General features: G+C 39.5%; 56 protein-coding genes, 2 tRNA genes and 1 rRNA gene (1 of these 59 running past the window's edge). 1 reads left to right on the top strand and 58 read right to left on the bottom strand.

Annotated features, from left to right (window positions below):
* The 48 genes from RI196_RS00450 to metG form a co-directional block, all read right to left on the bottom strand.
* Positions 1 to 1103: ribosomal RNA gene (locus tag RI196_RS00450) — 16S ribosomal RNA — on the bottom strand (it extends 451 nt beyond the left edge of the window).
* Between the two features lie 295 nt (positions 1104 to 1398).
* Positions 1399 to 2901: a lysine--tRNA ligase gene (lysS, locus tag RI196_RS00445; RefSeq protein WP_311066719.1), complete on the bottom strand. Its 1503-nt coding sequence runs from the start codon at positions 2899 to 2901 to the stop codon at positions 1399 to 1401.
* Between the two features lie 89 nt (positions 2902 to 2990).
* Complete coding sequence (dusB, locus tag RI196_RS00440; RefSeq protein WP_063387552.1) at positions 2991 to 3983, bottom strand: tRNA dihydrouridine synthase DusB; 993 nt, start codon at positions 3981 to 3983, stop codon at positions 2991 to 2993.
* A gap of 15 nt (positions 3984 to 3998) precedes the next feature.
* Entirely contained in the window at positions 3999 to 4214 is a 216-nt protein-coding gene (locus RI196_RS00435; protein ID WP_063387553.1) for a helix-turn-helix domain-containing protein, read from the bottom strand.
* Positions 4166 to 4693 (bottom strand): 2-amino-4-hydroxy-6-hydroxymethyldihydropteridine diphosphokinase, encoded by a 528-nt coding sequence (gene folK / locus RI196_RS00430; RefSeq protein WP_066247258.1) that lies wholly within the window; start codon positions 4691 to 4693, stop codon positions 4166 to 4168. Before folK ends, RI196_RS00435 begins: the two co-directional genes overlap by 49 nt.
* Positions 4690 to 5052 (bottom strand): dihydroneopterin aldolase, encoded by a 363-nt coding sequence (gene folB / locus RI196_RS00425; RefSeq protein ID WP_063387603.1) that lies wholly within the window; start codon positions 5050 to 5052, stop codon positions 4690 to 4692. The genes folK and folB overlap by 4 nt, the downstream gene beginning before the upstream one ends.
* The gene (folP, locus tag RI196_RS00420; RefSeq protein WP_063387555.1) at positions 5048 to 5896 is read right to left on the bottom strand and encodes a dihydropteroate synthase; all 849 of its coding nucleotides are present in this window, start codon (positions 5894 to 5896) and stop codon (positions 5048 to 5050) included. Before folP ends, folB begins: the two co-directional genes overlap by 5 nt.
* Positions 5887 to 6765 carry an aminodeoxychorismate lyase gene (pabC, locus tag RI196_RS00415; protein WP_066247256.1) on the bottom strand — a complete coding sequence of 293 codons (879 nt, stop codon included), beginning with the start codon at positions 6763 to 6765 and terminating at the stop codon, positions 5887 to 5889. The genes folP and pabC overlap by 10 nt, the downstream gene beginning before the upstream one ends.
* 2 nt (positions 6766 to 6767) lie before the next feature.
* On the bottom strand, positions 6768 to 7355 hold the full coding sequence (pabA, locus tag RI196_RS00410) for an aminodeoxychorismate/anthranilate synthase component II (RefSeq protein ID WP_066247253.1): 588 nt from the start codon (positions 7353 to 7355) through the stop codon (positions 6768 to 6770).
* Positions 7352 to 8782: an aminodeoxychorismate synthase component I gene (gene pabB, locus RI196_RS00405; protein ID WP_311066718.1), complete on the bottom strand. Its 1431-nt coding sequence runs from the start codon at positions 8780 to 8782 to the stop codon at positions 7352 to 7354. The genes pabA and pabB overlap by 4 nt, the downstream gene beginning before the upstream one ends.
* Positions 8783 to 8924: 142 nt before the next feature.
* Positions 8925 to 9854, bottom strand: coding sequence for a cysteine synthase A (cysK, locus tag RI196_RS00400; RefSeq protein ID WP_066247248.1), 930 nt, complete (start codon positions 9852 to 9854; stop codon positions 8925 to 8927).
* Between the two features lie 85 nt (positions 9855 to 9939).
* Entirely contained in the window at positions 9940 to 10821 is an 882-nt protein-coding gene (locus RI196_RS00395) for a peptidylprolyl isomerase (RefSeq protein WP_311066717.1), read from the bottom strand.
* Positions 10822 to 10843: 22 nt separating this feature from the next.
* The gene (gene hslO / locus RI196_RS00390) at positions 10844 to 11728 is read right to left on the bottom strand and encodes an Hsp33 family molecular chaperone HslO (protein WP_066247243.1); all 885 of its coding nucleotides are present in this window, start codon (positions 11726 to 11728) and stop codon (positions 10844 to 10846) included.
* A 7-nt stretch (positions 11729 to 11735) separates the two neighbouring features.
* Positions 11736 to 12509, bottom strand: coding sequence for a type III pantothenate kinase (locus RI196_RS00385; RefSeq protein ID WP_063387562.1), 774 nt, complete (start codon positions 12507 to 12509; stop codon positions 11736 to 11738).
* A 128-nt stretch (positions 12510 to 12637) separates the two neighbouring features.
* Positions 12638 to 14599, bottom strand: a complete 1962-nt coding sequence (gene ftsH, locus RI196_RS00380; protein WP_066247240.1) for an ATP-dependent zinc metalloprotease FtsH — start codon at positions 14597 to 14599, stop codon at positions 12638 to 12640.
* Positions 14600 to 14692: 93 nt separating this feature from the next.
* Positions 14693 to 15235 carry a hypoxanthine phosphoribosyltransferase gene (gene hpt / locus RI196_RS00375; protein ID WP_066247237.1) on the bottom strand — a complete coding sequence of 181 codons (543 nt, stop codon included), beginning with the start codon at positions 15233 to 15235 and terminating at the stop codon, positions 14693 to 14695.
* 20 nt (positions 15236 to 15255) lie between these two features.
* Complete coding sequence (gene tilS, locus RI196_RS00370; RefSeq protein WP_311067311.1) at positions 15256 to 16632, bottom strand: tRNA lysidine(34) synthetase TilS; 1377 nt, start codon at positions 16630 to 16632, stop codon at positions 15256 to 15258.
* Between the two features lie 207 nt (positions 16633 to 16839).
* Positions 16840 to 17814 carry a serine/threonine protein kinase PrkT gene (prkT, locus tag RI196_RS00365; RefSeq protein ID WP_063387566.1) on the bottom strand — a complete coding sequence of 325 codons (975 nt, stop codon included), beginning with the start codon at positions 17812 to 17814 and terminating at the stop codon, positions 16840 to 16842.
* Positions 17783 to 18514 (bottom strand): vWA domain-containing protein, encoded by a 732-nt coding sequence (locus RI196_RS00360; protein ID WP_066247229.1) that lies wholly within the window; start codon positions 18512 to 18514, stop codon positions 17783 to 17785. Before RI196_RS00360 ends, prkT begins: the two co-directional genes overlap by 32 nt.
* A gap of 76 nt (positions 18515 to 18590) precedes the next feature.
* On the bottom strand, positions 18591 to 21074 hold the full coding sequence (gene spoIIE / locus RI196_RS00355; protein ID WP_311066716.1) for a stage II sporulation protein E: 2484 nt from the start codon (positions 21072 to 21074) through the stop codon (positions 18591 to 18593).
* A gap of 349 nt (positions 21075 to 21423) precedes the next feature.
* Positions 21424 to 21495: transfer RNA gene (locus RI196_RS00350), tRNA-Glu, on the bottom strand.
* A gap of 10 nt (positions 21496 to 21505) precedes the next feature.
* Positions 21506 to 21582 (bottom strand) — tRNA-Met (locus RI196_RS00345).
* Positions 21583 to 21752: 170 nt separating this feature from the next.
* On the bottom strand, positions 21753 to 22130 hold the full coding sequence (locus RI196_RS00340; protein WP_063387569.1) for a S1 domain-containing RNA-binding protein: 378 nt from the start codon (positions 22128 to 22130) through the stop codon (positions 21753 to 21755).
* Between the two features lie 82 nt (positions 22131 to 22212).
* Complete coding sequence (locus tag RI196_RS00335) at positions 22213 to 22590, bottom strand: FtsB family cell division protein (protein ID WP_063387570.1); 378 nt, start codon at positions 22588 to 22590, stop codon at positions 22213 to 22215.
* A 20-nt stretch (positions 22591 to 22610) separates the two neighbouring features.
* A complete protein-coding gene (gene yabQ / locus RI196_RS00330; protein WP_240326796.1) occupies positions 22611 to 23186 on the bottom strand; it encodes a spore cortex biosynthesis protein YabQ in 576 nt (191 codons plus the stop codon).
* A 41-nt stretch (positions 23187 to 23227) separates the two neighbouring features.
* Positions 23228 to 23533 (bottom strand): sporulation protein YabP, encoded by a 306-nt coding sequence (gene yabP, locus RI196_RS00325; RefSeq protein WP_063387572.1) that lies wholly within the window; start codon positions 23531 to 23533, stop codon positions 23228 to 23230.
* Between the two features lie 111 nt (positions 23534 to 23644).
* Positions 23645 to 23908, bottom strand: a complete 264-nt coding sequence (locus RI196_RS00320) for an RNA-binding S4 domain-containing protein (protein WP_063387573.1) — start codon at positions 23906 to 23908, stop codon at positions 23645 to 23647.
* The gene (gene yabN, locus RI196_RS00315) at positions 23905 to 25383 is read right to left on the bottom strand and encodes a bifunctional methyltransferase/pyrophosphohydrolase YabN (RefSeq protein WP_311066715.1); all 1479 of its coding nucleotides are present in this window, start codon (positions 25381 to 25383) and stop codon (positions 23905 to 23907) included. Before yabN ends, RI196_RS00320 begins: the two co-directional genes overlap by 4 nt.
* Positions 25376 to 26995, bottom strand: coding sequence for a putative polysaccharide biosynthesis protein (locus RI196_RS00310; protein ID WP_311066714.1), 1620 nt, complete (start codon positions 26993 to 26995; stop codon positions 25376 to 25378). The genes yabN and RI196_RS00310 overlap by 8 nt, the downstream gene beginning before the upstream one ends.
* A 700-nt stretch (positions 26996 to 27695) precedes the next feature.
* Positions 27696 to 28232: a stage V sporulation protein T gene (gene spoVT / locus RI196_RS00305; protein ID WP_063387575.1), complete on the bottom strand. Its 537-nt coding sequence runs from the start codon at positions 28230 to 28232 to the stop codon at positions 27696 to 27698.
* 190 nt (positions 28233 to 28422) lie between these two features.
* Positions 28423 to 31950, bottom strand: a complete 3528-nt coding sequence (gene mfd, locus RI196_RS00300; protein ID WP_242009343.1) for a transcription-repair coupling factor — start codon at positions 31948 to 31950, stop codon at positions 28423 to 28425.
* A 66-nt stretch (positions 31951 to 32016) separates the two neighbouring features.
* The gene (fin, locus tag RI196_RS00295; RefSeq protein ID WP_063387577.1) at positions 32017 to 32244 is read right to left on the bottom strand and encodes an anti-sigma-F factor Fin; all 228 of its coding nucleotides are present in this window, start codon (positions 32242 to 32244) and stop codon (positions 32017 to 32019) included.
* Between the two features lie 76 nt (positions 32245 to 32320).
* Positions 32321 to 32878, bottom strand: coding sequence for an aminoacyl-tRNA hydrolase (gene pth, locus RI196_RS00290; RefSeq protein WP_063387578.1), 558 nt, complete (start codon positions 32876 to 32878; stop codon positions 32321 to 32323).
* Between the two features lie 80 nt (positions 32879 to 32958).
* Positions 32959 to 33573 (bottom strand): 50S ribosomal protein L25/general stress protein Ctc, encoded by a 615-nt coding sequence (locus RI196_RS00285; protein WP_063387579.1) that lies wholly within the window; start codon positions 33571 to 33573, stop codon positions 32959 to 32961.
* Between the two features lie 190 nt (positions 33574 to 33763).
* Positions 33764 to 34720 (bottom strand): ribose-phosphate diphosphokinase, encoded by a 957-nt coding sequence (locus RI196_RS00280; protein ID WP_063387580.1) that lies wholly within the window; start codon positions 34718 to 34720, stop codon positions 33764 to 33766.
* A gap of 19 nt (positions 34721 to 34739) precedes the next feature.
* On the bottom strand, positions 34740 to 36119 hold the full coding sequence (gene glmU / locus RI196_RS00275) for a bifunctional UDP-N-acetylglucosamine diphosphorylase/glucosamine-1-phosphate N-acetyltransferase GlmU (RefSeq protein WP_066247215.1): 1380 nt from the start codon (positions 36117 to 36119) through the stop codon (positions 34740 to 34742).
* Positions 36120 to 36781: 662 nt separating this feature from the next.
* Positions 36782 to 37075: a septation regulator SpoVG gene (gene spoVG / locus RI196_RS00270; protein WP_063387582.1), complete on the bottom strand. Its 294-nt coding sequence runs from the start codon at positions 37073 to 37075 to the stop codon at positions 36782 to 36784.
* Between the two features lie 160 nt (positions 37076 to 37235).
* Positions 37236 to 37610, bottom strand: coding sequence for a 2-iminobutanoate/2-iminopropanoate deaminase (ridA, locus tag RI196_RS00265; protein WP_063387583.1), 375 nt, complete (start codon positions 37608 to 37610; stop codon positions 37236 to 37238).
* Between the two features lie 35 nt (positions 37611 to 37645).
* On the bottom strand, positions 37646 to 38467 hold the full coding sequence (purR, locus tag RI196_RS00260) for a pur operon repressor (RefSeq protein WP_063387584.1): 822 nt from the start codon (positions 38465 to 38467) through the stop codon (positions 37646 to 37648).
* 56 nt (positions 38468 to 38523) lie between these two features.
* Entirely contained in the window at positions 38524 to 39393 is an 870-nt protein-coding gene (ispE, locus tag RI196_RS00255; protein WP_063387585.1) for a 4-(cytidine 5'-diphospho)-2-C-methyl-D-erythritol kinase, read from the bottom strand.
* Between the two features lie 149 nt (positions 39394 to 39542).
* Positions 39543 to 39731 (bottom strand): small, acid-soluble spore protein, alpha/beta type, encoded by a 189-nt coding sequence (locus RI196_RS00250; RefSeq protein ID WP_063387586.1) that lies wholly within the window; start codon positions 39729 to 39731, stop codon positions 39543 to 39545.
* 136 nt (positions 39732 to 39867) lie between these two features.
* Complete coding sequence (gene veg / locus RI196_RS00245) at positions 39868 to 40134, bottom strand: biofilm formation stimulator Veg (protein WP_063387587.1); 267 nt, start codon at positions 40132 to 40134, stop codon at positions 39868 to 39870.
* A 190-nt stretch (positions 40135 to 40324) separates the two neighbouring features.
* Positions 40325 to 41221, bottom strand: coding sequence for a sporulation peptidase YabG (yabG, locus tag RI196_RS00240; protein ID WP_063387588.1), 897 nt, complete (start codon positions 41219 to 41221; stop codon positions 40325 to 40327).
* A gap of 75 nt (positions 41222 to 41296) precedes the next feature.
* The gene (rsmA, locus tag RI196_RS00235) at positions 41297 to 42175 is read right to left on the bottom strand and encodes a 16S rRNA (adenine(1518)-N(6)/adenine(1519)-N(6))-dimethyltransferase RsmA (protein WP_063387589.1); all 879 of its coding nucleotides are present in this window, start codon (positions 42173 to 42175) and stop codon (positions 41297 to 41299) included.
* Positions 42129 to 42737, bottom strand: a complete 609-nt coding sequence (gene rnmV / locus RI196_RS00230; RefSeq protein WP_186439261.1) for a ribonuclease M5 — start codon at positions 42735 to 42737, stop codon at positions 42129 to 42131. The genes rsmA and rnmV overlap by 47 nt, the downstream gene beginning before the upstream one ends.
* Positions 42738 to 42866: 129 nt before the next feature.
* Positions 42867 to 44054, bottom strand: coding sequence for a G5 and 3D domain-containing protein (locus tag RI196_RS00225; protein ID WP_066247264.1), 1188 nt, complete (start codon positions 44052 to 44054; stop codon positions 42867 to 42869).
* Between the two features lie 235 nt (positions 44055 to 44289).
* Positions 44290 to 45057 carry a TatD family hydrolase gene (locus tag RI196_RS00220; protein WP_311066713.1) on the bottom strand — a complete coding sequence of 256 codons (768 nt, stop codon included), beginning with the start codon at positions 45055 to 45057 and terminating at the stop codon, positions 44290 to 44292.
* 96 nt (positions 45058 to 45153) lie between these two features.
* Positions 45154 to 47097 (bottom strand): methionine--tRNA ligase, encoded by a 1944-nt coding sequence (metG, locus tag RI196_RS00215; protein ID WP_094244833.1) that lies wholly within the window; start codon positions 47095 to 47097, stop codon positions 45154 to 45156.
* Positions 47098 to 47412: 315 nt separating this feature from the next.
* On the opposite strand from metG, the gene abrB reads away from it, so the two are divergent.
* Complete coding sequence (abrB, locus tag RI196_RS00210) at positions 47413 to 47697, top strand: transition state genes transcriptional regulator AbrB (protein ID WP_063387592.1); 285 nt, start codon at positions 47413 to 47415, stop codon at positions 47695 to 47697.
* Between the two features lie 31 nt (positions 47698 to 47728).
* Here abrB and rsmI read toward each other — a convergent pair whose 3' ends face one another.
* The 10 genes from rsmI to RI196_RS00160 form a co-directional block, all read right to left on the bottom strand.
* Entirely contained in the window at positions 47729 to 48604 is an 876-nt protein-coding gene (rsmI, locus tag RI196_RS00205; protein ID WP_066247202.1) for a 16S rRNA (cytidine(1402)-2'-O)-methyltransferase, read from the bottom strand.
* 48 nt (positions 48605 to 48652) lie between these two features.
* Complete coding sequence (locus tag RI196_RS00200; protein ID WP_066247199.1) at positions 48653 to 49390, bottom strand: tRNA1(Val) (adenine(37)-N6)-methyltransferase; 738 nt, start codon at positions 49388 to 49390, stop codon at positions 48653 to 48655.
* 72 nt (positions 49391 to 49462) lie between these two features.
* On the bottom strand, positions 49463 to 49828 hold the full coding sequence (yabA, locus tag RI196_RS00195) for a DNA replication initiation control protein YabA (RefSeq protein ID WP_063387595.1): 366 nt from the start codon (positions 49826 to 49828) through the stop codon (positions 49463 to 49465).
* A 13-nt stretch (positions 49829 to 49841) separates the two neighbouring features.
* Positions 49842 to 50669 carry a competence/sporulation regulator complex protein RicT gene (ricT, locus tag RI196_RS00190; RefSeq protein WP_063387596.1) on the bottom strand — a complete coding sequence of 276 codons (828 nt, stop codon included), beginning with the start codon at positions 50667 to 50669 and terminating at the stop codon, positions 49842 to 49844.
* A gap of 2 nt (positions 50670 to 50671) precedes the next feature.
* Complete coding sequence (holB, locus tag RI196_RS00185; protein WP_063387597.1) at positions 50672 to 51664, bottom strand: DNA polymerase III subunit delta'; 993 nt, start codon at positions 51662 to 51664, stop codon at positions 50672 to 50674.
* 16 nt (positions 51665 to 51680) lie between these two features.
* On the bottom strand, positions 51681 to 52121 hold the full coding sequence (locus tag RI196_RS00180) for a YaaR family protein (protein ID WP_063387598.1): 441 nt from the start codon (positions 52119 to 52121) through the stop codon (positions 51681 to 51683).
* A 12-nt stretch (positions 52122 to 52133) separates the two neighbouring features.
* On the bottom strand, positions 52134 to 52463 hold the full coding sequence (gene darA / locus RI196_RS00175; protein WP_063387599.1) for a cyclic di-AMP receptor DarA: 330 nt from the start codon (positions 52461 to 52463) through the stop codon (positions 52134 to 52136).
* Between the two features lie 109 nt (positions 52464 to 52572).
* Entirely contained in the window at positions 52573 to 53208 is a 636-nt protein-coding gene (gene tmk, locus RI196_RS00170; protein ID WP_063387600.1) for a dTMP kinase, read from the bottom strand.
* A gap of 5 nt (positions 53209 to 53213) precedes the next feature.
* Positions 53214 to 54653, bottom strand: coding sequence for an aminotransferase class I/II-fold pyridoxal phosphate-dependent enzyme (locus RI196_RS00165; RefSeq protein WP_311066712.1), 1440 nt, complete (start codon positions 54651 to 54653; stop codon positions 53214 to 53216).
* A gap of 81 nt (positions 54654 to 54734) precedes the next feature.
* Positions 54735 to 54938, bottom strand: a complete 204-nt coding sequence (locus tag RI196_RS00160) for a sigma factor G inhibitor Gin (protein WP_063387602.1) — start codon at positions 54936 to 54938, stop codon at positions 54735 to 54737.
* Positions 54939 to 55000 lie beyond the last annotated feature (62 nt).

The raw sequence follows: 55000 nt of genomic DNA, 5'->3' as shown, positions 1-55000 counted from the left end.
TAACCCAACATCTCACGACACGAGCTGACGACAACCATGCACCACCTGTCACCCTGTCCCCGAAAGGGGAACGCCCTATCTCTAGGGTTGTCAGGGGATGTCAAGACCTGGTAAGGTTCTTCGCGTTGCTTCGAATTAAACCACATGCTCCACCGCTTGTGCGGGTCCCCGTCAATTCCTTTGAGTTTCAGCCTTGCGGCCGTACTCCCCAGGCGGAGTGCTTAATGCGTTTGCTGCAGCACTAAAGGGTGGATACCCTCTAACACTTAGCACTCATCGTTTACGGCGTGGACTACCAGGGTATCTAATCCTGTTCGCTCCCCACGCTTTCGCGCCTCAGCGTCAGTTACAGGCCAGAGAGCCGCCTTCGCCACTGGTGTTCCTCCACATCTCTACGCATTTCACCGCTACACGTGGAATTCCGCTCCCCTCTCCTGCACTCAAGTTCCCCAGTTTCCAATGGCCGCTCGCGGTTGAGCCGCGAGATTTCACATCAGACTTAAGGAACCGCCTGCGCGCGCTTTACGCCCAATAATTCCGGACAACGCTTGCCACCTACGTATTACCGCGGCTGCTGGCACGTAGTTAGCCGTGGCTTCCTCGTCAGGTACCGTCAAGGTACCGCCCTGTTCGAACGGTACTTGTTCTTCCCTGACAACAGAGCTTTACGATCCGAAGACCTTCTTCGCTCACGCGGCGTTGCTCCGTCAGACTTTCGTCCATTGCGGAAGATTCCCTACTGCTGCCTCCCGTAGGAGTCTGGGCCGTGTCTCAGTCCCAGTGTGGCCGGTCACCCTCTCAGGTCGGCTACGCATCGTCGCCTTGGTGAGCCGTTACCTCACCAACTAGCTAATGCGCCGCGGGCCCATCCTGCAGTGACAGCTAAAAGCCGCCTTTCAACCGAAAACCATGCGGTTTTCGGTGTTATCCGGTATTAGCTCCGGTTTCCCGAAGTTATCCCAGTCTGCAGGGCAGGTTGCCCACGTGTTACTCACCCGTCCGCCGCTAACCTAAAGGAGCAAGCTCCCTTCGGTCCGCTCGACTTGCATGTATTAGGCACGCCGCCAGCGTTCGTCCTGAGCCAGGATCAAACTCTCCAAAAAAAGTTTGTCACCAAATGCTCTTTTAGAATCAACAGGCACGCTTTTCGTTTTGTTCAGTTTTCAAAGATCATGTTGAAAAAAAGACGACTTTTTTATAATATCCTTAAATTTTTATTTTGTCAACAGATTTTTTTATCATTGTATCATTGGTCATCAATAAGGACGGGTATTAATATAACACCATTTTCATAACAAATCAATAGTTTTGCATAAAAAAATTTATTTTATATAAAAAAATTATTCAATTTCCAGCAGGAAGACAAAAGGGAGACAGCCGTCTCCCTTTTGAAAATCATCATTTGTTTCTCATCTGCGGGAATAAAAGAACATCGCGAATAGACGGAGAATTGGTTAAAAGCATGACTAATCTGTCAATGCCAATGCCAAGCCCACCTGTTGGAGGCATGCCATATTCAAGAGCTTCAATGAAATCTTCGTCCATCATATGCGCCTCGTCATTTCCCTGCTCTCTTTCTTTTAATTGAGCTTCAAAGCGTTCACGTTGATCAATAGGATCGTTTAATTCCGTAAAGGCATTTGCATGCTCGCGGCCGACAATAAACAATTCAAAGCGATCTGTGAATCTTGGATCCGCTTCATTCTTTTTGGCGAGCGGAGAAATTTCAACAGGGTGACCGTAAATAAATGTCGGCTGAATTAGTTTATCCTCGACTTTTTGCTCGAAGAACTCATTGACAATATGGCCGTATTGCATATTTTCGTTAATTTCTACTCCGTGTTCTTTAGCTAATACCCGCGCTTCTTCGGTAGATGTAACATTCCAAAAATCAACATTTGTATATTCTTTAATCGCATCTACCATGTGAAGTCTCTTCCATTTTGGTTTCAAGTCCACTTGATATTCATCGTATTGGATTGTCATTGTACCTAATACTTCTTGTGCAATATGAGCAATCATGTTTTCTGTCAATTCCATAATATCATGGAAATCTGCATATGCCTCGTACAGTTCGAGCATGGTAAACTCGGGATTATGTCTTGTTGAAACGCCTTCGTTGCGGAAAACGCGGCCGATTTCATAAACTTTTTCTAAACCGCCGACAATCAGCCTTTTCAAATGAAGCTCAATAGCAATTCTCATGTACAAAGGCATATCCAAAGCATTATGATGAGTGATAAACGGACGTGCTGCCGCTCCTCCAGCAATGGAGTGCATCATTGGTGTTTCTACTTCCAAATACCCGTGACTGTCTAAATAACGGCGCATGGATTGGATGATTTTGCTTCTTGTTATAAATGTGTTTTTGCTGTCAGGGTTCATAATAAGATCTAAATAACGCTGGCGGTAGCGCTGTTCAATATCTTTAAGGCCATGGTATTTATCAGGAAGAGGGCGCAAAGCTTTCGTGAGCAGCACAAATTCCGTTGCTTTTACCGAGAGCTCGCCTACTTTTGTTTTAAAAACCGTTCCCTTCACGCCAATAAGATCACCTAAGTCAGCCATATCAAAAATTTCATACTGATCCTCGCCGACGCTGTCCTTCCGAACATAAATTTGAATTTGGCCCGACAAATCTTGGATATGGGCGAAACCTGCTTTCCCTTTTCCACGTTTTGTCATAATTCTGCCAGCTATAGAAACAAAAATATTTTTTTCCTCAAGTTCTTCCTTTGTAAACTCGCCGTACTGCTCTTTTAGTTCAATCGCCTGATGCGAGCGTTCAAATTTTTTTCCGAAAGGGTCGATTCCTTTATCTTTTAATGCATGAAGCTTTTCCCTGCGAACCTGCAATTGATCATTCAACTCTTCTTGGTTATGCAAACCTTCTTTGCTCATACGTATCCACTCCAATAATCTTAAAATTTAACATAGAAAACTGCCAGATTACTGGCAGCCGTCAAAGTATAAGAGAAAGCAGATTGTCTTTATGCGGATTGACGCTCTTTCTCTTCCACTTCACTTGCAAAACGTTCAAGAAGGGAGACCAGTTCTTCTTTTGTTTCACAGTTATTAATAGCATTTCTCACTTTTGCATTGCCTCGAATACCTTTTAAATACCAAGCGGCATGTTTACGCATCTCTCTAACAGCGATGTGCTCACCTTTTAAATTGATTAAACGTTCTAAATGCAGTTTGCATACATCAATCTTTTCCCGAACTGTCGGCTCTTCAATTAATTCTCCCGTTTCTAAATATTTAACAGTGCGATAGATCATCCATGGGTTGCCTAATGCAGCACGGCCGATCATAACCCCGTCTGCACCCGTCTCGTCCAGCATTCTCTTTGCATCTTGAGGGGTTTTGACATCCCCGTTGCCAATCACCGGAATATTCACAGCCTGCTTAACTTCTCTAATAATGTCCCAGTTGGCTTCTCCCTCATACATTTGAACACGGGTCCGCCCATGCAATGCAACAGCCTTGCCCCCTGCCCGCTCAACGGCTTGGGCATTTTCCACCGCATAAATATGTTCTTCATCCCAACCCATGCGCATTTTGACAGTTACCGGTTTTTTCACTGCATCCACAACAGCGGCAACCATGTCATAAATTTTATTGGGATCAAGAAGCCATTTTGCTCCGGCATCACATTTCGTAATTTTCGGTACAGGACAGCCCATGTTAATATCGATGATATCTGCTGTTGTATTGTTATCGACAAATTTTGCCGCTTCCACTAATGTTTCTTTTTCACCGCCAAAAATTTGCAAGCTTAATGGTTTTTCCCGTTCATCAATATAGAGCATGTCCATTGTTTTCGCATTTTTATATAAAATGGCTTTATCGCTGACCATTTCAGCACAAACTAAACCCGCTCCAAATTCTTTGACCGTCAGCCGAAAAGCCGAATTGCATACGCCGGCCATCGGAGCAAGCACAACACGGTTTTTCAATTGAATATCTCCTATTTTAAACAATTTCACCTGCCTCCTTTATTTTTCAGTATCCTCAGGCATCAGCTCGTTCACGCTTACATTCAGCTTAGCAGCAATAATTTCTACTAATTCCTTGCTGGGAAGTCTGTTGCCCCTTTCAACTTCACCAAGAACCGATACAGAAACGCCTAAGTCTTTTGCAAGGCTTTCTTGTGTATAGCCTTTTAGCTTTCTAAAAGCGCGAATCCTTCTTCCCCATTTTTCTGCTTCCATATTCGCACTCCTTTTTTATCTTTTAATTGATCTATTAAAACCAGTAAAGAACGATGCTGATTAGGCCATTGTACATCTTGATCAATTTCAAACAAAGGAATCAATACGAAAGATCGTTCAAACATTCTCGGATGAGGTATGGTAAGCTGTTCTGTTTCAATATTTTCGTTATTATATAATAAAATGTCAAGGTCTATCGTTCTAGGCCCCCATTTAACTTCCCTTGATCTTCCTAAATCATATTCGATTTTTTGCGTAAATGCCAGCAGCTCATACGGCGTGAAATTCGTCGCGATTTTAATGACCATGTTCAAAAACAATTCTTGGTCAATATAACCAACCGGATCGGTTTCATAAATAGAAGACATTTTGATAACCTCAACATCTGGATGCCTGTTCAATTGATTGATGCTTTCTTCCAAATAATATTCCCGATCGCCGATATTCGATCCTAAAGAAATATATGCATAGTTTTTCATGTTCTTCCCCTTTTGATTTCTACTGCTACAGACTTGTAATGACCCGGGATTGGCGGATCCGGCTTTACCACTTTTACTGTGCAATACAAAACAGTCGAAAACTCTTTTAACAGTTCAGATGCTAAATTTTCTGCAACGGCTTCAATAAGCTTATAGGGCTTGCCTTCCACAATTTCCTTGCAAACCGTGTACACTTTCGCATAATTCACTGTATCATCTAGTTCATCCGTTTTTCCTGCTTGCTTTAGATCCGTCTCTAAAATAACATCAACTCGAAATCGCTGTCCAAGTTTATTCTCTTCAGGATAAACGCCATGATAGCCCCAAAACTCCATTCCCGTTACATAGATCTTATCAATCGTGATCGCGCCCCTTTCCGAGCATCGCATCCATCATTTTCACCATCCGCGCAATCGGTTTAACGTCATGAACCCGAACGAATTGACAGCCCTTTTGCACTCCTAAGCATACGGTAGCCGCTGTGCCTTCCATACGCTCCTCTACCGGTAGATCGAGAACTCGTCCGATAAATCTTTTTCTCGACGTACCCAGCAAAACAGGGAAACCAAGGTTTGTAAATTCCTCCAGATGACGCATGACGTAGAGATTATCTTCAAAAGTTTTGGCAAAACCGATTCCTGGATCAAGGATGATTTGTTCGTCCCGAACGCCTGCTTTTTTGGCGATCTCGACACTTTCCATTAAATCGGAAATCATGTCTTTAATCAGATCGTTATACCCTTCTTTTTCTCGATTGTGCATTAGAATGATTGGGACGTTATATTCTGCTGCCACGCGAGCGATGTCCGGCTCCTTTTTCGCCCCCCAAACATCATTGATGATGGTTGCTCCAGCTTCCACCGCTTTTTTTGCCACATTCGCTTTGTACGTATCAATGGAAATAGGAACATGAATTTCTTTTGATAATTTTTCAATGACTGGAAGAACTCTGGCCAGCTCCTCCTCTTCTGAAACGGGTTCATGGCCCGGACGGGTTGATTCACCCCCGACATCAATGATATCGGCGCCATTTTCCACCATTTCTTTTGCATGCTTTAAAGCTTTCTCGATATCATTAAATTTTCCGCCGTCCGAAAAAGAATCAGGCGTAACGTTTAATATTCCCATTACTTGGGTTTTATCTTCGTAGTGTAATTGATACGGTCCGCACTGTAATATTTTTTCTTTCTCTATTACACCCATTGTTCATCACCCACTTCGAATTCAGATCTTGTCAAAATATGCTGCCGCACCTTCTTATAAATGGTGATTAATCGATTGGTCAAAATTCCCTGTTCACCTGCAAATGCAGTCTGACCAATATGTGTAATTGGGACAATCTCCTGCAAGGAATTTGTGATAAAAGCTTCTTGTGCAGATAACAGATGATCCAATGGATACAATCCTTCTTCATAAGGGATGCGATGTTTTTCAAGGATGGTTAACACGAACTGTCTAGTAATTCCGTTTAATATTCCTGTGCTGACAGCCGGTGTATAGACAGTGTTGTTTTTTACCCAAAAAATGTTGGAAACAATCCCTTCTGCGACATATCCTGAATGTGTTAAAAATATACCTTCCGTTTTCGGATGATCTCCAATTTCTCTCTTTGCCAGCACATTATTTAAAAAATGGTGCGATTTTATGCGAAATGATCCTTCCGGCGTATTTCGTCGAACCGAAAGAATGACCCCCTGTTTTGTCAATCTTTCCGGCAAATTTAACTCTTTTATAAAAAAGATTAACACCGGATTTTTATAAGGAGCCGCCGACAACCCCAGCTCCTCTGCACCCGCTGAAACATTTATCCGGATATATGCATTATTTAAATGATTTAATTCAAGCAGTCTTTTAATAATTTGTTCTGCTTCCGAGTAAGAAAGAGAAAAATCTATGCCAAGCTCGCGAACCGCTGCATTTAAGCGATCGATATGATCATACAGTAAAAATGGATGACCGTTATAAGTCCTTAATGTTTCAAAAGCGCCGATTCCGTATAAAAATCCATGATCGAACGGAGAAATATGCAGCTCATCCTGCTTTTTATATTCACCATTTACATATAAGTACACTTTTATACACTCTTTTCTTCCGTACGATAATAGGAAAGGAAATGCTTTAACATCAGTTTTCCATGTTCAGTCATAATTGATTCCGGATGAAACTGCACGCCTTCAACCGGCAAAGATTTATGGCGGATTCCCATAATCTCTCCGTCATTCGTCCATGCTGAAATTTCAAAGCAATCCGGAAGCGTTTCTTTTTTGACAATTAAAGAGTGGTACCTTGTAGCGGTGAACGGGTTGTCTAAGCCGTCGAAAATAGTTTTTCCGTCATGATAAATTTGCGATGTTTTCCCGTGCATTAATTTGTCTGCGCGAACAACATCCCCACCGAACACTTGAGCTATTGATTGATGACCTAAGCATACGCCAAAAATCGGAATTTTCCCTGCGAAATACTTAATTGCCTCCATGCTGATCCCCGCCTCATTCGGCGTACACGGACCGGGAGAAATCATCAAATAGGCTGGATTGAGCTGTTCAATTTCCTCAATCGTAATTTCATCATTTCGTCTGACAACAAGCTCTTCGCCGAGCTCACCAAGGTATTGAACTAAATTGTACGTAAAAGAATCATAGTTATCAATCATTAAAATCATCTCTTCTCACCTCTAACTAACTTATTCTCATCTTCGCTCAAATCTTTTGCTTTCCATAACGCTTTTGCTTTTTTCAAACACTCTTTATATTCATATTCTGCAACAGAATCAATGACGATTCCAGCACCTGCTTGCACATAACCCCAACCGTTTTTAGCCAGTAGCGTCCGTATTACAATATTAAATTCTAAATCTCCATTAAAGCCGAGCCAGCCGATCGAACCAGTATATAACCCTCTTCTAGTCGGCTCCAGCTCTTCAATTATTTCCATTGTTCGAACCTTCGGTGCTCCCGTGATTGTGCCGCCCGGAAATACAGCACGCATAATGTCGTAAAATCCTTTTCCTTCTTGCAGCTCTCCGCGAACATTTGACACGATATGAATGACATGTGAATATTTCTCAATAGCCATCAGTTCGTTAACTTCAACACTGCCATATTTACATACCCGCCCTAGATCATTTCGTTCTAAATCTACAAGCATGATATGTTCTGCACGTTCTTTTTCATTGGTGATTAATTCCTCAGAAAGCTGGCGGTCTTCTTCATCGCTTCTTCCTCTTGATCTCGTTCCAGCAATCGGACGGGTATTCAGTACATTTCCCCTCTTTTTTATGAGCAGCTCTGGAGATCCACTGGCAATTTGAAACTCAGGAGTATGAATATAGGCCATATATGGGGATGGGTTAATTTTCCGTAATGCTTTATAAATTTCAAACGGATGCGTCGAAAGCGGTTTTGCTTGTCTGACGGATAAGTTGACTTGAAATACATCACCGCTTGCAATATAATCCTTTACTCTTTCAACAGCTTTTTTAAACGGCTGTTCCATAAACATTATCGGCTCATAGCTGAGATCAGCTGAATTCGTATAGCTGAAAATCGTTTCCTCACTTTGCTTACACCATAAAGCTTTCATTTCTTCCAGCCGCTTTTGTGCAGCATCTTTTTCCCCATGTTTATGATACGTTATCAGCCAAAGTGTTTTTTCAGTATGATCAAAAACGGCGATATCTTGAAAAACGATAAAATAAATGTCGGGCACGTGTAAATCGTCCACAGCTATATTGGGTAATTTTTCGAAATAACGAACTGCATCATAGCTAATAAAGCCGATAGCGCCTCCTTGAAAGTCGGGAAGGGAAGGATCGCTTTCACATTTAAACTGTTTCATCCATCCTTCAAAGAGCAAGAGCGGATTTCCTTCCTTTACTTCTTTTTTGTTTTCGCTATAGATCGTAATTGCCCCGTTTTTTCCTTGTATGACGGCAAAAGGGTTTAAACCAGCTATGCTGTAGCGGCCGCCTCTTCCGCTTTCGAGAAGAGCGTAATGTTGTTGTTGTTTTGCCAGCGTTTCAAAGCGATTGAAAAATCGTTCTTTTTCAAAAGGTATTTGGACTGCCAGCAGTTTTCTCACAGATTCCATCGTTCACTCTCCTTCACCCATAAACTTATTTTACAACAAGAAGGAGAGCTTGGCATCAACAGTATTATTTTTCCCCTTCACATAAAATCCAAAAGGCTGCCGACAAATTTCGTCGACAGCCTTTAAACTATTATTCATTCTATTATTCTTCGTCAAACTTATATAATGGAGTACTTAAATATCTTTCTCCATTACTTGGGATGACTGCTAGTACCTTTTTGCCTTTTCCTAGCTCTTTCGCCACTTTCAATGCAGAGAAAATGGCAGCACCTGAAGAAATTCCGCCTAATACTCCTTCTTCTCTCGCAGCTTTTCTAGCGGTTTCAAAAGCTTGCTCAGTTGTAACAGTAATGACTTCATCATAAATCTCTGTATTTAAAATATCCGGAACAAATCCTGCTCCAATACCTTGAATTTTATGCGGACCTGGTTTTCCGCCCGATAATACAGGTGAATCAGCCGGCTCAACAGCATAAATTTTTATGTTCGGATATTTTTCTCTTAATACTTGACCAGCACCAGTAATCGTACCTCCAGTACCGATTCCGGCGACAAATGCATCCAATTGATCACCCATTTGCTCAACGATTTCCGGGCCAGTTGTTAAACGGTGAATTTCTACATTTGCACGGTTTTTAAATTGCTGCGGCATGAAATAGCCGTGTTTTTCCGCAAGCTCTTCTGCTTTTTTAATAGCCCCTTTCATGCCTTCTGGACCAGGAGTTAAAACAAGCTCTGCTCCATATGCACGCAATAAATTACGGCGCTCTAAACTCATTGTTTCTGGCATAACTAAAATAGCATGTAAACCTTTTGCAGCTGCCACCATTGCTAAACCGATCCCTGTGTTTCCGCTTGTCGGTTCGATAATTGTGTCTCCTGGTTTTAGTTTGCCTTCTTTTTCTGCCGCTTCAATCATTGCTAATGCAATACGGTCCTTTACACTTGATCCAGGGTTAAAAAATTCAAGCTTTAAATAAACGTCTGCACTGTCCTCTTCTACAATTTTTCCTAATTTTACAACAGGAGTCTTTCCAATTAGATCTAATATAGAGTTTGCAACAACTGCCATCTTATACACCTCTATTTCCGAGTAATTATATTGGTTTTATTGAAAATAATATACCAATAAATTTATGAATTGTCAATCTTTTTCTTCATTTTTCATAAAACCATGTTACGCCGATGTCATCCCACAGCTGCATTGCTGATACATTTCCTTCCATCTGTTCCAAAGCGATTTGCCTGCGAATCTGATCCTTTACTTCGTCAAACTCCAGCTGTTCTCCTTTTATTTTCTCATGCAAAAATATAATCGCATATCCTCTTTCCAGCGGTATTGGTTCCGACCACTCATTGACCTTCATTGTTTTAGCTTGTTCAATATATTCCGGCGGTACATCGCTGGAACCTTCGGAAACATAACCGAGGTCTCCGCCTTCCTTCGCCGTCAACTGATCCTTGGACCGTTCAGCTGCAATCCCTTCAAAGCTTGATCCGCCTTTTAATTCATTTATAATTTGTTGGACTTCTTTTTTTGAATCAACCACGATATGGGAAAGATGATACGTGTCATTCATAATATATTGATGTTTATTTTCTTCATAAAATTTCTTCAATTCATTCTCACTAATGTTAACATCTTGCGTTAAAAGCTCTTCTAATAAAATACTATAGCGAATTTGTTTTCTCAGTTCTTTGTCGTTAAGCACGCTATCGCCGTATGATTGAGACGATATTTTATACATTTGTATTTCACGTTCAACTGTTTTTTCATCTACATCAATATGATTCTTTTTTGCAAGCTCGTCCACAACTTGAATATTGATCATTTCCTCAAGTGTTGTTTTCCCAAATCGTTTTTCCAGTTCACTTAACCATTCCTGCCTCGTAATGCGGCTATCGCCGATTTTGGCAACAATTTCATCATTTTTCTCTTTTTGCGCTTCTCTTGTATAAGCACTTACCAAAAAGGCAATCGTCACGCAGTTCGTTAATACAAGACTGAAAATTATGACCAAAAGCGCTTTTTTACTCATTCCTCCAGCTCCCTGCCATAAGCTATTTTCTAGATGCCGCTTCTTTTAATTCCTGCAACTCTTCTTTTGAAAACACATATATCTCATTACAAAAATGGCATTGAGCTTCAGCTTTTTCATCCTCATCGATGATTTGTTGAATTTCCTCTTCTCCTAGACTAATAATGGCATTTGCAAACCTATCTTTAGAACAGCTGCAGTGGAAGCTGACAGGCATGCGATCGATCACTTTCATATTCCCTTCGCCCAGAACACCTTCCAATATTTCTTCAGGAGTCAGCCCTTTTTGAATTTGCTTAGAGATCGGCTCTATTGTTTTTAACCGCGTCTCAATTTCCGTAATGATTGATTCTTCAGTTCCCGGCATAAGCTGAATAATAAATCCGCCAGCAGCCAGAACAGAGTTATCAGGATTGACTAAAACTCCCACTCCTACTGAAGACGGGACTTGCTCTGACGTCACTAAATAATAGGCAAAATCTTCTCCCAGCTCCCCGGAAATAATAGGGACTTTACCGGAAAAATGCTCCCTTAATCCTAAATCCTTAACAATCGACAATGTACCGTTTTTCCCGACTGCGCGGGCTACATCCAGTTTTCCATGTTTATTTAATTCAAAATGGGTCTTAGGATTGGATACATAACCTCTCACTTGACCTTTTGAATTACTGTCAATAACAATGGCTCCTATTGGACCGCCGCCTTCTATTTTTATCGTCAGCTTCTCATCACCTTTCAGCATCGAACTCATCATCACGCCGGCTGTCATTGCTCTTCCAAGAGCAGCGGTAGCAGTCGGCCATGTTTGGTGGCGACGTTGAGCTTCACTCACTGTATCAGTCGTCTTCACTGCATATGCACGCACTCCTCCGTCATAGGCCAAAGATTTGACTAAATAATCGTTCATTTGTTTCCTACTCCCTTCCGAGATTTCGTTCGTAAATTAACCGCAAGCCTGTTAATGTTAACAATGGATCAACGATTTCGATCATGTCAGATTCATTGGCGATTAACCCAGCTAGACCGCCTGTTGCAATAACTTTCGGTTCTTTTTTAGCTTGCGCTTTCATCCTTCTGACAATTCCTTCTACTTGGCCAACATAGCCGAATAAAATTCCTGATTGCATGGCGGCTACTGTATTTTTCCCAATAATATGATCGGGTTTGGCGATTTCGATTCTAGGAAGCTTCGCGGCTTTTGAGTATAAAGCTTCGGTGGAAATGTTAATCCCTGGTGCAATGGCACCGCCTTCATATTGTCCTTTTTCATTAATGTAGCAATAAGTTGTTGCTGTGCCGAAATCAACAATAATAAGCGGACAGCCATATAAATGAACACCGGCAACTGCATTGACGATCCTGTCCGCCCCAACTTCACGCGGATTATCATACTTTATATTAAGGCCTGTTTTAATTCCTGGGCCGACAATAAGCGGATCTACATGAAAATATTTCTCGCACATTTTTTCCATGGCATACATAATCGGTGGAACGACAGAAGAAATAATGATTCCCGTTATGTCCGAAAATTTTAATCCTACGTATTCAAACAATGATTTAAACATCATTCCGTATTCATCTTCGGTTTTATGTCGATTGGTTTCAATTCGCCAATGGTAAAGCAATTGTTCTTTTTCGTATACTCCAATCACGGTGTTTGTATTCCCAACATCTAAAGCTAAAATCATGTCCATCACCTTTTCCCTTCGTTCAAACATTCCCTCATCATCATATCACATATTGATCGCAGTAGGCTGCTATCGGGCACGAAGGCAATAGAAAACCGCCAACTTTGTATAGTTGACGGCTTTATTACTTATTCTTCTTTAAGCTCCGGTTTGATAGAGGGAGCCTCATCTTTCTTTGTCTGAATATTGACTTTTACAGCTTCATCTTTTTGGTTGTTCTCTTCTTTTTTCACATTTTCTGAAGCTGCTTTTTGTTCAGACTTATCAGGCAATGAACCGTGTTCCACCAGATGTTTAATTTGTTCTGCATCAAGTGTTTCCACTTCTAATAACGTTTTTGCAATTAGTTCAAGTTTATCGCGATTTTCTGTCAAAATTCGTTTTGCTTTTTCATAACATTCTTTAATGATGCGCTGAATTTCTAAGTCAATTTCATAAGCAATCGCATCACTATAATTTTGCTCACTTTGGATGTCACGCCCTAAAAAGACCTGGCCTTGAGAGCTTCCAAATTGCAATGGACCCAATTTTTCTGACATTCCAAATTCTGTAACCATTCTGCGCGCAATATTTGTCGCACGCTGGAAGTCGTTGTGGGCACCGGTGCTAACTTCACCGAAAACAATTTCTTCCGCAACCCGACCGCCAAGCAATCCTGTTATTTTGTCAAGGAGCTCAGGTTTTGTCATGAAATAGCGGTCTTCTTTTGGCAGCATGACAGCATATCCTCCAGCTTGACCCCGAGGAACAATCGTTACTTTATGCACCATTTCCGCCTCATCTAAAACGAGACCGATAACGGTATGTCCGCCTTCATGATAGGCAACAATACGGCGCTCCTTTTCCGAAATAACCCTGCTTTTTTTCGCAGGTCCCGCAATTACACGATCGGTTGCCTCATCTATATCCGCCATATCGATTTTCTTTTTATTTTGGCGAGCAGCAACGAGAGCAGCCTCATTCAATAGGTTTTCCAAGTCAGCTCCAGAAAAGCCCGGCGTTCTCATCGCAATGTTCCGCAAATTCACCGATTCATCCAACGGTTTATTGCGTGCATGTACTTTGAGCACTGCTTCGCGCCCCTTCACATCCGGACGATCAACCGTAATTTGACGGTCAAATCGACCAGGGCGGAGAAGGGCTGGGTCTAAAATATCCGGACGGTTTGTCGCCGCAATAATAATGATTCCTTCGTTGGAGCTAAATCCATCCATCTCAACGAGAAGCTGATTTAACGTTTGTTCACGTTCATCGTGACCGCCGCCTAATCCCGCTCCTCTTTGGCGTCCAACAGCATCAATTTCATCAATAAAAATGATACATGGGGCATTTTTCTTAGCCGTCTCAAACAAATCCCGAACACGAGAAGCACCTACACCGACAAACATCTCAACAAAATCAGATCCACTTATGGAGAAAAACGGCACACCTGCTTCTCCAGCCACCGCGCGGGCCAGCAATGTTTTACCAGTTCCCGGAGGGCCTACTAAAAGGACTCCTTTCGGTATGCGCGCTCCAAGTTCAGAAAACTTGCGGGGATCCTTTAAAAATTCAACAACTTCCACTAGTTCAGCCTTTTCCTCATCGGCTCCTGCAACATCTTTAAATTTTACTTTTTTCTTGTCGTCGTTATACAGCTTTGCCTTGCTCTTCCCGAAGTTCATAACTCGGCTTCCGCCGCCTTGAGCCTGATTGAGCACAAAGAAGAACAAAATAAAGATTATAATAAATGGGATGAGGGATGTGAAAAATTGCACCCATCCGTTTGTATCATCTGCTGGGGACCATTTAACTTCCGTTTGATTTTTTGAAGCAGCCGTATTGATGAGGTTTAATGCGTCATCGCCTGATAAATAGGTGATAAAGTATTGATTTTCTTCATATCCCTTCAGCTGTCCTCTGACTTCATATACTCCTCTTACTGGTTTTAACGTTATATTTTCAACATCTCCGTTTTCCAAATTGGAGATGAAGGTACTATATGTCATTTGTTCAGTTTTTTGGTTACCGCCCTGAAAAAAATTCACAACGCCGATAACCACTAAAAAAATCAGCAAATAAAATATGGTGTTTCGGAAAATCCGATTCATTCCTTACCTCCTCCCACAATGAAACAAACTATATTCAATAGTATCATAGAAAATCATCCCAGCACAACTGATACGCTATCCTTTCAACGATCATTATTTATTTTGATAAACTTCAGGCTTTAATATCCCTATAAACGGAAGATTGCGGTATTTTTCCGCATAGTCCAGACCATAACCGACAACGAACGCATCCGGAACTTCAAAACATACATAATCTGCCTCAATATTTGCCTTTCGCCCGCTCGGTTTGTCCAAAAGGGTTACAATTTTAACGGATGCTGCTTTCCGGTACCGGAAAAGATCGACTAAATAGCTTAATGTCAATCCGCTATCGATTATATCTTCAATGATTAAAAGATCCCGGCCTTCGACGGAAGTGTCTAAATCCTTAATTATTTTCACCTCACCCGATGAAACGGTTTTGTTTCCATAACTGGAAACGTCCATAAAATCAATTTCCAAATATGTATTAATATGCTTTATTAAATCCGCCATAAACGGCATAGCGCCTTTTAAAACCCCGATAGCGAGGGGAAACTTATTTTTATATTCCTCCGTTAATATCGCCCCTAATTCTTTCACTTTTTCTTTGATTTCTTCTTCTGAAATTAAGACTTTTTCAATATCCTCGATCATTTTCTTTCCTCCTGATGAGATCACTGCTCTTTATATTGTAATACAATATAAGATTCATTGGTAATGCTAATTTCCTCTAAATTTGATTTTTTTACAAGCGGAATCCATATGATTTGGCCGTTGCCATTTTCAACGATTGGGAGAAGGTTGCGCTCTTCCCTCGGTATTTTTTTATCAATAAAAATATCTTTTACCTTTTTCGTGCCGTTCATGCCTTTAATTGTCATTTTGTCTCCTTTTTTTCTGCTCCGAATAATTAAAGGCGGAACGTACCATTTTTTTGGAAGATAGAAAACGTCATCACCTTTATACGAAGGAATCCCAAAAAAGGTTTCAGTAAAAAATATTTTTCCGTTCGGCAAATGTATTTTTCCCGGTACCGGTACCGTGTAGCAGAAAGATTCACTATTTGGCGATTGAAACGTAAAGGTGCATTCATCATAAGATTTTATGACTTTGAGCCCCATAGGCAAATGAAGCATCCCCGAAGGGTGCGCTTTCATCAAAAATTCGTTTACATTTTCAATATGAACAGCCGAGAAGGAGCCGCTTTTTATCAGATCATTCAATATTTGATAAACCGCTCTCCTTTTGATCGGATCAGGAAGCTTTTTATATTCTTGTTTATGAATAGTAACGGAAGAATTCGTTTTTCTTATCACTACTTTATTTAATTTTTCCTTCGTTAATTCCTCCAAAAATCGCTCATCATCCAAAAAGACCTCACTGAAATATTGAAAATGTTCATGCAGCCTTTTGTTCTCCTTTTTCAAAAACGGCAAAACATATTTGCGAAACCTGTTCCGTGTATACGTATCTTTTTCATTGCTTGGATCAAATCGGGGCGCCAGCTGAAATTCTTCACAATACTTTAAAATTTCATCCTTTGTTGCGGCTAAAAAGGGGCGTATGATTCTCCCTCTGCCGAAAGGCCGTATGACAGGAATTCCCGCTAGTCCCTTCCCTATTGTTCCGCGAACAAGATTCATTAAAATCGTTTCAATTTGGTCATCTCCATGATGAGCTAGAGCCAAAGCATCCGCCTGAAGCTGATCCATCAACTCTAAGAAAAATTGGTAGCGGCATTCTCTAGCAGCCTGCTGGGCATTCAACCGGTGTTTCTCAGCATAACGGGCCGCATTGATTTGCTTAGCGTAACAAGGTATGTTTAATTCCCGGCAAAAATTGATGACAAATTCCATCTCTTTTTGTGATTCTATGCCTCGGAACATATGATCAACATGTGCTGCTATAACAGTGATGCCAAATTGATCTTTAAATGTATTTAAAAAATGTAGAAGTGCCAGTGAATCCGGGCCGCCGGACACACCTACTATGACCGTACTATTTTTTTGGAGCAATTGATGTTTTTCAATAAACGCACATACATTTTGAATCAAAGACCGTCACATCCAATATTTCTCTAGTTATCTTTATCCTATCATTATTTGCCTGCCTTCTGCAAAGACAAAGCCTTTTGCATTTTACTGTTATTTTCCTAAAAGGGAAGCAGTTCAGATCGGACATTTTTTGAAATAGTCGGGGCACTCGCGGAAGCATGAGAAGGGGGAAAAGCACTGCCGCTTTAAACAAGCAGCAGCCATTTACAGAAGTGTCGCAAAAATATATAAAGAATATAGAAATGCCAGGCAAACCATAATCACCAATGTTTCGATCAGCCCTTTGCTTTTCTTTTTCTTTCTTTTTCGATTGTTAGCTGTCCTTTTCGGTTTAGATTGTGCTTGTACATTTCTCTTTCTTTGCAAATTAGCGTTTGAAACATGATGCAAAAGATCCTGCTTCATTTCCAAAGCGGATGAATAGGAGCCAAATAAAGCTTTCGTCAACACTTGTTTTCTTTCGTTTAAAAAAGGATGGGAGTTAATGATTTGCATCAATTGCTCCTTACTGTTTCCTTTTTTTGAAAAGCGTTTTTGAAAAACAGCATTGATAATAATCATACCGACTGCAAAAAGATCATATTTCGGTTCAGCTTTTCTCGTCCCCAATTCCCAGTATCCCCTGTCAAAAAACTCTGTAAATTCTTTAATGGATCTTCCGTTTATCGTTGTGCCACCTACATCAATACAGCGAATTTTAGGAGGAGGTCCTGTAACAATTAGATTGTCAGGCTTTAAATCACCAAAAACCCAGCCTGACTGATGAAGCTCCTCCAAATTGGACAAAAGCTGCAAGATTAGCACGTCAATCCAAATCGCACCATTATTTTTAATAAACTGGATAAAATGTTCACCTTTAACATACTCCATAACATAAAACGGAAGCATCTTTCCGCTAGCTGTGTTAAACCAATCGTCCACATCGATCAAAGAAGGCCCAAGGCACGAACCTTGGACCTTGGCCAGTCTCTTTAACACGTTTACTTCTGAAGTGATTCCCATGCTATTTTCACTTATTTTTAATGCTGCATACCCTTTACTGGATTCAATAAGGTAAACCGACCCTGTTGCTCCGCACCCCAGCATTTTTAATATCCGATACGTGTTTCCATGCCATTTTCCTTTAATAATGGTACCGGGAAGAACTTTACATGCTTTGTTCATCGAGGTATTCATCATCGAGCATTCCCCTCAATGAGCGTTTTTGTTTAAAATGTTGTATAGCTCCTTTTATCGCCGGACCAGTTGGTGTCAATCCTTCTGTCGTTAATTTCGGAAAAATGGTTGATAAAGAATCCAGTTTCGGAGTCCAATCCAATAAAATTTCTGTTTCTGATCTTTTCCCAGGAAATATAAACAGCGAATATTGATTATTGCCTATTCTTGAATTTAGGCTAATGGATAAATCAAAAAGCGCTTCTTTTACCGTTGGAAGCTTTGGCCCCATGCTTGCACTCGTATCTACGAGAATTAAAATTTCTAAATTGACCGTTTCACCAAGCTCTTCCACAACCTCCATAACTTCACCACGCTGTTCAGGCGGCAGCTCTTCAATAGAAGTTGATTTTCCTAAAATATGCTTTAATTCACGATTAACAACTCCCTGCAATGTTTGTGTCATCGCTTTTCTAGTGACCATCTGTACTGTTTGTGAAAGCTGATGGGCATAAACTACCTGGCTCACTCCTCCCCCTGCCTCAGCAATTCCTTCTATTTCCTGCATTGCATCTTGATCTATCACATTCTCTTCTAAAATCCCAATTACGTTGACAGTAATCCCATGCTCCTTAGCTAAAGCCGCCATAGCAATTGGATCTTCACCATGATTTGAGCATCCGTCAGTTAACAACAAAATTTGTTTTAATGTCCCTTTTCTCATTTTTCCTCCTCCTGGTCAATGATTTATTACCATCCTCACCAGAAGGAAAACGTTTTATACTAAGCATGGCAGAAAATCAGCTTATCTTTTTCGATTTATAAAAATTTGAAACAGGGATCGCCGCCCATTTCGGTGTATTATGATTAATTCGAGCCACCACAACCGTCATATCGTCATCGATTGCCCCCGATCTGGAGCGGATCACCTCCTCCATAATTAAATCGGCTATTTCTTGTGGATCATCAGTCTCTATTTCTTTTATTTTTCTTTTCATCCATAAATCATAATTTTCTACATGCCTTGGTCCCTCAAATATTCCGTCACTCATCATAATTAATAAATCTCCTGCTTTTAGCTGTTCGTCTACAATGTCCACCTCAAAATCATCGATAATGCCGATCGGCAAATTACTAGACTCGATTTTGATAATTTTATTTCCTCGTTTAATAAAACTCGGAGTAGATCCGATTTTCATAAATTTGCAATTGGCGCTTTGTAAATCAATGATAGACAAATCTAATGTTGCATAAATTTCATCTGTCGTTCTCAGCGACAATATAGAGTTGATGGTTTTGATAGCAATTTTTTCATCAATGCCTGATTGAAGAATTTTTTCCAACAATTTAATCGTTTCATTGCTTTCAAAATGAGCCCTTTCCCCGTTCCCCATTCCATCGCTAATGGCTATGGCAAATTTTCCGACGCCCAATTCAATCATGGAATGGCTGTCGCCTGAAACAAGACCTCCTCCTTTTGCAGCATGAGCAACACCCGTTTCTACTTTGTATGCTTTTGCAGAACCGAACACAACGTGGCAAAATCCATTTGGATAACCTGCACATTCTTCATTTTTCACGATGATCATTTCGTTTAATATATCGGAAAGCATCGGAGCAATAATTTTTTCACATTCTCCATGGCCGCCGCAATACGGAATGCTCATTTCTATATCGACGTTCCCTTTTTCAAGGCTGTATATATCAATATGGCCAATTTCTAAACCGAAGTTTTGAAGAGCATAGAAAATTTGCTCTTCCTGCAGAAAATGATGTTCCCGTTCCTTTTTCATTTCCCGAGAAAAGTCGGACATTACTTGAGCAACTCCTAGCAGCTGTTCAGCTACCAATCTTCTGCTTTCTTGCACTTGCTTTTTTAATTTCCGATTCGCTTCTAAAAAGTGCATTTCCTGCTCAATCGTCCCGACCACTAGATTAGCTTTCGAACAATGCCTGTGAAGCTTTTTCTGCAATCTGCGATTATTTGCATACGTCTTTTCTTTCGTTTCATTCATCACTTGCTTCATTAATTGATATGTCTGGTCAAAATTGTTGACCCAGCATTTCTCCTTCTTAAAACAAGTTTGGCATGTCTGTCCGGTGATCTTGCTTAAAAATAAATCCGTTTCTCTTTCTACATCCTCTCCATCCTCCGGGTAAAAAGTCGAAAAGCTCTCAGATAATGCCCGAAAAACGTTAGAAAATTGATCAACCCGCCGAGCAGTTATATCACGTATATTTCGAACATACTTTTGCTGCTCCAAAACATGCTCGTTTGTTCCAGGAATATGCTTTGCCAACTGTTCTGTAAAGCTTTTCGGGGTCAGTAAAAACAGCAAAACCGCGGCGCCCGATTCCCATAAGGTTGTCCAAACATCAGCCGATCCTTCTCCATATAGCGTGATTAAAAGTGAGCCAATGATCAGGCCAACTGACGCTCCTGCTTTTTGTCCTTCCTTTAGCAGACCTCCCAATAAACCTGAAAATGCAAGTAGGCTCATATGATACAAATTGGAGACATTCGCCAGGCTAAGCACCAAACCTGTTACAGCACCAACTGTACATCCGATGCCTGCACCTCCGGTAAAAGCGAGCAATAGGACAATATATCGTGAAAGAACGTGTTCCGCCTGTATATTTTGGTAACTGATTCCAACTAAGCCCGTCATGACGGACGCAAGCAAAATCATCAAGCAGATAATCTCTTCGACTCGTAAAGTTTGTTTATATTTCCGCACTGAAAGAAGCGGGATGCTCTGCAAAAAAATCAACGTCAGGATGATCGACAGACCTGCCTCAACCCCTGTCATTAAAAGATCGTACGTGCTGATAAATCCTGCAGTTAACTTTGAATATAAAAGGCGGCTGGCAGCAAGTCCCGAAAAAATCGTAAAAGGCAATATTTTTATTTCATCTGTTTTAATGAAAAAACTAGTCATTTTATGAAGCAAAAGAAATATACATATAGAAGAAAGCACTAACAAACATAATTCCAATGAGATGGTGAATGCCCCTGCAATTAGTGATAGTGCAGCAAGCAATGCCTTGTCCCTTTTTAAAAGCCATACAGCTCCAAAAAAAGGAAGGGCGAACGGAATAATTTCAGATAAAATAAAAGCTCTCCCCAGCAAAAACCCGACCAATACATAAACAAACCCTTTGTGAAACAGAAAAGAATGCAAATGCAGCCCCGCTCTTTTCCAAGATCTCCATAGAAGTGATTGTGTTCTTTCCAATTGGACATTGGCAAAAGGTATCAGAAATCTTCTCTCAACTTTTTCCATTATAGCGACACTCCTCCTACTACCGTAATTGATAGTCATTATACAAGCTTTTCATAAAGGAATTTGTCAAAAGGAGGAAATTGTTTATAAGAATATTTCGACGATTTCTGTTATAGACGACAAATCTTTTAAAAGGAACAGAGCAGCCCATTGAGACATTGAGTCGCGTCATTTCAAAGAGATGATTGTAACAGCGTGTTGGTCCGTTTTAAAAGCGAAAGCCGAAAAACATGAGTCGGAACTTGTTGAAATCGGTGAAAAATTAAATTTATCTATCCTATATAAATACAAAATTTTAAACTTTTCCATAAAAAAAGACTCTTTCTTTTAAAGAAAGAGCCTCTTCTCATGACCCGTACGGGATTCGAACCCGTGTTACCGCCGTGAAAGGGCGGTGTCTTAACCACTTGACCAACGGGCCAATATTCAATTGGTAGCGGCGGAGGGAATCGAACCCCCGACCTCACGGGTATGAACCGTACGCTCTAGCCAGCTGAGCTACGCCGCCAAATCAACTGCATCTTTATGTTCATGTAAAATACGCACATGTTCTATAATACATATGAACATGAGAGCCGTCAACAATAAAATAAAAAAATAATTTTCGGACAATTTAAATACACCACCTGAATCTTCAGGTGGCGGTCTGCGATCATCTATAACATTAACAGCAGCAAGTTACCCCCTTCTTGCTCCTCTCCCTCCTCGTCTTGATTCAGTGTGACGCCGAAGTGAAGCAAGACGGTCCTCGCTCTCTTTTAAAAAGCGGCTCATTTTTTGCTCAAAACTTTCTTTGGAACGATGATCATGTTTTTTTGGACGATCTTTTGCCTTTTTGATGGACAATCCGATTTTTCCGTCTTCTTCTACATTAATAACCTTGACTTCAACCTCATCGCCGACTTTTAAATGATCATGAATGTCTTTCACGTAATTGTCAGCAACTTCACTAATATGAACAAGTCCTGTTGAGCCTCCTGGCAGCTCCACAAATGCTCCAAAATTCGTAATGCCAGTTACTTTACCTTGTAACTTGCTGCCAACTTCAATTGACATAAAAAAAATGCTCCTCCTTAAATCATAAAAAAATTAAAAATAATTTATTTAATTATACAAAAATAAAAAAACGGGGTCAATATTACTGTTCATTCCCCGGAATATTAAAAATGACTTCTCCTTCATCAGATAAAAAATAATCTTTTCTTGCAAGCTTTGTGATATATTCTTCATCCTTCAGCTTGATGATTTCTGCCTTCAAATCTTTTTCCTCTTCTTTTAAATTCTCCAGTTTTGTTTCAAGCTGTTTTTTTTCTTCAAGCTTCTTATTGATAGCAATTGATTGAGAAACGAGCGTTGACGCCATAATCGCAATACAAGTAACAGCCATTATACCAAATGCAGCTAACCGTCGAATTAGCCCTCGTTTTCTTCTTTGTCTCATCTCAGCTTTAACTTCTTGTCCGGGTTCATTTGTTTGCTGCAGCATAGCTACATTCAACTCTCGTTTCTCTCTCATTCCTGCAATCCCTCCTAAATTTAGCGGAACCGACGATACAGCTTACGTAACATATTCTTTATATTTATGAATATTCCTTCTATGATTTGTTTCGAATGCAGCATCTTTTGCTTTATTGGTTGAGGAGCTTTTCCCCAAAGTATGTTCAATCCCCATAGTAATGGCGCTAATAAAATTTTACATAACTTGAATAAGAGTTGTGAAGACCATTTGATAACCTTCCATAAAAATAGTAAAAGAGACATAGAACATGCTATCGCCATATGAACTATCCATTTAATAGGATTGATAAGAAGCAGTAAAACGATTTTTACAAAAAATTGGTATATAGAAACAGCGATTTTTATCATAATCCGCAAACATGCCATGTATCCGTTCCGTAGGAGGCTTTGATAGGCGGCAAAACCGCATAAAAGTGCTAAAAATACATAAAATCTTAATTCCCCTTGATTTACATACAATAGAACATAAAAAGTTAAAAGTCCTTGAACCGCCCAAAATACTAAATCGTTTAAAAAAACAACCCACCTTTTTCGATCCCATCTTTTTAAAAAAAAATTGTAAGTATCAAGTGCGGCGCCTAGAAAACTGCCCATGCCGATCATCGCAATCATGGTGTAAAATTGAGTGGTAAGGGTCATTTAAACAACTTGCTAAAAATCCCTTTAGCCTTCTCCGAGCTGAAATCATCTAAATAAGAAACTTCATAAATTTTTCCTTTTATGGATACGACGCCTTTATCGACATCCAAGTTTTTCATTTGTAAATGTTCTCCCCGAACCGCGAGCGGACCCATTACCGTCTCAAGCAAAAATTCCTCATTATCAAAGCTTTCCACCTGCTTCACGCCAGAAATATCTAACAGCTTCCGGTCCTTCATGACTACATTATGCTCCTGCACGGTTTCTTTATGTGAATGGTTACCGCCATAATACTGGCTCATTATCATCCCCCCGCACTCTAATTAATGGATGCTTTCCTTTTACATTTTTATGTAAGATGTGCAGGGTTTAGAACAAGCCTTGATGTTTCCTTGTACAATACAGGGAGCGTTTTATAAATCTGTCCTTTGTTCTTCCTTCAAAATGGTATAAAGATTTTTTGCCTCTTCCTTCTTTACTGTTTCATTTATAGATTCGATTTTTATTGTCACTACCTTATGTCCAAATTGAATGGACAGCTCGTCGCCAACCTTCACATTGGAGCTCGCTTTTGCTGGATGCCCGTTGATTGTCACCCTTCCTTGATCTGCCACTTCCTTGGCAAGCGTGCGTCTTTTCACCAGCCTCGATACTTTTAAAAATTTATCTAATCTCATTTCCGATCCCCCTCTTTCATTTTAGCCTCTTCCCAATATTGATCCATTTCTGCCAAAGACATACTTTTTAAATTTTTCCCAGCATTACGGGCCTTTTGTTCTATAAACCGAAATCTCCGCGAAAACTTTTCGTTTGTCATGACTAATGCTTCTTCAGGCTCAATTTCGTAAAATCTTCCAACATTAATAAGAGCAAACAGAATATCGCCGAACTCTTCTTTTGCTTTTTCCGTTCCACCATCTCCATTATCGATTTCCTTTTTAAACTCCTGCAGTTCTTCTGACACCTTCTCCCAAGCATCCAGTACATCCGGCCAATCGAAACCGACTTTCGCCGCCTTTCTTTGATATTGATAAGCTTTTGACAGAGCTGGGAGCGCCTTTGAAACAGAATCTAAAAGTGATTCGCTCTCATTCCTGTTTTCAGATTTTTTTGCTTCCTCCCAGCTCTTTACAGCTTCTTCTGCATTTTGTGCCTCGACATTGCCAAAAACATGGGGATGGCGGCGGATCATTTTATCTGTTAACATGCGAATCACATCATCAATGGTAAAAAATCCTTCGTCATCTCCAATTTGGGCATGAAGCACCACCTGAAGCAAAACGTCTCCGAGCTCTTCAATCATATGATCAATATCATTTTCATCAATAGCTTCAATCAGCTCGTAGCATTCTTCAATTAAGTACCGCTTTAATGATTGATGGGTTTGCTTTCGATCCCACGGACAGCCGTTTGGCCCGCGAAGTGTTCGAATGACGTTTCGCAACGCTGAAAAGCGATGATACAGCAATTGTTCATCCTTGACCGGCGGGATGTATAACGATGTTAAATTGCTCAGTTCTACACATCTATCCATTTCATATAATCGAACTTTTTTAATGTCCTCGTATTTGCTCCCTGCAGCCGTTACGAGGTAAACTTCATAATCGAACGGCAAGTCTTCCATTAACGTCAATTTCACATCCGATGCAATCATCTTGTCATAAACTTGGCAAATAATCAAATGCTGCCGAAAGGAAAGCTCTTCCCGCTTCATATCCTGCGCATCAATGAATTGCAAGCCTTCGACAGGATCGATGCGCAGAGCTTGAAACATTGCATCCAAAAACGATTGTCCGCCCTGTATCGACACATTTACTTTTCCTTGCTCCATTTCCTTCAGCAAAAGCTGAACGGTTTTTTCTGCAACAAGCGGATGTCCAGGTACCGCATATACGATATGCTGATATTTTTCTGCTTCCTCCAATAGTTTTTTTGCAATTTCCGCATAAACATCTTCAAATTGATCAAACATTTCATAAACGGAATCGAAAGACTGAAACGAGCCAATTTCGTCTTTAATTTCACTTAAAACAGGATGATCCTCTGTTCTTACAAATAGCGGCAGACTGGAGGTCAAAATTTTAAAAACCCCTAGCGGCAGCTGATCGACATCCCCCGCGCCCAGGCCAACAATCGTAATTTGCTTATCCATTTTCCTTCCTCTCTTTCCATGCACTGATCCAACAAACCAGTTTATTTTTAAAAGGCAAGCTCTCTATTTCCTTCCCTGTAAAAATGGCTGATTGGATGATGAAAAACATATACACAGCCGCTCCGAAAACGACAGCTGTCAATGATTGAATGGAAGCGCTCATACGCGTTTCGTCTGATATAAAAAAATCAAATAGAAAAAAGTAAAGCTTGATCGATAAAAACATGACAACAGCAGAGCCAATCATTTTCCATACAGCCTTGAAAGAAGCTAACTTATATTTTTTCCGATTTAAAACCGCTAGATTCAACAAGCACACGACTCCATATCCGCAAACAGTCGCCAATGCCGCCCCGTATGTATGGAAAAACGGAATGAAGCATTCATTGAGTAAGATTTTCACGGCTACTCCGGCTAAAACAGATAAAGCCGGCCAGACGGTTTCATTGACTCCTTGCAAAATGCCGGCAGACGTTATCGCAACCGAGCTAAATAAAATCGAAATGCTGAACACCGATAATACGCCCGCCCCTTTTGTATCGGCAAACAGCATGAAATCAACTTGCTCGATGATGGAAATTAAACCTGCCGTAGCCCCGATGGCGACAATCAAACAAATTTTAAAAGATAAAGCGACATGCTGCTGAATATATTGAAATGCTTTATGCCGAAACGATGAAATAAGCGGAACAAGAGACAATGCGAGAGATGTAGCTGCAACCGTTCCTACCTGCAATAGCGGTTGTCCCCGATCATATATGCCTTTTGCTATTTTCGCTGCTTTAGGATCTGCACCGCTGCTGACCATCAGTTTATACAGCTGAAATGAATCTGCCAATTGCATAAAAATCATCAGCATGCTCGTCAAACAAAAGGTCACAGTATAAATCAGCAATTTGATTAAGATCTTTTTCACAGATACAGCCGCTTCTTTCGATGATCGGGAAAGCGGTAACGGCACTCTTTTTTTCCAATATACAAGCAAAAGCATAAACGCCCCGATATACCCAATGAGGGAGCTAAAAATGGCGCCGGCAGCTGTTTCATAAAGATCGAATCCATTATAAACGAAAAAGCAAGTGATCGATAAAAAAGCACCGACCCGTATAGCTTGTTCAACGATTTGCGACAAAGATACCGGCAGCATTTCATGGCAGCTTTGAAAAACGCCTCTTAGCATTGAAATAAATGGAAAAAACAGAAACGAACATGCAGCCGCTTTTAATAAAAGCGCCAGTTTCGGATCACCCATCCAACGGGCAAGCTTGTCAGCTCCTAAAAACAAGCTCGTGAACGAAAACAGACTGATCAAAGCAAAAAAAGAAAAACAGACGACCAATATTTTCCGGAAATTTTTAAAATTGCTGCCATCGCTATACTCATTCAGCAGCTTTGACAGAATAACCGGAAATCCCGTTGTCGATAAAACCATGACAATTGCTAAAAACGGATATATTTGCTGATAAATATAAAAACCGATATCCCCTACAATATTTTGATAAGGAACTCGGTAGATAGCACTTAATCCTTTCGTAATGATTCCAGCAGCCGTCAATAAAACCGCACCTTGCAAAAATTTGTTCGTTCTTGCTTGAGGCACATTTTGAATCACACGTTTACTCCTTCCAAAATTCATGCTTCATCTTTTTCCAGCATATTATAACATAATCTCGTCCACATTCGGCCGAAAGAGAATCTTTAGAGCGCTCGGCTAAACTTCACGGCTTTTAAGTCCAAATTCCGGCATAAGTTCCGTAAATAAAAAAAATCTAACACATACCCCATTTTTAACCTTCGTGGTTTTCGCAAACCTAGAGACACCTTTCCTGAAAGGTTTATTTTCTGCTCCTTGCCACGCTCAATAAAATTTAACAGCGATGAAATGCCCGCTATCCTGTTGACTATTGTGAAGGGAATTGGCTGTCCGCCCTTCGAAGTGATGAGCTTTCTTGGCAAATTCATCGGCAGGATTTTAGAAAAATTCCCCAAAATAAGAAGGTGAATTAGAGGAACAAAAGGTTTTAGTCTGTTCCTAAAGAGGAAAACCAGAACTTCAACAAACCGTGTCGAAATATCATATAGATGAACTTTGAAAATGATGGAAATAAATCCATCCAACACAATCATGTTTTACGTTGTAGCTTTCCATCCGAAAGATGTTTTAAACAGGTAGCGCCGTCGTTCGTTAAATACGTGAAGAGTGGAAATAAAGAAGAGACCACAGAAACTGTTGTGAATTCTGTGGTCTCTTTTATTAACGTGGTGTTGGAGACAGTCTGCTTGTGGAAGAAGTAAAAAAGTAATTATTCCCTTTATTGTTCCATTTGTCTTGCCAAAAAACTAGCGGCTGTCTCAACTGCCTTACTTTCTACTTCTGTTAAAGGCTGCTCTTTCGAAAATATGACAACAGCCCCGATAGGATCACCGTTTGCAATGATCGGTCCAATGCAATAAGATTTTACTTGTTCTGTTACACCATCAGCGATTTCAATTTCTTCTTCTTCTGAAATGAAAACCGATTGCCGTTCATCCATCACCCGTTCCAGCAGCTCGCTTATATTTTTATTCAAATACTCTTTTTTCGAAACTCCGGAAACAGCAATAATAGCATCACGATCACATATGAGAACGGGGCTGTTTAAGCTATCGAATAACGCTTCAGCATATTCTTTCGCAAAATCACTCAATTCACTGATTGGGGAGTATTTTTTCAGTATTACTTCACCATCTCGGTCAACGAAAATTTCTAATGGGTCGCCTTCACGGATACGCAATGTTCTTCGAATTTCTTTAGGAATGACTACACGGCCTAAATCATCAATCCGTCGAACGATACCAGTTGCTTTCATCTTATGCTGCCTCACTTTCATCTAAAGATTAGTAAAGTAGCGATTGCCCTTTTTCCATTTTTGGAACAATCACCATCGTTGAAATTAGTATCCTTCACTAACCACGTAATATACATGATGAAAGCGAATTTTTTCCAAACACCGCTTAAAAACCCATTGCCAGCATTTCCATTTTAACCCTGTTTCAATATTAGCCGGCAGAAACTTCTTCTTTCTTTGCGTCTTTTAAGCCTGCCAACAGCTTCATTAAAATAGACAGCCATTTTTCAGTTTCTAAATTATGAATTTGCAATGTTAATTTCAGCCTTTTCCCTTCCATGCCAAACCCGACTATGCGACCGAATTCATCCGTTAGCTCGAACAATTTTTGTCCGTCAAAGGAGCTGCTTGCTTCCTCTGAAATAAGAATCGTGATAAGATCTTTCGTTTGTTTAATGACTTCGACTTTTTCTTGCCGTGCATATAACTTTAGCTTCGCTACTTTAAACAAAAAGTCTACTTCCTTTGGATACTCGCCAAATCTGTCCAATAATTCTTCATGCAGTTCCTGTAAATCATCAAACGTTTCGATGCCTCTAAACCTTTTGTACATGTCAATCTTTTGTTTTCCATCATCAATGTAAGACTGCGGAATGTAGGCATCTAATTCAAGCTCAATTTCAACTTCCCTTTTTGTCTCTTTTGGCCGTTCACCTTTCCGTTGTTCGATCGCTTCCTTCAGCATTTGGGAATATAAATCAAAACCTACCGAATCAATGAAGCCATGCTGTTGAGGACCTAACAAATTACCGGCTCCCCGAATGGCCAAATCACGCATCGCAATTTTAAAACCTGAACCTAATTCAGTAAATTCTTTAATGGCCTGCAATCGTTTTTCAGCAACTTCTGATAAAACTTTGTCCTTCCGGTAAGTAAAATATGCGTAAGCGACACGATTGGAACGACCGACACGCCCGCGCAATTGATAGAGCTGAGAAAGCCCCATTTTATCGGCGTCATAAACAATCAATGTATTTACATTCGGAATGTCCACACCTGTTTCAATAATAGTTGTGCTGACAAGCACGTCATATTGGCCATCCAAAAAGTTTAATATTACCGATTCAAGCTCATTTTCAGACATTTTTCCATGTGCAAAGGTTACTCTTGCATCTGGAACAAGCATAGAGATTTCATTGGCTTTCCGGTCGATATCCTCAACCCGGTTATATAAAACGTATACTTGACCTCCTCGCGCTAATTCACGTTCGATCGCTTCTTTCACAAGCATTGGGTTATATTCCGCTACATATGTTTGAACAGGAAAGCGATTTTCTGGAGGAGTTTCAATAATTGATAGATCACGCACGCCGATCATGGACATGTGGAGTGTTCTTGGAATCGGAGTTGCCGTCAAAGTTAACACATCAATGTTTGCTTTCATTTGTTTTATTTTTTCTTTATGTGTAACTCCAAATCGCTGCTCCTCATCAATAATCAACAAGCCTAAATCTTTAAATTGAACATCTTTGGAAAGCAAACGATGTGTTCCAATGACTAAATCGATCGTTCCATTTTTCAAGCCTTTAATCGTTTCATTCTGCTCTTTTCTCGTCCGGAAGCGGCTTAATACACCAATGTTAATTGGGTAATCTTGAAAACGATCCCTGATCGTTTCGTAATGCTGCTGCGCTAAAATGGTTGTCGGAACAAGAAAGGCAACTTGTTTTTGATCCATAATCGCTTTGAAGGCAGCCCGAATCGCCACCTCGGTTTTCCCATATCCGACATCTCCGCAAAGAAGTCGATCCATCGGCCGCTCCCGTTCCATATCCTTTTTCACCTCTTGAATGGAACGAAGCTGATCTTCTGTTTCTTTATAAGGGAATGTTGCTTCAAACTCCCTTTGCATTTCCGAATCAGGGCTGAACGCATAGCCTTTGCTTGCTTCCCGCTCAGCATACAGTTTAATTAAATCGTCAGCAATATCTTGAACAGACGATTCCACTTTTTTCTTGACTCTTTTCCATTCGTTTCCGCCTAATTTGTAAATTTTCGGCTCTTTTCCTTCTGTGCCCACATATTTTTGAACTTGATCAATTTGTTCAACTGGAACATACAGTTTGTCATTTCCTTGGTAACGAATGTGCAGGTAGTCTTTGTGTATACCGTTAATTTCTAAAGTTTCAATTCCAAGATATTTTCCAATCCCATGATTAACATGTACGACATAATCTCCCACTTCAAGCTCAGAATAGCTTTTAATTCTTTCTGCATTTGAAAGCTTCTGCCTTTGCTGTCTTCGTTTAACCCTCTTTTTGAAAAGTTCTTCTTCCGTTATGACCGCAAGTCGTCCTAAAGGAAGTTCAAAGCCTGTCTGTAAATCTCCTTTTAAAATGTGCAGCCCCTTTGACAGAATGTGGTTTGAATCAGAAATGACCGCTTCAATCTCATAGTCTCCAAGCACCCGTTCAAGTCTTTTGGTCCGTTCATCATTTGCACCGAGAAAAACTACGGTGTAATTTGCCTTGATCCAGCGATCAACTTCTGATTTCAACAAGTGCATTTGTCCATGGAAATTTTGCATCTGCTTGCAAGACACGTTCATCAAATTTTGCGGGTTTGTATAGGGGACATGCCGCAAAAACAGTGATAAATAAACAATTGGATAAGATGTGTCACGTATAAGCTGGTAGTATTTATGGGACACTTTCGCATCATGGACAATTTTCCCTTGTTCCAGTAAAGAAGTAAACCATTCTCCTTCTTCATTCTCAAGATGATCAACCATTTCATGCACACGGCTTACTTCATCAATGACAATAACCGTATCCGCAGGGAAATAATCTAGCAAACTAGCAGGTTTGTCATAAAAGAATGAAAAATATTTAAAGAACTCCTGATCCTTCTGCCTATTTTGCAATTTTTCCAGATCATAGCGGATATTTTCTATAAATAAATTTTTGTGCTCATCTTTTTTCAATTTCTTTAAGCTGTTTGATAAAGCCGCTTCTAACTGCTTCATTCCTTTTTCATAATGGCTGTCCGTTAAAATGATTTCTTCTGCCGGTCCGATTGTCACTTCTTGAATCATTTCAATCGATCTTTGGTCTTCAAGACTGAACGTTCGGATTGAATCTACTTCCGTATCAAATAGTTCGATGCGAATAGGATGTTCCTCCGTTAAAGGATAAATATCAATAATTCCACCGCGCACGCTGAATTCCCCAGGAGCAGACACCATGGAAACACGTTCATATCCCATTGAGTGAAGATGCGGAAGCTTCTCGTTTAATTCAAATGTTCCTCCAACAGAAATAGAAAGCTGATGGCTTTTCCATAACTCTTTCGGTGGGAGCATTCGTCTTAATGCAGCAACAGGGGCTACAACGATGCTTTTTTCACCTTTACATAAACGATTCAACACTTCCATCCTTTGTGCTTTTAGCTCTGGACTTGCGACTGCGATCTCAGATGCGATCAATTCATTTACAGGATACAAATAGACGGAATCGCCTAGTAAATTATTTAAATCTTCATAAATGATCTGAGCTTGATAAAGGTTATGAGTCACAACCAGCATCGGTTGTTTGATATCTTTGTAAAAAGCGGAAATAAATACAGACCTTGCTGAGCCAGAAAGTCCGGCTACCATTTGCTCTTTCAAACCTTCTTTTATACCGTCTACAACTGCTTGAAAGTCGTTTTGCGCATAAAAAAATTGATACAGGCTTTCCAAACTCCAGCCTCCTCTCGACAAATATAAAAATGCTTTGGAAATTTTGAAATCAAGTTTCCAAAGCTTTTACTGTATAAAATTTTCATATTGATGAAAATCGGGATTTCGCTCTAGCGCCTCCTGACAATCTTCACAAATACTTTTGACATGAATATCACCGTTTGGAAGATACTCGATCATTTCTTTCCGCTCTTCGTTCGTTAAATGATGAAATCCTAAATCGACGCTAAAAACAGATTTTTCAATGCTACCAATTTTGACGCCGCAATGGCGGCAATAATAATGAAGCGGCATCCTCCAACCTCCTGCACTTGTGGAATGAAAGGTTTTATGATTATTATGAACGGCAGGAGCCATTTTTATACGTTTGTTAATTGTATTCGTTCATGACTTCTAAGAATGGAGTGTGTATCCATTTTTCACATGCACTAGCCGATCGATCAACGGAATGTTGAATATGGTGCATTTCTTCTTCTGTAAATTTTCCTAATACATAGTCGACGATATCCATCGCGTGTTTCGGACGGCCAATCCCAATTCGAATCCGTTTAAAATCTTCCGAACCTAAATGCTGAATGATAGATTTCATTCCGTTGTGACCACCAGCACTCCCTTTCATTCTAAGGCGAATCTTGCCTACAGGCAAATCTAAATCGTCATATATTACAACCAACTGTTCAGTTGGGACATTGTAATAATTCAGTAAAGGACGAATGCATTCACCCGATAAATTCATAAATGTAAGCGGTTTTATCAATAATATCTTTTCATTTGAAAAATGACCGATACCGTATATCCCGTTAAATTTGCTTTCATTTAAAGATATGTTTAAACGCTTTGATAATTCATCAATTACCATAAACCCAACGTTATGTCTAGTTTGTTCATATTTTTTTCCTGGATTGCCAAGCCCTGCTATTACTTTCATGAAATGTCCCCCAATTTTTTATGATAGTGAGATGACAATTAATAGCATAAAAGACGTAACCAAAATAGGTTACGCCTAATTTATTCTTCTACAGCTCCGTCTTCCTTCTCTTCACTTTTTTGCTCATCAGCCGTATCCAAGTCTTCATTTTCCGGCGGCAGGATGGTTGCCACAACCGTTTCAGGCTCATCTAAAATTTTAAACTGTCCATCTGTTTGAATATCTTGTACATGGATTGTATCATCTATTTCTAAGTTTGTTACATCGACTTCAATCGCCGAAGGAATATGAGCAGGTTTCGCTCTCACTTCCACCTCATGTGTTGTCTGCTGCAGCACACCGCCCTCTCTTACTCCTTTTGCTTCTCCAATTAAGACAATTGGTACTTCGATATCTACTTCATCATCCATATCGACAACATAAAAATCCGCATGTATAATCGTGTTTTTCATTGGGTCATGCTGCAGTTCGTACAGGAGGGCTTGATGGTTTTCGCCGTCAAGCTGAATGTTCAACATCGCATTGCGCCCTTGTTCGCGCAAAATTTTTAACAATTCCGATTCGCTCACTAAAATCGCTTTGTTCTCTTGTTTTTTTCCGTAAATTACGGCAGGAATTTGTCCTTGCTTTCTAGCTTTTCTTCTTGACGAATTGGTAAATGATTTTCTTTCTTTTGCATGTATGACTGCTGTCATGGTAATCCCCTTTCTTTCAGACTTTTTTTCTAATAACTCAATTCGAAAAAAGCCTTCTTACTACTATTGGTTTCCCATCATCACAAAGTCTAAACATGCTAATGAAAGAAATAATCAACTCACAACTCGCAAAGAAGATCCCTATAATATTATAATCTGCTAAAATCGTTTAAAAGTCAAAGACAAAATATTAGTCAAAAAGCACGCTGACCGATTGTTTTTCATGAACACGGATGATCGCTTCACTTAGCAATGGAGCGACAGAAAGCTGAATCAGCTTTTCAATTTTTTTCTCTTCCGGCAAAGCGATTGAATTCGTTACGACTAACTCTTTAATCTTCGAGTTTTGAATTCGTTCTATCGCAGGTCCAGACAACACCGGATGTGTACAGCAGGCATAAACTTCCCTTGCCCCATGCTCTACTAGAGCATTTGCCGCAAGCGTAATCGTTCCTGCTGTATCGATGATATCATCAATTAAAATGGCTGTTTTGCCTTCGACATTCCCAACAATGTTCATAACTTCAACCATATTTGGCTTAGGACGGCGCTTATCGATTATGGCAATTGGCGCCTTCAGCCGATCTGCCATTTTTCGTGTTCTCGTCACACCGCCATGATCAGGAGAAACAATGACAATATCATCAAAGCGTTTTTCCAAGAAATAATCTGCTAAAATCGGCACTCCCATTAAGTGATCGATAGGAATGTCAAAGAAACCTTGGATTTGCGGAGCATGCAAATCAAGAGTAATCATCCTTGTCGCGCCTGCAGTTTCCAATAAATTCGCAACAAGCTTAGCAGTAATAGGTTCTCTTGCACGTGCTTTCCGATCCTGCCGCGCATAACCATAGTATGGCATAACAATATTAATGGTTTTGGCAGATGCACGTTTAAGCGCATCAATCATAATGAGCAATTCCATTAAATGCTCATTGACTGGATCACTTGTCGATTGGATCACGTATACATCGCAGCCGCGAATGCTTTCTTCAATATTAATTTGAATCTCCCCGTCACTAAATCTCGTAACCGAACTTTTTCCCAAATCGACTCCTACTATATCCGCGATCTCCCTGGCAAGGGCTGCGTTTGAGTTTAAAGAAAAGATTTTTAAATTTTCGTCTTTATAACGATTTTTTGTCATTGTAAAGGGACCCTCCAAATTACGATTTTTTACCATTCATTTTTTCGATGACGTATCTCTCTTTATTCACTTGACGAGCCCTTGCGATCGATAATGCGCTGCCAGGGACGTCATCTGTAATAGTTGATCCGGCTGCTACATATGCTCCTTCGCCAATCGTAACCGGCGCAATAAGGTTTGAATTACATCCAATAAAGGCTCCGTCTTCGATTTTCGTTAAATATTTATTTTTCCCGTCATAGTTAACTGTTATCGAACCGCAGCCAAGATTCACCCCATTCCCAACTTCTGCATCTCCAATATAGCTTAAATGGGATGCTTTCGATTCTTTTCCAATTTTAGATTTCTTGACTTCGACAAAATTCCCAATTTTTACTCCATCGTCAATAACGGAGGCTGGGCGAATGTGTGCGAACGGACCGATGTTAACCTGATTTCCGATCTGACTGTCATGAACAACAGAATGACGGATGTTCGTATTATGGCCAATTTGGCAATCTTTAATTTCGGAGTTGGGACCGATTTCACATTCCTCTCCGATAACCGTTTTACCGATAATGACTGTACCCGGATAAATGACAGTATCTTGTCCGATCTCTGCATCTGCTGATATATATGTATTATCAGGATCGACAATTGTAACTCCGTTTTTCATATGCTTTTGATTGATTCGCCTTTTCATAATAAGCTCCGCTTGCGAAAGCGCTATGCGGTCGTTTACCCCTAACGTTTCTTCAAAAGAATCTGTTTGAAACGCTGAAATGATTTCGCCTTTTTCCTTCAAAATCTCAATTACATCCGGCAAATAATATTCGCCTTGCGCATTGTCATTATTGACATGCTTTAAAGCTTCAAATAAGGAAGCGTTATCAAAGCAATAAGTTCCCGTATTAATTTCTGTCACAAGACGTTCACTTTCTGTAGCATCTTTATGCTCAACTATTTTTTCAACCAGCCCTTCTTCATTGCGGATCACTCGTCCATATCCAGTCGGATCATCCGCTTCTGCTGTCAGAATGGTGGCTTTTGCTTTCGTTTCCAGATGATGCTTTAACAATTTTTCAAACGTCTCGCTGGTGATCAGCGGCGTATCGCCACAAACAACAATTGTCGTTCCTTCTTTCCCCTCAAGATATTGAGCCGCCTGCAAAACAGCGTGAGCAGTTCCAAGCTGCTGCTCCTGCAAAACATACAATGTCTGTTCGCCGAGCTCTGATTTTACTTTTTCCGCACCATGACCGACGACGGTAATGATTTCGTCAACTTGAAGCTTGGAAACATTGTCTATCACATGCTGTACCATAGGTTTACCGCAAACAGGATGCAGCACTTTATAGAGCTTTGATTTCATTCTTGTTCCTTGCCCGGCTGCTAAGATGACTGCAAAACATTTCTCCATTTATAGGCCTCCAATACCCTTTTTATCCATAAAAATCTTATCTTAAATAATGTTCTATTTCAAGAAATCTTGTGTGATTCCGTAAATTTCCGTTTCACTCTATTTTTCTCGAAAAAGGTACAGAAATAGGATAGGAATTTTATTAAAAATCTACGAGGAAGCCCTAAATTTTATGCTTCTTCCCTCTTTTCTAAAGGCCGGTTTTGATACTTTGACGAAAAAACAAGAAGGAAAAGAACGCCTGATTGGAGGCCTTAACACAAAAAAAATTCATTTCAGCAGAACAACATTGCCTAAAGTTTTTTTGATTCATTCGATTGCTTCCTTTCGATGAACCAGATTTTCTGACGGTGGCTGAACGTAGAAGGTTATACTTGGATGCATTGTTGTTCAACGAAGTTGATTTACGATTTACAGCTCTGCATTTCTTCGTTTTTTCAAATGCCGATGTATGAACATTAATTTTTGAAACAAATACCATTTCCTATACAACCATCAGACTTGATGATCAATAGCTGCATAACAATTGAGTATGTAAGAAAAACAAAGGAGGCCATCTATTCTTTTGCAAACGTTTACTAAATCGTATTAGTGAACAGATCCTTTAAAAAAGAAAGGGTCTTAAGCTGAATGCTTTAAGCCCCTTCTTTTACATCATATTTTTATGAAGCCCCTGCTTCTTCATATTCAAAATCTTCCGTCTCACCTAAACGGTGATATTCAGCTAGAACAGCGTCTTGAATTTTACCGCGAGTATTTGAATTAATAGGATGTGCAATGTCTCGAAACTCTCCATCCGGTGTACGTTTACTAGGCATTGCTACAAAAAGGCCGTTATTTCCGTCAATTACACGTATATCGTGGACGACAAATTCATTATCCAATGTTATGGACGCAATCGCTCTCATCCGACCTTCTGTATTGACGCGGCGCAATCTTACATCTGTCACTTCCATCCTGTTCACCACCTTTTTCTTCGCAAAAACTTTAGTAACCATAATTCAACAATTCAACGGATTTTTAAATTTTCCTTCTTTTCACACAAAAAATTTTTGGGAAAAATAAAAAAATAAAAAAGGATCCGATTCGCAAAACGGATCCTGAACAATCAACCTTTTATTTAACTAAAGCAATCACTTCAATTTCAACGAGGACATCTTTCGGAAGTCTTGCAACTTCCACACATGACCGAGCAGGCTTATGCGTTTGAAAATATTCCCCATATACTTCATTAAAAGCAGCGAAATCGTTCATATCTTTTAAAAATGCGGTTACTTTGACAACAGTTTCCAACGAAGCGCCTGCTTCTTCCAATACACCCTTTAAATTCGCGAAAACTTGGTGAGTCTGTTCTTTAATATCTCCTTGTACCAAGTTTCCTTCAGGGGTTAAAGGAATTTGTCCAGAGCTATAAAACATGTTATTCACAATAATTCCTTGAGAGTATGGTCCGATTGCAGCCGGAGCCTTTTTTGTTGAAACGACTTTCATTTTGAAACACTCCCTTACGATTCATTATTTTTATGCTAGAGGAAATCGAAATAATTTCCTTTACTAACTTGTATGGATCGTTCCTTTTCATTCATATCGGAAAGTTTTAAAATGGAAATATATTCATTTACAAGCCGTTCATCCACGCTTTCTGATTCCACAAGAACCCCAATTCCTGAAACATTTGCGCCAAATTCAGACAGCATGCTGATCATGCCGTTGATCGTTCCTCCGGCCTTCATAAAGTCGTCAACAATTAACACATTCGATCCTTCTTTTAAGCTCCTCTTTGCAAGCGTCATAGTTTGGATTCTTTTCGAAGAGCCTGAAACATAATTAATGCTTACCATCGGCCCTTCTGTCACTTTATTGTCACGGCGAACGATGACAAAGGGAACATCCAAATAGCTGGCAACTGCATAAGCAATTGGGATCCCTTTCGTAGCTACAGTCATGACGACATCAATTGTACGATTCGCAAAAACCGAAGCAAATAAACGCCCGATTTGATTCATCATTTTTGGATTTCCCAGTAAATCTGTTAAATATAAATAACCTCCAGGCAAAAGCCGGCTGGGGTCTGAGACTTTCTCGCACAGTCTTTGAATAATTCCATTTGCTTCGTCCCTCGTCACCTTCGGAATAAATTTGACACCGCCAGCTGCGCCTGGGGTTGTGATTAAAGTTCCGATCCCTTGTTGCTCAAAGGTTTGCTTTATGATCACTAAATCCTCGCTAATGGAGGATTTAGCTGATTCGTACCGTTCAGAGAAAAAAGTTAATGGGATGAGCGCATGTGGATGATGAAGCAAATAGTGTGTCATATCGACAAGTCTCCCACTGCGTCTAAATTTCATAGACGAACCTCCAAATCCCGAATGTTTTTAAAGTAAATATAACTTAATATTCGCATTTAATCAAGGGCTATCCGATCCCCAAGCATTCTGACTGCATACACTTGATCGCAAAATCCCCTCAAGCCGTTATAAACACGATGAAGCCTCGACTCGTGTTGAACAAGTCCATATACTGTCGGTCCGCTTCCGCTCATTAAAACAGCATCAGCTCCAAAACGTTTCATTTGTTCTTTAATCAAAGCAACTTCCGGATACATCTTCATTGTGACCGACTCAAGGACATTTCCAAGCTTCGCACAGATTTCTTGATAATTTTGATCCTTTATCGCTTTGACCATTCCACTAACATCAGGATGCTCAATGTCATTTATCTTCAAATGTCGGTAAATTTCAGCAGTGGACACACCGATATCAGGCTTCGCCAATACGACCCAGCAATGCGGAGGAGGATCAATCAGCTCAATTTTTTCGCCTCTTCCGGTCGCCACAGCTGTGCCTCCGTAAACACAAAAAGAAACATCTGAACCAATTTCTGCTCCAAGTTTCGCAAGATCATCAAGGGAAAGATCCAAATTCCATAGTTTATTTAATCCCCTTAACGTTGCTGCTGCATCACTGCTCCCTCCTGCAAGGCCCGCAGCAACAGGGATGCACTTTGAAATCGTGATTGCCACACCCTTTTGAATCCCGAAACGGTCCTTTAAAAGCTGTGCCGCTTGGTAAGCTAAATTCCGATCATCATCTGGCACAAATCGATTATGCGATATGATACGTATTTTATTTTCATCAAGAAGCTTCAGCTCGATTCGATCAGCTAGATCTATGGTCGTCATGACCATATTCACTTCATGGTATCCGTCAGATCTTTTATGTAAAACATCTAAAGATAAATTAATTTTTGCCGGAGCTTTTTCCAATACTCGCAAATACATTCACCTACTTTTTCGTTCTGACAAAATGTATTCACATTGTACCATAAATAGGGATATAATAGCATAATTCGACAAAATCCGTCCATTGAAAACATAAAAAAATGCCGGCCCAAACTATGAGCCGGCCACCCGAATGTCTGCTTTTAAAAAGTTTTGCCGTTTTGCTTAGCCAATTGCTCTTCTGCAATCTCGATCGCCCGTTTTACCATGTTTCCGGCATCACGAGCCCGAATGGCTCCCCATCCTTCATTTTTGACCGTTTCATAAAAGCCCAATTCCTTAGCCAATTCATACTTAAAGCTTTCTGACATAATGCCTCGGCGTCTAGCCATTCTTTGACTCCCCCTTAAATAAAAACAGACATTCCCGCGGATTTTATCCGCTTACTGTTAGTTTCAAGCGAAAAGCTTGATTTATGCTTTTAAAAAAATGCCAGAGAAAAAAATAAAAGCAGCAAACAAATTTCGTTTACTGCCCGCCCATTGCAACATTGTTGTTTTCATCTATAAAAGTAATTTGGACTGTTTCCGTTAACACATCTGCATAGCTGTATGAAACGCGTTCAAAAGCATTTTCTTCCTGGTCAAGTTCAATCACAAAAACCGATGGATACGTCTCGGCTAAAACGCCTGAACGTTCAATTGTTTTTCTACGTCCGCCATTCGCTTTTAATGTTAATCGACGGCCTAGATTAGAATCGAGAGCTTGTTTAATATCGGATAACGTTTTTGCCATTGGAACCACCTCACAAAGTTCATTATACACAGAATCGACTAATAAGTCAAATAAATTTTTTATTATAACAGCCTTTAAACATCTGTGTCAACGTTTTCTTTTCAACAAATTTCTCTAATACTTGTCATAGTTTTCCCGTTTTTGCAAAAATTATATGGATTTATCCAAAAAAAAAAAGCAGTCCAAACGTTTATTCGTTTTGACCTGCTTCCTCAATATATCGGTTAAATGGTAAACCTGACCGCATGACGCCCTTTGTTTCAATGCCTCCTAATCCTTTTTCCCGCGACAAGGTGTTTCGAAGTACATCCCAAACATTAATACGTTCTACAAAAGGAGTAAAGCTGATTTTAGAAACAATATACACAGGATCTAAAGCATGAATGTTCACTCTTGACGGTGAACTTGCAAAATTGGCCCCAGCTCTTATTAATGACTCAAAATGAGATTGGCATGCACCGGCAAAAATAATCAGCTGATCAAGCCCGGGAATTTTTTTCCGTGCCTTCCTGACCGTTTTAATAAAATCCTTCGAGTGTCGGTAAGCATTCAAATCCAATATTGTCCCTTTATGCTTCGAATAAGAATCATGTCCAGTAATGACTAGTATATCCGGCCGATATTTTTCTAAAAGCTCATCAATATGATCAGCCATTTCGTTTTCTTTTAAATGTATGCCGTGAACAGGAACACCAATTTTTTCGTATAAATTTAAGCATTTTTCCAAATAATTGGGGTCGCCATCTACATGTAATACTCTGCCTGGAATATGAAAACATTCATTTTGATATTCAAATTCGGACGAAGCGTAAAATTCTTGTTTTTCACGAGATAGATCATAATCTTGCTTCAGGAGATAAAGCGTATTTTCTATTTTTTCCCTTTCTTGTTTTTCACGTATTTTTTGTTCTTCTTTATTCATGATGACTAAGTCGTCATACGGGGCATCAGCAATTAAACGGACGTCCTGTCCTGAAATAAGGGCAATCAGACGGCCAGTATGATCCTTTTTTATTTCTAAGATCCGAAAAAGCAAATCGCACTGATAAGACTTTCTGGCCACTATCATCCCCGGCTTTATTAGCATAATGTTCACTCCGAACGGGAATAGTTTTCTTTTCTTCTTTAACGTATGTCTTGCTTTTCAAAATGGTGATTTACCCTATTTAAATATTTCGTAAAGTCTGTCGCTCAATAAAGCAAATTCTTCAATGGTCAATGATTCCCCCCTGCGCTTTCCATCGATTCCTGCTGATGTCAAACATTCTTCAATTATGTTTTTATTCGCCTTCCCATTGGGTAAGTTGTTGAGTAAATTGTTCAATAACGTTTTTCTTCTTTGAGCAAAACTTGCTTTTACTACTTGAAAGAAAAATGCTTCATTTTTGACATGAATAAGCGGTTCTGGACGCAAATCGAGGCGAATGACAGACGAATCCACGTTTGGCTGAGGGATGAATACTGTCTTCGGCACCGACATAACCGTTTTCGCTTCAGTGTAATATTGGACGGCAATGGATAATGAGCCGTAATCTTTTGTTGACGGTTTGGCTGTCATTCGTTCTGCCACCTCTTTTTGAAGCATGACGACGATCGCTTTTAGTGGCAAACGGTTTTCCAAAAGCTTCATAATGATCGGCGTGGTGATATAGTATGGCAAATTGGCGACTACCATGACTTCACGGCAATTGTTCAATTTTTTTTCAATGATTTCGTGGAGGTTTGCCTTTAATACATCTTGATAAATGATTTCGATATTTGAATATGGAGCTAAATTTTCTTCAAGAATCGGAAGCAGTCTGCCATCGACTTCAAAGGCAATAACTTTCTTAGCATTTTTTGCTAATTGTTCTGTTAATGCGCCGATCCCTGGACCTATTTCGATGACTCCTGTTTCTTCTGTTACACCTGCACGCTCAATCATTCGATGCAATATGTTCGGTTCCACAATAAAGTTTTGCCCTAAGCTTTTTTTAAAAGAAAAGCTGTATTTTTCAAGAATTTGTTTCGTTCGGCTTAACGTTGCTATTTCTTTTTCCATCTGCCTCTTCCTCCTTTAAGATCGCCTCAATTGCCTCCAAAAACGCTTCTTTCGTAATATGAAACATTGCCAAGCGTTTCATTAGCTGTTTTCCGTTAGCATAGCCGATTTTTAGCCGCTCTCCAAGCTTTTCCCTCCGCTTTTTTGCCGTTGGACCGCCAATTAAACCATAAAAAATCAAATCTAACATGGAAATGCTGCTTTTCCATTCGTTCATTTCCTCTCTCACCGAACGCAGCGCTTTCCGAATAGATTCTGCGCTGGCATGCTCAACGCCAATTCCTCTCCCGTTTTTTGCTCTGGCCTCATTGCGTGGCAAAAAGGCATGTTTGCATCCAGGAACATGTTCAGCTATTGTTTTGCGAATTTTTTCTCCCGGAGCGTCAGGATCCGTAAAAATAATAACTCCCCGCGTGTTTTGGGCAAGGCGTATTTGTTCAATAATCGATTGATTAATGGCAGAGCCGTTCGTTTCAATCGTATCGGCGTCCACTGCTCTTTTTATTGCCAGCGTATCATCTTTACCTTCAACGATAATAATTTCTTTTATTTTTTTTTTCATTTTTTCCTCCAAAACTTGAAACCTTTTTGTAATATTTGTCGTCAAATTGTATAAAAGGCTACTGATTTCCAATTATACCGTAAAAAAACAGAGGGTCGAAACCCTCTGTCAAAACAGCACTCGATAAAGTTAACGTAAAACCCTTATTTTGACCTTTTTTCGACCCCATTGATATGCTTGAGACTTATTTGGGAAAAATACGTCAATTTTATTCCCGGAAATTGCTGAACCAGTATCGGCGGCAACTGCATATCCGTATCCTTCAACATACACCTTTGATCCGAGCGGAATGACAGACGGATCAACTGCGATTACCTTTGCATTTGGATTTGAGCGCAAATTGTACCCCGTTGCTGTTGTGCCTGAACAGCCATTGCAGGATGCTGTATATGCAGTAGCCGTCACATAAAATTCTTTAGACTTGCTGCCAGTTCCTCTTGAAGCTAGTGCAGGCTGCGAAGAAGCTTTTGTCCCGACAACAACAATTTTATCTTTGCTTTCCTTCGTTGTTACAGTTTTTATAAGCTTACGGGAAATTTCTTTTCCATTTTCCAAAATGACTTCAAACTGTTTTTGGCGTGTTCCTTTTTCGCCTTCTTGAATCACTTTTTTCGTTCCTTCAGCTAAATTTTTATCTGTACGTTGAACGATTTTAAATACAATTGGTTCTTCCACTACATCGGTGACTTTTTCTACTCTGGTAATTTCTACATTTGTGTTTTTATTTAACACTGTTGTTAGCCCAGGCTTTACTTTATCCATTGGATTCAATTTTACGTTATGTTCCTTTAAAAAGTCAGCGACAGTAGTCGAAGTAGACCAAATCTGTTGGTTTTTCCCACCAATATTTAAAGTGATAAGATGCGCTTTATTCACCTTTAGTTCCATGTTTTTTTCAATTTTTGCATCTAATGCTGGTAGAACTTCATCTTTTTCGGTAATGGAAATTTTTTGCTGCCTTAAAACATCTTCTACCGTATCAGCAGTTGTGAAAATCTTTCTTCGCTCATTGTCTACAATCAGCTGGACAGGTTTGGCATATTTTATCACTATATTCATGTTATCTTGAATGTCCCGATGTTTCGCATGAGAAATATAATCATTAGCTTGTAATTTTATATCTAATTCTTTCAAAAGATCACTGACTTGGTCTGCATGGGTCCTTACTTCCTCTGTTTTCCCATCAATAGTGACTCTAACAGTATCTTTTGTTCCTTCATAGCCCCCATACGTTGCTCCTGTGCCAATTAAACATACACCGACTGCAGAAAGGACATACTTTTTTCTCTTGGAAAGGTTGGATACCATATTTTTCATGTTTTCAATCACGAAAACGCCTCCTTCTCCTCCGTGAGATTATATAGAGTATTTTTAAACCTGTCAACCCTCCTGCACTTTTCTCGTTTTTTGTAACTATTATCTTGAAGTTTGAACAAAAAGTGAAGAAAGACTTCTCGACACGTTTATCCTATGAGGAAAAGAAGACGTGTAGAACTTTTTTGAATCATTCTTTTTTCAGACAAGCTTGTACAAGCTTCGACAGAAATCTTTATCATGAAATGCCGAATAATTTTTTTCCATTTCTGGTTGTAATTTTTGCTATTTCTTCAAAGGTGAGTCCTTTCAGCTCTGCAATTTTTTCTGCGATATATTTGACATAGCTTGGTTCATTCCGTTTGCCACGGAATGGATGAGGGGTTAAATAAGGACAATCGGTTTCAATTAATAATCGGTCCAATGGAATTTCCGCAGCTACTTCTTTTGGTTTTTTTGCATTTTTAAATGTAACAGGACCGCCGAACGAAATATAGAAATTCATGTCCATACATTGCATGGCAACCTCTAAGCTTCCGGAAAAGCAATGCATGACTCCGCCTACTTCCTTCGCATTTTCCTCTTTTAATATTTGAACAATGTCTGCAGTTGCTTCTCTGTTATGAATAATGATCGGCAGCTGTACTTCCTTTGCTAATGCAATTTGCTTGCGAAACACTTCTTTTTGCACATCCTTAGGTGATTTATCCCAATGATAATCCAGGCCCATTTCACCTAGTGCGACAACTTTCGGATGGCTGGAAAGCTCTCTTAACCAATCTAAATCGTGATCCGTCATATCAATGGCATCAACCGGATGCCAGCCGACAGCTGCATATATAAAGTCATACCTTTCAGAAAGCTCTATAGCCTTTGGAATTGTTTCGCGGTCAAAGCCGACAACAACGATAGTTTCCACTTTTTCTTGAAGTGCCCGGTCAATTACTTCGTTTAAATCCTCCTCAAATTGCACCGCATTTAAATGTGCATGAGTATCAAACAGCATATTTTGACATCCTTTCCAATCATTTTTTCCCTTTTTCGATAAAAGGGAAAGAGGTGTTCCACGTGAAACACCCCAAAAAAACATTCTTCGACAAATTTATTTGATTTTCGTTCCATTCGGTAAATCTGAATCGACGGTAGCAAGCGACAAGGTTCCGTTTTCTTCCCCTGCCAAAATCATTCCTTGCGACAATTCTCCACGCAATTTTACCGGTTTTAAATTTATTGCACAAATAACTTTTTTGCCGATTAATTGTTCAGGCTGATAATATTTAGCAATTCCAGAAACAACTTGGCGTTTTTCAGATCCTAAATCCAACTGAAGTTTTAACAGCTTGTCTGCTTTTTCTACTCTCTCCGCTTGAATAACCTCCGCCACGCGTAAATCCACTTTCATAAAATCATCAATTGTAATTTCATTCTCATCATCTGCTGTTTCTTTTTTAGCCTCAGGTGCCGATCCTTTCATCTGCTCTTTTATATAGTTCACTTCCTGTTCGATATCTAAACGCGGAAACAGCGGCTCTCCTTTTTGCACCCGAACCTCTTCCAGCTGTCCAAACTTATGAATGGATTCCCAATTTTTCAAATGATCGTCCTCTACACCTATTTGCGCAAAAATTTTATCCGGTGTTTTTGTTAAAAATGGTTTTAATAAAACGGCTATATGTCGAAGCGACTCAGCCAAATGATACATGACGGATGCAAGCTGATTTCTTTTTGACTCGTCTTTTGCCAGTACCCAAGGCTCCGTCTCATCAATGTATTTATTTGTCCGGCCAATAAATTGCCATAGGGCTGTCAGCGCAACGGAAAACTCCATTTTATCCATGGCTTCTTCGTACTTTTTAACTGTTTCGGTTCTGAATGTGCGAAGAGCCTCATCGTAAGGCGTTTCATCCGCTTGTTCTTTTTTTACAATGCCGTCAAAATATTTATCGATCATGGCCACCGTTCGGTTTAGTAAGTTTCCTAAGTCATTAGCTAAATCATAGTTAATGCGCTCCACAAAGCCTTCAGGAGTAAATACTCCGTCCGCTCCAAACGGAACTTCACGCAGCAAATAATAGCGCAAAGCATCAAGCCCATAACGGTCAATCAATGTAACTGGATCCACAACATTTCCTTTTGATTTAGACATTTTTCCGTCCTTCATTAACAGCCATCCATGTCCAAACACTTTTTTAGGAAGAGGCAGATCAAGCGCCATGAGCATAATCGGCCAGTATATCGTGTGAAAGCGGACAATCTCTTTCCCTACTAAATGAACATCTGCAGGCCAATATTTTTTAAATTTTTCTTCATTCTCGGTTCCGTAGCCGAGCGCCGTAATATAGTTTGTCAATGCGTCAATCCAAACATAAATAACATGTTTTGGATTACCAGGAACTTTAATGCCCCAGTCAAAAGTCGTCCGGGATACCGCCAAATCTTCCAGCCCAGGCTTTATAAAGTTATTGATCATTTCGTTTTTTCTTGATTCCGGCTGAATAAACTCTGGATTTTCTTCATAAAATTGCAGAAGCCTGTCGACATATTTGCTCATTTTAAAGAAATAAGACTCTTCTTTTACCTTCTCAACAGGGCGGCCGCAATCAGGGCAATTTCCGTCCACTAGCTGTCTTTCTGTAAAAAACGATTCACAAGGCGTACAGTACCATCCTTCATACTCATCTAAATAAATATCTCCCTGCTTTACTAGACGGTCGAAAATTTTTTCTACTACCTTCTTATGTCGCTCTTCAGTCGTTCTTATAAAATCATCATAGGAAATATCTAATTTTTTCCATAATTCTTTAATCCCTGAAACAATGTCATCAACATACTTTTTAGGAGATACTCCTTTTTCCTCCGCTTTTCGCTGGATTTTTTGCCCATGCTCGTCAGTTCCCGTTAAATACATGACATCGTAACCGCGAAGGCGTTTATATCTCGACATGGCATCGCCGGCTACCGTTGTATACGCATGACCGATATGTAATTTATCGCTCGGATAGTAAATGGGCGTCGTTAAATAAAATGTTTTTTTTCTGTTTTCCACAATATTAATCCTCCTTTGCCACTACATTACAGAAAAGCTCTCGTCAGTTGGACGAGAGCGACAAAACCAAGCATTGATTACATATTCTATGATACCATCATAGCCTGTTTTATCAAGAAAATATACATAATCTTTCATCATCTTATAAGATTTGAACAGTTATTTAAATTGAACAGTATTTCGAATCAAAAGGATTGACGTTTATTGGAAAAACTGTTATTCTATTAATTGACAATCGCAAATGTCGAATAATGACGAAAAAGGGAGTATATAGGCGATAAATCTTTATTTTACAAATGGGAGGAGACAAATTTTATGAAATCTACTGGAATTGTTCGTAAAGTTGATGAGTTGGGACGCGTAGTTATTCCGATTGAATTGCGCAGAACATTAGGAATTGCTGAAAAAGATGCTTTAGAAATTTATGTGGATGACGACCGCATCATTTTGAAAAAATATAAGCCTAGCATGACTTGTCAAGTAACTGGAGAAGTTTCTGATGATAACTTCCAGCTTGCAGGAGGAAAAATTGTTCTTAGCCGCGAAGGTGCAGAGCAAATTTTAAAAGAAATCCAAACCATTTTGGAATCTTCTAAATAAAAAGTTAAAAGTCCCTACTATTCAGGGACTTTTATTTCAAATGATACTCCTGATACACTTCCCGTTTTGGCAAATTTCGATCCAATGCGGCCAATTTGATCGCTTCTTTTGATGGATAGCCTTTTTCTATATAATGTTCAACATGTTCTTTAATCGTCCATTTACTCCACCATGTTTCTTTGTTATCATCGGGAGTATTTTCTTGACTGCCTTCAATGATTAAACAAAACTCCCCTTTGATTTCATGATTTTCCGCCCAATCTAATAGTTCATCAACTGTCCCCCTCACAAACTCCTCATACATTTTTGTTAACTCTCGAGCAACAGCTATTTTCCTATTGCCAAAAAATTCATGAATATCCTTTAACGTTTCAACGAGTCGATGAGGAGATTCATAAAGGATAATGGTTTCTTTCTTATTTTTTAATTGCTCCAATTGTTTTTTCTTTTCTTTTTTCTTGTGATGTAAAAATCCAAAAAAATAAAAAGGCTGAGGCGCAATTCCTGAAGCGATCAATGCCGTTAATGCAGCATTAGCCCCCGGAAGCGGTATAACCGGATAATGATGGTCTAAAACTAGCTGAACAAGCTCACTTCCTGGATCAGAAATGGTTGGCATGCCGGCATCGCTGACAAGTGCAACTTTTTTCCCTTCTTCAATCATTTTCATGATCTGTCTTCCACTCGAATTTTTATTATGTTCATGATAGCTGATGATGTTTGTATCAATATGATAATAATGACATAATTTTTTCGTTTGTCTCGTATCCTCCGCTGCAATGACGTCACACTCTTTTAACACACGGATTGAACGGAACGTCATATCTTCTAAATTTCCGATCGGCGTCGGCACTAAATATAGTGCGCCCTTCTCTACATCTTCCGCATAGCTTTTTTGCTGCCACATCCCTATTCACCACCATAATTTATACATTCCGCTTTGGTCACATTTTATTTACCCGTACAATATTTTTTGAACTTCATCCGTATAATTGTTTTGATCATCGTAAACGATCAATGGGGGTAGAATTTTTAAATCAGGATTCCCATCTTTTATTCCTTCTACTAATAAAGTATTTGCTTCCTTTCCAAGCTTTGGATATACAAAGCGAATTCTTTTCGGTTCCACTCGATATTTTTTCATGAGTTCGATCATTTCTAAAAATCGTCCTGGACGATGGACAAAGGCAACTTTTCCCCCCGGCCTTACCAATTGGCTGCTTACACGTATAGCATCTTCAAGAGTGCATAATATTTCATGCCTTGCAATCGCAAAATATTCGTTTTTATTTAACTCTTCTTGTCCCGGCGTTTTGAAATAAGGGGGATTGCATGTTACAACATCGAACTTCCCATACCCAAGCTGTTTCGGCATGTCCAAAATGTCGCCGTGAATGATCTTTATTTGATGTTCAAGGTGATTATATTGGACAGATCTGACAGCCATATCAAACAGCCGCTTTTGTATTTCCACTCCTGTGATCGTTCCTTTTGTTCTTGTGCTTAATAAAAGTGGAATCACCCCGTTTCCTGTACAAAGGTCAATCAAATTCCCTTTTTGGATCGGGACATACACAAATTTTGCGAGAAGAACTGCATCGAGAGAAAATGCAAAAACTGAAGGACTTTGAATGATGCGCAAATCTTCCGCTAACAAATAATCCAGCCTTTCATCATCGTGCAAATATACCATGTAAATTTCCCTTTCTTGAGATTACTTACTCGTCCTAGTCATAAGAAAAGCCTCCTGAAAAGGAAGCTGCACTTACTTTTTATTTAAAAATGAGAGGCAGAACAGGCAATCTCCATCTTTCCTTACACTGCCATAATGCAGATTACAAATATGAAATCCTTCCTGATAAAGTCTTGCCAGGTTATCATACCCTTCGCCAATATCTATATGTCCAAGCTTTTTTTCCTTCTTCTTAGCGCTTTTCAATTCTTCTTGTTTCAAATTCATTTGATCAAAAGAAGACATTCGTTTGCGCAAGTGGTCGTTTTCCAATTTTAAATGTTGGTTTTCTTCAATTAATTCTCCTATATGCTGCTTTAATTCTCCTAATTGGCGGTACAAATAACCAATTTGTTCCTCCAGCAATGTCACAGCATCAAAAATTTCTTTTTTGTTCACTGGTTTTCCACCTCTAATCTGTGAACTCCATAGAAACAGCATCGTCTTGTATTAATTCTTCCCATGTGTATTCAACGACGCGATCGCGATTGATCAGTTCGACTTGCAGCACACGTTCTAAAATATTTAGTCCGACAACCTTTCCTGTTCCATTCGGAGTTTCTATAGTATCTCCAATATCCGGAAGTTGCTCTTTTGCTGTTTCATATTCATCATTCTCATATTTTAAGCAGCACATTAATCTTCCGCATAACCCCGAAATCTTTGTAGGATTCAAAGACAAATTTTGATCTTTCGCCATCTTAATCGAAACAGGCTCAAAATCCCCTAAAAATGTGGAGCAGCATAGCATTCTTCCACAGGGGCCGATTCCGCCAAGCATTTTCGCTTCGTCTCGCACCCCGATTTGTCGAAGTTCAATTCTCGTTTTAAAAATAGAGGCCAAATCTTTTACAAGCTCGCGAAAATCAATACGCCCGTCAGCAGTAAAGTAAAAAATGACTTTGTTGCGGTCAAATGTATACTCTACATCGACAAGCTTCATCTCTAAACCGTGTTCTTCTACTTTTTTTAAACAAATATCCATCGCTTCTTTTGCTGCCCTGTTGTTTTCTTGGACAATCATCCGATCCTTTTCATCAGCTTTCCGAATGACTTTCTTTAATGGAAGCACAATATCATGCTCTTCCACTTGTTTTTTGCTGACTACTACTTTTCCATATTCAATCCCTCTGATTGTTTCAACAATGACATAATCATCAAGCTGTATATCAAAACCATTTGGATCAAAATAATAAATTTTTCCCGCCTTTTTAAAGCGAACTCCTACAACATCATACAAGCTTATCCCTCCTGCAATGTTAAAACCAAATCTTCCATAAGAAGCTGCGGATTAACATTGAAATTTAACCGTTTTTTTGCATTCAAAATGGAGACGATTTGGTGTAAAACAGTTCGTTGGCCAAGCTTTAGCCCTTGCTGTTTTAACATTGGCAATATATCTAAATAAACAACGTCATCTTCATTTCCGATTTGAATTGATAATAAATCTTTATATAAAAATAGGAGAAAATCCAGTCCCATTTCCATTTGCTCTTTATCTGCAAAAAAAGGCACCCAATGATTATGAATAAAAAGCAATGCATGGTCGGGACGGGAGTCCAATACTTCATATAATTTTATCACTTTGGTTCTTGCTTCCGCAAACCAATCGTCACGGCTAAGTGAAAATGCTTCTTCAATATTATTGGTAACTTGACTGACGAGGGCAGCTATATGACTTGGAGTTCCTTTTTTCTCAAGTTCCTGCTGAATCATTTTTGGGGGAATGGGTTGGAAGGTTAATATTTGGCATCTAGAAAGAATTGTCGGCAACACTCGATGAACTTGATTTGTTATTAATATTGCCATTGTTCCTTCCGTCGGTTCCTCCAAAAATTTCAATAAACTGTTGGCCGCATTGACAGTCATCTGGTCGCATCCAGATATGATATAAAGCTTCCGGTTCGATTCAACGCCCGTTTTTGCAAATTCCTTCTGCAATGCTTCTATTTGTTCTTTTTTGATTGATAAGCCATCAGGCTCTATAAAGTGAAGATCAGGATGATTTCCGCTCTCAACTCTCTTGCAGTTTGAACATTGGCCGCACGGTTTATAATTTTTCTCCAAATGCTCGCAAAAATAACTTTTTGCAGTTAAAAAAGCAGCATCCTTTTTTCCTGTGCCCTTTTTCCCTTGAAATAAATAGGCGTGGGCCAATCTATTTTTCTTAAAAGAATTTTGTATTATTTTCAATACTTTTGGCTGAAGTTTTTCGAGTTCTTCCCATGTTTTCATTTATTGTACCACTCACTTACGTATATAAATTCACGATCAGCCCTTTTATTTCCCCTATTTTCCCTAAAATGTTTACGGCATCTTTTTCTTTATTTAAAATTTCTTCGGTCAATTCCACCAGCTTTTGGTCAATTTGGGAAACGATTTTTAAATTCCGTCTGTTTCCATAAAAATCCCAGCTCTTTGATTCTTTGACACCCATTCCGAATTCAATCGTTTCACGAATAAGCCGCTTTACTAATCTTTTAAACTTAGACAAATCATGCATATTTCTCGATTTACTTAGACGTTCTCCGGCTTCCTCCAGTTCATTTAAAAGCTGTTTCCATTGTTCTTCATGGAGCTTGGATTCATGCTTTTCAACCATTTGAGAAAATATTTTAGATCTGTTTTGTGTTCCGTTCTGTTCAATTGTTTGTTTAGGCAGTATTGTTCTTAAATCTTCATTTACTTTCATTTGCTCTCACCTTTAAAATTGATGAAATTGTTCAACTGGAAGGACAAAAACAGTTGCACCGCCAACCTCAATTTCAAGCGGATAGGGAACGTAAGAGTCGGTATTCCCGCCTATCGGTGAAACTGGAGCAACAAGCTGTTGGCGAGATTGGCAGTTCGTTTTAATGATATCGAGCGCTTTTTGCACACGAATGTCTTCTGTTCCAATAATAAAAGTAGTGTTGCCGGACTTTAAAAATCCCCCGGTGCTTGCAAGCTTTGTCACACGAAAGTTATGTTCCGTCAGGGCTTTTAATAAGCGGTTGCTATCTTGATCCTGGACAACAGCCATAATCAATTTCATACGGAAAAGCCTCCTTATTAATAAAAACGGAAAAGCAGGACATCTTGCCAGGACATTTTGCAGCGAATATCAATTTTTCTTCATTATATCAAGCTTGAGAACGATATGACTACAATGTTTCCTTCCAAAATAAGTCCAATGCACTCTCCGCTTCAAAAAAAACTTTTTCTAAAGGCTGATCTGCATTGATCACTTTTATTCTATTCGGAAACATTTCAATGATTTTCTTGTATCCTTCATAAACCTTTTGATGGAAATCCAATTTTTCCAAGTCAAGTCGATTGATTTCTCGATTTTGATTGCTAGTTATTCTTGCTAATCCTTTTTCCGGCAAAATATCAAAAAACAGCGTAAGATTGGGCATCATGCCGGTTATTGCAAATTGATTTATTTCAAGCACCTCTTGAATCCCGAGACCTCTTGCATACCCTTGATAGGCTAAAGAACTGTCAACGAATCGATCGCAAAGTACAATTTTTCCTTTATGAAGAGCGGGAATTACTTTTTCGACTAAATGCTGTCTTCTCGCGGCAGCATAAAGAAGCGCCTCGGTCCTTGCATCCATCTCTGTATGTTCTTTATGAAGAATAATTTCCCGAATTTTCTCGCTGATGACAATACCGCCTGGCTCGCGCGTCACGACAACGTCTTTTCCTTCTTTTTCTAACTTTTTTTCAAGCTTTTTAATAATTGTCGTTTTCCCCGCTCCTTCAGGTCCTTCAAACGTAATAAAAATTCCTTTCATTAAGATCACCTTTTCTTGAAAATAGAAATAAGGCCTTCTGCTAATTTCTTTCCTCCTTGAAAATTAGCACGCAGCTTCATTAACCTTTTCAACGCTTCAATTTGATTTTTTGTAATTTTTTCTCCCCTCATCAAAAGCGGTATTCCCGGCGGATAAGGAATAATCATTTCAGCAGAGATCTCTCCTATCGCTTCTTCTAATGATACAAATGTTTTTGTACAGTTTTCCATTGCCTCGTAAGAAATAGATAGCTGGCTGATTTCGTCTATTTGTACTTCCTTCTGAAGACCCCATTCCATCTTGCTTGTTTGGGTATTTTTTAATATGTCATTGACTTTCGAAAAGTGTCCAGTATCTTGAAACTCTTTAGCAAACGGAAGCACAAACAAAACATTTAGAGGATCGGCAAGCTCAGGATAAATACGTGCTTTTTCAAAAACCTTCATTAAATCATAACCTGACATGGCATTTTGTGAACGAATTGTCAGCTTTAAAGGATCAACAGCCACAAAAGGATCCTTCGAAGACACTATATCGATATAGTCAAGCTGTTGAAAGATCTCCACATATTTATGCAAAGTTTGATTCAATTCCTCTTCCTTCGTTAACATATCCTCGACATACGCTCTTGCTAAATCAAGTGAGGCCATAATCAAATAAGACGGACTGCTTGTTTGCAGCATATGTATATAATGGCTAATTTTTTCCTCATTCACCAATTTGCTGTTTACATGCAAAAATGCTCCCATTGTCATAGCAGGCAATGTTTTATGGGCAGATTGTACGACAACATCTGCACCAACCGAAACAGCTGATTTCGGAAACGAAGAACTTGCGATCAAATGAGCCCCATGAGCTTCATCGACTAATACCGGAACACGGCGGGAATGAGCAAATTGAATAAGTTCATTTAATTTTGTATATGTTAAACCGTAATAGGTAGGGCTTGTCAAAATGATCGCTTTTACTTGAGGATATTTTTGAAAAGCTTTCTTTACCGTTTCAACTGGTACATAAGAAGGCACTTGAAAACCTTCATCGAACTTGGGAGATAAAAAAACAGGCTTTGCACCGGCCAGCTCTAATCCATGCATCACTGATTTATGACTATTTCGTTGAACGAATACGACATCCCCCTTTTGGCAATTAGCAAGAATCATTGCCAAGTTTCCGACCGTTGAACCATTCACTAAAAAATATGTTGACGATACTCCATATAATTCTGCTGCAAGCTGCTGCGCCTCTTTAATGATCCCTTCTGGCGCATATAAATCATCTAAATTAGCAATCTCAGTCAAATCCAGCTGAAGCGTTTGGCGAAAATGCGGAAACTGATTTGAATCATAAAGAATCCCGTTTTTATGACCAGGTACATGAAACGAAAGAGGATTTAACTGACAATGTTGAATTAAAGCATTATACAACGGAGTACGAATTTTTCCCATCTGCTTTCATCGCCCTTTTCTATTTGCTGCATAATTTCATTATAACAAAAAGAAAAACTTGACCATCTGTTTATAGCCAAGTTAAGAATAAATTTTGGAAGCTGCCGCTTTTTTTAATTGTTCAACAAAATATTGATATTTCCGGTCACTCGTATCAGTCTGCACCATGTCCTTTTCACAATCCGTGCAAATAAAACTTGAATATAAATGAATGCCTTTCTCTTTTTGCTTATCACAGATCACACACGTTTCCCCAATAATTTCACTCTGTTGACTGTAAGTCATTCCTTCTCCACCTCCACCTTCATTATGTCCAAAATAAATATAATCTATGCAATTTTTGGAAT

Origin of the sequence: Aeribacillus composti, from assembly GCF_031760945.1 — a bacterium.
GTDB classification, from domain to species: Bacteria; Bacillota; Bacilli; order Bacillales; family Aeribacillaceae; genus Aeribacillus; species Aeribacillus composti.
This window is presented reverse-complemented; position numbering and strand designations above follow the sequence as displayed.

Bases quoted from the DNA above. Each gene is read 5' to 3' on its own strand.
- prkT (WP_063387566.1), bottom strand. From the start codon at position 17,814: ATGATGAATACCTCGATGAACAAAGCATGTAAAGTTCTTCCCGGTACC.
- folK (WP_066247258.1), bottom strand. From the start codon at position 4,693: ATGAAAAACTATGCATATATTTCTTTAGGATCGAATATCGGCGATCGG.
- rsmA (WP_063387589.1), bottom strand. From the start codon at position 42,175: ATGGAAAAAGAAATAGCAACGTTAAGCCGAACGAAACAAATTCTTGAA.
- RI196_RS00250 (WP_063387586.1), bottom strand. From the start codon at position 39,731: ATGGCTAGACGCCGAGGCATTATGTCAGAAAGCTTTAAGTATGAATTG.
- spoVG (WP_063387582.1), bottom strand. From the start codon at position 37,075: ATGGAAGTGACAGATGTAAGATTGCGCCGCGTCAATACAGAAGGTCGG.
- darA (WP_063387599.1), bottom strand. From the start codon at position 52,463: ATGAAATTGATTATGGCTGTTGTCCAGGATCAAGATAGCAACCGCTTA.
- RI196_RS00395 (WP_311066717.1), bottom strand. From the start codon at position 10,821: ATGAGTAAAAAAGCGCTTTTGGTCATAATTTTCAGTCTTGTATTAACG.
- fin (WP_063387577.1), bottom strand. From the start codon at position 32,244: ATGCCGCTTCATTATTATTGCCGCCATTGCGGCGTCAAAATTGGTAGC.
- ridA (WP_063387583.1), bottom strand. From the start codon at position 37,610: ATGAAAGTCGTTTCAACAAAAAAGGCTCCGGCTGCAATCGGACCATAC.
- yabG (WP_063387588.1), bottom strand. From the start codon at position 41,221: ATGCTAATAAAGCCGGGGATGATAGTGGCCAGAAAGTCTTATCAGTGC.
- RI196_RS00335 (WP_063387570.1), bottom strand. From the start codon at position 22,590: ATGAGAGAGAAACGAGAGTTGAATGTAGCTATGCTGCAGCAAACAAAT.
- RI196_RS00340 (WP_063387569.1), bottom strand. From the start codon at position 22,130: ATGTCAATTGAAGTTGGCAGCAAGTTACAAGGTAAAGTAACTGGCATT.
- purR (WP_063387584.1), bottom strand. From the start codon at position 38,467: ATGAAATTTAGACGCAGTGGGAGACTTGTCGATATGACACACTATTTG.
- folP (WP_063387555.1), bottom strand. From the start codon at position 5,896: ATGGGTGTAATAGAGAAAGAAAAAATATTACAGTGCGGACCGTATCAA.
- RI196_RS00200 (WP_066247199.1), bottom strand. From the start codon at position 49,390: ATGGTATATTTGCACGATGATGAAAGGCTGGATTATTTGTTAGCGGAA.
- tmk (WP_063387600.1), bottom strand. From the start codon at position 53,208: ATGAAAGGAATTTTTATTACGTTTGAAGGACCTGAAGGAGCGGGGAAA.
- RI196_RS00320 (WP_063387573.1), bottom strand. From the start codon at position 23,908: ATGAGATTAGATAAATTTTTAAAAGTATCGAGGCTGGTGAAAAGACGC.
- RI196_RS00385 (WP_063387562.1), bottom strand. From the start codon at position 12,509: ATGATTTTAGCTTTAGATGTTGGGAATACAAACACCGTGATTGGAGTA.
- yabQ (WP_240326796.1), bottom strand. From the start codon at position 23,186: ATGGGCAGTTTTCTAGGCGCCGCACTTGATACTTACAATTTTTTTTTA.
- pabA (WP_066247253.1), bottom strand. From the start codon at position 7,355: ATGATTTTAATGATTGATAACTATGATTCTTTTACGTACAATTTAGTT.
- rsmI (WP_066247202.1), bottom strand. From the start codon at position 48,604: ATGTGGCAGCAAAAAAGCTATGCGGAAGATGTAGAGAAGGGCGCACTA.
- veg (WP_063387587.1), bottom strand. From the start codon at position 40,134: ATGGCAAAAACGTTATCCGATATTAAACAAGCTCTCGATTCTAATCTA.
- RI196_RS00280 (WP_063387580.1), bottom strand. From the start codon at position 34,720: ATGACAAAAAATCGTTATAAAGACGAAAATTTAAAAATCTTTTCTTTA.
- rnmV (WP_186439261.1), bottom strand. From the start codon at position 42,737: ATGAAAAAAAAAATAAAAGAAATTATTATCGTTGAAGGTAAAGATGAT.
- hslO (WP_066247243.1), bottom strand. From the start codon at position 11,728: ATGAACGATTATTTAGTCAAATCTTTGGCCTATGACGGAGGAGTGCGT.
- spoIIE (WP_311066716.1), bottom strand. From the start codon at position 21,074: ATGGAAAAAGTTGAGAGAAGATTTCTGATACCTTTTGCCAATGTCCAA.
- RI196_RS00180 (WP_063387598.1), bottom strand. From the start codon at position 52,121: ATGAAAGTAAATGAAGATTTAAGAACAATACTGCCTAAACAAACAATT.
- RI196_RS00435 (WP_063387553.1), bottom strand. From the start codon at position 4,214: ATGGAAGCAGAAAAATGGGGAAGAAGGATTCGCGCTTTTAGAAAGCTA.
- RI196_RS00165 (WP_311066712.1), bottom strand. From the start codon at position 54,653: ATGGGAAAAATTCGTACTCCGTTGTATAATGCTTTAATTCAACATTGT.
- pabB (WP_311066718.1), bottom strand. From the start codon at position 8,782: ATGGAATCTGTGAGAAAACTGCTGGCAGTCCAAATACCTTTTGAAAAA.
- yabN (WP_311066715.1), bottom strand. From the start codon at position 25,383: ATGGATAAGCAAATTACGATTGTTGGCCTGGGCGCGGGGGATGTCGAT.
- lysS (WP_311066719.1), bottom strand. From the start codon at position 2,901: ATGAGCAAAGAAGGTTTGCATAACCAAGAAGAGTTGAATGATCAATTG.
- cysK (WP_066247248.1), bottom strand. From the start codon at position 9,854: ATGGCAGTTGTTGCAAACTCTATATTAGATCTAATTGGAAAGACTCCT.
- pth (WP_063387578.1), bottom strand. From the start codon at position 32,878: ATGAAAGTAATAGCAGGGCTTGGCAATCCAGGAAAAAAATATGAACAA.
- RI196_RS00225 (WP_066247264.1), bottom strand. From the start codon at position 44,054: ATGAAAAATATGGTATCCAACCTTTCCAAGAGAAAAAAGTATGTCCTT.
- abrB (WP_063387592.1), top strand. From the start codon at position 47,413: ATGAAATCTACTGGAATTGTTCGTAAAGTTGATGAGTTGGGACGCGTA.
- spoVT (WP_063387575.1), bottom strand. From the start codon at position 28,232: ATGAAAGCAACTGGTATCGTTCGACGGATTGATGATTTAGGCCGTGTA.
- RI196_RS00285 (WP_063387579.1), bottom strand. From the start codon at position 33,573: ATGACAGCAGTCATACATGCAAAAGAAAGAAAATCATTTACCAATTCG.
- holB (WP_063387597.1), bottom strand. From the start codon at position 51,664: ATGAAAACATGGGAAGAACTCGAAAAACTTCAGCCAAAAGTATTGAAA.
- RI196_RS00160 (WP_063387602.1), bottom strand. From the start codon at position 54,938: ATGACTTACAGTCAACAGAGTGAAATTATTGGGGAAACGTGTGTGATC.
- hpt (WP_066247237.1), bottom strand. From the start codon at position 15,235: ATGATCGAGGATATTGAAAAAGTCTTAATTTCAGAAGAAGAAATCAAA.
- ftsH (WP_066247240.1), bottom strand. From the start codon at position 14,599: ATGAATCGGATTTTCCGAAACACCATATTTTATTTGCTGATTTTTTTA.
- RI196_RS00220 (WP_311066713.1), bottom strand. From the start codon at position 45,057: ATGCTGTTTGATACTCATGCACATTTAAATGCGGTGCAATTTGAGGAG.
- yabP (WP_063387572.1), bottom strand. From the start codon at position 23,533: ATGAGCCAGTATTATGGCGGTAACCATTCACATAAAGAAACCGTGCAG.
- glmU (WP_066247215.1), bottom strand. From the start codon at position 36,119: ATGGAGAAATGTTTTGCAGTCATCTTAGCAGCCGGGCAAGGAACAAGA.
- RI196_RS00360 (WP_066247229.1), bottom strand. From the start codon at position 18,514: ATGAGAAAAGGGACATTAAAACAAATTTTGTTGTTAACTGACGGATGC.